The 57671-nt window shown below is 57.6% G+C and carries 53 protein-coding genes, 1 other RNA gene and 1 pseudogene (2 of these 55 only partly in view); 33 read left to right on the top strand and 22 right to left on the bottom strand.

All coding sequences use genetic code 11. The features are described from left to right. Positions 1 to 244, top strand: partial view of an outer membrane protein assembly factor BamE gene (gene bamE / locus USH94_RS04385; protein WP_008502502.1) — the 3' portion only. 95 nt of this gene lie to the left of the window's left edge; the window shows 244 of its 339 coding nt (coding positions 96-339); its start codon lies beyond the left edge, outside the window; the stop codon is at positions 242 to 244. 98 nt (positions 245 to 342) lie between these two features. Here the strand turns inward: bamE and USH94_RS04380 are convergent, their stop codons facing one another. Together USH94_RS04380 and USH94_RS04375 are read right to left on the bottom strand one after the other, a co-directional pair. Further along, positions 343 to 630, bottom strand: a complete 288-nt coding sequence (locus USH94_RS04380; RefSeq protein ID WP_023325903.1) for an RnfH family protein — start codon at positions 628 to 630, stop codon at positions 343 to 345. Next, positions 620 to 1057, bottom strand: coding sequence for a type II toxin-antitoxin system RatA family toxin (locus USH94_RS04375; protein ID WP_014832955.1), 438 nt, complete (start codon positions 1055 to 1057; stop codon positions 620 to 622). Before USH94_RS04375 ends, USH94_RS04380 begins: the two co-directional genes overlap by 11 nt. Before the next feature lie 156 nt (positions 1058 to 1213). Between USH94_RS04375 and smpB the strand changes: the two genes are divergently transcribed. The 7 genes and pseudogenes from smpB (at position 1214) to USH94_RS04340 (ending at position 5087) form a co-directional block, all read left to right on the top strand. Beyond that, on the top strand, positions 1214 to 1696 hold the full coding sequence (gene smpB / locus USH94_RS04370) for an SsrA-binding protein SmpB (protein ID WP_008502505.1): 483 nt from the start codon (positions 1214 to 1216) through the stop codon (positions 1694 to 1696). A gap of 89 nt (positions 1697 to 1785) precedes the next feature. Then, positions 1786 to 2149, top strand: a transfer-messenger RNA (tmRNA) gene (ssrA, locus tag USH94_RS04365). Between the two features lie 218 nt (positions 2150 to 2367). Then, a pseudogene (locus USH94_RS04360) lies at positions 2368 to 2650 on the top strand (integrase arm-type DNA-binding domain-containing protein); the annotation flags it as partial. A 180-nt stretch (positions 2651 to 2830) separates the two neighbouring features. Further along, positions 2831 to 3097, top strand: coding sequence for a hypothetical protein (locus USH94_RS04355; protein ID WP_181574030.1), 267 nt, complete (start codon positions 2831 to 2833; stop codon positions 3095 to 3097). A gap of 2 nt (positions 3098 to 3099) precedes the next feature. Then, the gene (locus USH94_RS04350; protein WP_111964887.1) at positions 3100 to 3567 is read left to right on the top strand and encodes a hypothetical protein; all 468 of its coding nucleotides are present in this window, start codon (positions 3100 to 3102) and stop codon (positions 3565 to 3567) included. Between the two features lie 497 nt (positions 3568 to 4064). After that, positions 4065 to 4421, top strand: coding sequence for a hypothetical protein (locus USH94_RS04345; protein ID WP_111964886.1), 357 nt, complete (start codon positions 4065 to 4067; stop codon positions 4419 to 4421). Between the two features lie 105 nt (positions 4422 to 4526). Next, a complete protein-coding gene (locus tag USH94_RS04340) occupies positions 4527 to 5087 on the top strand; it encodes a YceI family protein (RefSeq protein ID WP_111964885.1) in 561 nt (186 codons plus the stop codon). On the opposite strand, the gene USH94_RS04335 is transcribed toward USH94_RS04340, so the two are convergent. From USH94_RS04335 to USH94_RS04325, 3 genes are read right to left on the bottom strand one after another with little or no spacing between them, the layout of a single operon-like run. Further along, a complete protein-coding gene (locus tag USH94_RS04335) occupies positions 5079 to 5870 on the bottom strand; it encodes an anti-sigma factor family protein (RefSeq protein ID WP_111964884.1) in 792 nt (263 codons plus the stop codon). The genes USH94_RS04340 and USH94_RS04335 overlap by 9 nt on opposite strands. After that, positions 5867 to 6397: an RNA polymerase sigma factor gene (locus USH94_RS04330; protein ID WP_111964883.1), complete on the bottom strand. Its 531-nt coding sequence runs from the start codon at positions 6395 to 6397 to the stop codon at positions 5867 to 5869. The genes USH94_RS04335 and USH94_RS04330 overlap by 4 nt, the downstream gene beginning before the upstream one ends. Positions 6398 to 6404: 7 nt before the next feature. Next, a complete protein-coding gene (locus USH94_RS04325; protein WP_023294382.1) occupies positions 6405 to 6932 on the bottom strand; it encodes a tetratricopeptide repeat protein in 528 nt (175 codons plus the stop codon). 760 nt (positions 6933 to 7692) lie between these two features. Here USH94_RS04325 and USH94_RS04320 point away from each other — a divergent pair. The 6 genes from USH94_RS04320 to USH94_RS04295 all read left to right on the top strand — a co-directional run bounded on the left by USH94_RS04320 (position 7693) and on the right by USH94_RS04295 (position 23526). After that, on the top strand, positions 7693 to 17760 hold the full coding sequence (locus USH94_RS04320) for a BapA/Bap/LapF family large adhesin (protein WP_111965878.1): 10068 nt from the start codon (positions 7693 to 7695) through the stop codon (positions 17758 to 17760). Between the two features lie 79 nt (positions 17761 to 17839). Beyond that, positions 17840 to 19243 carry a TolC family outer membrane protein gene (locus tag USH94_RS04315; protein WP_111965879.1) on the top strand — a complete coding sequence of 468 codons (1404 nt, stop codon included), beginning with the start codon at positions 17840 to 17842 and terminating at the stop codon, positions 19241 to 19243. Beyond that, a complete protein-coding gene (locus tag USH94_RS04310; RefSeq protein WP_111965880.1) occupies positions 19240 to 21438 on the top strand; it encodes a type I secretion system permease/ATPase in 2199 nt (732 codons plus the stop codon). Before USH94_RS04315 ends, USH94_RS04310 begins: the two co-directional genes overlap by 4 nt. Before the next feature lie 10 nt (positions 21439 to 21448). Beyond that, entirely contained in the window at positions 21449 to 22618 is a 1170-nt protein-coding gene (locus USH94_RS04305; RefSeq protein ID WP_086374946.1) for an HlyD family efflux transporter periplasmic adaptor subunit, read from the top strand. A 250-nt stretch (positions 22619 to 22868) separates the two neighbouring features. Beyond that, positions 22869 to 23168 carry a type II toxin-antitoxin system RelE/ParE family toxin gene (locus USH94_RS04300; RefSeq protein ID WP_111965881.1) on the top strand — a complete coding sequence of 100 codons (300 nt, stop codon included), beginning with the start codon at positions 22869 to 22871 and terminating at the stop codon, positions 23166 to 23168. Positions 23169 to 23178: 10 nt separating this feature from the next. Continuing rightward, on the top strand, positions 23179 to 23526 hold the full coding sequence (locus USH94_RS04295; protein ID WP_063408808.1) for a HigA family addiction module antitoxin: 348 nt from the start codon (positions 23179 to 23181) through the stop codon (positions 23524 to 23526). A 20-nt stretch (positions 23527 to 23546) separates the two neighbouring features. On the opposite strand, the gene USH94_RS04290 is transcribed toward USH94_RS04295, so the two are convergent. The 3 genes from USH94_RS04290 to USH94_RS04280 form a co-directional block, all read right to left on the bottom strand. Further along, positions 23547 to 24065 carry a DUF6622 family protein gene (locus tag USH94_RS04290; protein ID WP_111965906.1) on the bottom strand — a complete coding sequence of 173 codons (519 nt, stop codon included), beginning with the start codon at positions 24063 to 24065 and terminating at the stop codon, positions 23547 to 23549. 85 nt (positions 24066 to 24150) lie between these two features. Further along, positions 24151 to 25332 carry a PLP-dependent aminotransferase family protein gene (locus tag USH94_RS04285; protein ID WP_111965882.1) on the bottom strand — a complete coding sequence of 394 codons (1182 nt, stop codon included), beginning with the start codon at positions 25330 to 25332 and terminating at the stop codon, positions 24151 to 24153. A gap of 20 nt (positions 25333 to 25352) precedes the next feature. After that, entirely contained in the window at positions 25353 to 26240 is an 888-nt protein-coding gene (locus USH94_RS04280) for a LysR family transcriptional regulator (RefSeq protein ID WP_111965883.1), read from the bottom strand. 97 nt (positions 26241 to 26337) lie between these two features. On the opposite strand from USH94_RS04280, the gene USH94_RS04275 reads away from it, so the two are divergent. Further along, positions 26338 to 26940 carry a short chain dehydrogenase gene (locus USH94_RS04275; protein WP_023308908.1) on the top strand — a complete coding sequence of 201 codons (603 nt, stop codon included), beginning with the start codon at positions 26338 to 26340 and terminating at the stop codon, positions 26938 to 26940. Positions 26941 to 27057: 117 nt separating this feature from the next. Here USH94_RS04275 and USH94_RS04270 read toward each other — a convergent pair whose 3' ends face one another. The 6 genes from USH94_RS04270 to USH94_RS04245 all read right to left on the bottom strand — a co-directional run bounded on the left by USH94_RS04270 (position 27058) and on the right by USH94_RS04245 (position 34627). Next, entirely contained in the window at positions 27058 to 28437 is a 1380-nt protein-coding gene (locus USH94_RS04270; RefSeq protein ID WP_111965884.1) for an amidohydrolase family protein, read from the bottom strand. Between the two features lies 1 nt (position 28438). Continuing rightward, the gene (locus USH94_RS04265; protein WP_111965885.1) at positions 28439 to 29395 is read right to left on the bottom strand and encodes a carbamate kinase family protein; all 957 of its coding nucleotides are present in this window, start codon (positions 29393 to 29395) and stop codon (positions 28439 to 28441) included. Then, positions 29392 to 30945 (bottom strand): xanthine permease, encoded by a 1554-nt coding sequence (locus USH94_RS04260; protein WP_111965886.1) that lies wholly within the window; start codon positions 30943 to 30945, stop codon positions 29392 to 29394. The genes USH94_RS04265 and USH94_RS04260 overlap by 4 nt, the downstream gene beginning before the upstream one ends. 11 nt (positions 30946 to 30956) lie before the next feature. After that, a complete protein-coding gene (locus tag USH94_RS04255; protein ID WP_181574056.1) occupies positions 30957 to 32372 on the bottom strand; it encodes a DUF1116 domain-containing protein in 1416 nt (471 codons plus the stop codon). After that, on the bottom strand, positions 32372 to 33913 hold the full coding sequence (gene fdrA, locus USH94_RS04250) for an acyl-CoA synthetase FdrA (RefSeq protein ID WP_111965887.1): 1542 nt from the start codon (positions 33911 to 33913) through the stop codon (positions 32372 to 32374). The genes USH94_RS04255 and fdrA overlap by 1 nt, the downstream gene beginning before the upstream one ends. Before the next feature lie 108 nt (positions 33914 to 34021). After that, a complete protein-coding gene (locus USH94_RS04245) occupies positions 34022 to 34627 on the bottom strand; it encodes an ankyrin repeat domain-containing protein (protein WP_111965888.1) in 606 nt (201 codons plus the stop codon). 320 nt (positions 34628 to 34947) lie between these two features. Between USH94_RS04245 and USH94_RS04240 the strand changes: the two genes are divergently transcribed. Beyond that, positions 34948 to 35877: a LysR substrate-binding domain-containing protein gene (locus tag USH94_RS04240; RefSeq protein ID WP_111965889.1), complete on the top strand. Its 930-nt coding sequence runs from the start codon at positions 34948 to 34950 to the stop codon at positions 35875 to 35877. Here USH94_RS04240 and USH94_RS04235 read toward each other — a convergent pair. Beyond that, complete coding sequence (locus USH94_RS04235) at positions 35874 to 36032, bottom strand: YqaE/Pmp3 family membrane protein (protein WP_045286357.1); 159 nt, start codon at positions 36030 to 36032, stop codon at positions 35874 to 35876. The two genes, USH94_RS04240 and USH94_RS04235, sit on opposite strands and share 4 nt — an antisense overlap. A gap of 181 nt (positions 36033 to 36213) precedes the next feature. Between USH94_RS04235 and USH94_RS04230 the strand changes: the two genes are divergently transcribed. From USH94_RS04230 to USH94_RS04220, 3 genes are all read left to right on the top strand, one after another. Continuing rightward, on the top strand, positions 36214 to 36513 hold the full coding sequence (locus USH94_RS04230) for an ArsR/SmtB family transcription factor (RefSeq protein ID WP_111965890.1): 300 nt from the start codon (positions 36214 to 36216) through the stop codon (positions 36511 to 36513). A gap of 9 nt (positions 36514 to 36522) precedes the next feature. Further along, positions 36523 to 37044, top strand: coding sequence for a rhodanese family protein (locus tag USH94_RS04225; protein WP_111965891.1), 522 nt, complete (start codon positions 36523 to 36525; stop codon positions 37042 to 37044). Between the two features lie 79 nt (positions 37045 to 37123). Beyond that, positions 37124 to 37303: a hypothetical protein gene (locus USH94_RS04220; protein ID WP_023308920.1), complete on the top strand. Its 180-nt coding sequence runs from the start codon at positions 37124 to 37126 to the stop codon at positions 37301 to 37303. Positions 37304 to 37341: 38 nt separating this feature from the next. Here USH94_RS04220 and stpA read toward each other — a convergent pair whose 3' ends face one another. Further along, a complete protein-coding gene (gene stpA / locus USH94_RS04215) occupies positions 37342 to 37746 on the bottom strand; it encodes a DNA-binding protein StpA (RefSeq protein WP_111965892.1) in 405 nt (134 codons plus the stop codon). Between the two features lie 494 nt (positions 37747 to 38240). On the opposite strand from stpA, the gene alaE reads away from it, so the two are divergent. Continuing rightward, a complete protein-coding gene (gene alaE, locus USH94_RS04210) occupies positions 38241 to 38690 on the top strand; it encodes an L-alanine exporter AlaE (RefSeq protein WP_008502567.1) in 450 nt (149 codons plus the stop codon). 32 nt (positions 38691 to 38722) lie between these two features. On the opposite strand, the gene USH94_RS04205 is transcribed toward alaE, so the two are convergent. Beyond that, positions 38723 to 39067, bottom strand: coding sequence for a DUF2002 family protein (locus tag USH94_RS04205; RefSeq protein WP_023308923.1), 345 nt, complete (start codon positions 39065 to 39067; stop codon positions 38723 to 38725). Positions 39068 to 39227: 160 nt separating this feature from the next. On the opposite strand from USH94_RS04205, the gene USH94_RS04200 reads away from it, so the two are divergent. From USH94_RS04200 to leuA, 13 genes are all read left to right on the top strand, one after another. Continuing rightward, positions 39228 to 39554, top strand: a complete 327-nt coding sequence (locus USH94_RS04200; protein ID WP_008502569.1) for a DUF883 domain-containing protein — start codon at positions 39228 to 39230, stop codon at positions 39552 to 39554. A gap of 252 nt (positions 39555 to 39806) precedes the next feature. Next, positions 39807 to 40046: a glutaredoxin-like protein NrdH gene (gene nrdH / locus USH94_RS04195; RefSeq protein ID WP_111965893.1), complete on the top strand. Its 240-nt coding sequence runs from the start codon at positions 39807 to 39809 to the stop codon at positions 40044 to 40046. Further along, the gene (gene nrdI / locus USH94_RS04190) at positions 40043 to 40453 is read left to right on the top strand and encodes a class Ib ribonucleoside-diphosphate reductase assembly flavoprotein NrdI (RefSeq protein ID WP_111965894.1); all 411 of its coding nucleotides are present in this window, start codon (positions 40043 to 40045) and stop codon (positions 40451 to 40453) included. Before nrdH ends, nrdI begins: the two co-directional genes overlap by 4 nt. Further along, positions 40426 to 42570 (top strand): class 1b ribonucleoside-diphosphate reductase subunit alpha, encoded by a 2145-nt coding sequence (nrdE, locus tag USH94_RS04185; RefSeq protein ID WP_111965895.1) that lies wholly within the window; start codon positions 40426 to 40428, stop codon positions 42568 to 42570. The genes nrdI and nrdE overlap by 28 nt, the downstream gene beginning before the upstream one ends. Positions 42571 to 42579: 9 nt before the next feature. Further along, positions 42580 to 43539, top strand: a complete 960-nt coding sequence (gene nrdF / locus USH94_RS04180) for a class 1b ribonucleoside-diphosphate reductase subunit beta (RefSeq protein ID WP_111965896.1) — start codon at positions 42580 to 42582, stop codon at positions 43537 to 43539. Positions 43540 to 43869: 330 nt separating this feature from the next. Then, positions 43870 to 45072: a glycine betaine/L-proline ABC transporter ATP-binding protein ProV gene (gene proV / locus USH94_RS04175; protein ID WP_111965897.1), complete on the top strand. Its 1203-nt coding sequence runs from the start codon at positions 43870 to 43872 to the stop codon at positions 45070 to 45072. Beyond that, the gene (gene proW, locus USH94_RS04170) at positions 45065 to 46129 is read left to right on the top strand and encodes a glycine betaine/L-proline ABC transporter permease ProW (RefSeq protein WP_111965898.1); all 1065 of its coding nucleotides are present in this window, start codon (positions 45065 to 45067) and stop codon (positions 46127 to 46129) included. The genes proV and proW overlap by 8 nt, the downstream gene beginning before the upstream one ends. Positions 46130 to 46138: 9 nt before the next feature. After that, entirely contained in the window at positions 46139 to 47134 is a 996-nt protein-coding gene (gene proX, locus USH94_RS04165; protein ID WP_111965899.1) for a glycine betaine/L-proline ABC transporter substrate-binding protein ProX, read from the top strand. 174 nt (positions 47135 to 47308) lie between these two features. Continuing rightward, a complete protein-coding gene (locus USH94_RS04160; RefSeq protein WP_111965900.1) occupies positions 47309 to 48493 on the top strand; it encodes an MFS transporter in 1185 nt (394 codons plus the stop codon). Between the two features lie 313 nt (positions 48494 to 48806). After that, positions 48807 to 49337 (top strand): transcriptional repressor MprA, encoded by a 531-nt coding sequence (gene mprA, locus USH94_RS04155; protein ID WP_023333174.1) that lies wholly within the window; start codon positions 48807 to 48809, stop codon positions 49335 to 49337. Positions 49338 to 49463: 126 nt separating this feature from the next. Beyond that, positions 49464 to 50636, top strand: coding sequence for a multidrug efflux MFS transporter periplasmic adaptor subunit EmrA (emrA, locus tag USH94_RS04150; protein WP_111965901.1), 1173 nt, complete (start codon positions 49464 to 49466; stop codon positions 50634 to 50636). A gap of 16 nt (positions 50637 to 50652) precedes the next feature. Further along, complete coding sequence (gene emrB / locus USH94_RS04145) at positions 50653 to 52203, top strand: multidrug efflux MFS transporter permease subunit EmrB (RefSeq protein WP_111965902.1); 1551 nt, start codon at positions 50653 to 50655, stop codon at positions 52201 to 52203. A 129-nt stretch (positions 52204 to 52332) separates the two neighbouring features. After that, complete coding sequence (gene leuA / locus USH94_RS04140; protein ID WP_111965903.1) at positions 52333 to 53988, top strand: 2-isopropylmalate synthase; 1656 nt, start codon at positions 52333 to 52335, stop codon at positions 53986 to 53988. Here the strand turns inward: leuA and USH94_RS04135 are convergent. The 5 genes from USH94_RS04135 to yqaB all read right to left on the bottom strand — a co-directional run. Further along, a complete protein-coding gene (locus USH94_RS04135) occupies positions 53975 to 54739 on the bottom strand; it encodes an AraC family transcriptional regulator (protein ID WP_111965904.1) in 765 nt (254 codons plus the stop codon). The two genes, leuA and USH94_RS04135, sit on opposite strands and share 14 nt — an antisense overlap. A gap of 53 nt (positions 54740 to 54792) precedes the next feature. Continuing rightward, positions 54793 to 55308 (bottom strand): S-ribosylhomocysteine lyase, encoded by a 516-nt coding sequence (luxS, locus tag USH94_RS04130; protein WP_008499539.1) that lies wholly within the window; start codon positions 55306 to 55308, stop codon positions 54793 to 54795. A gap of 153 nt (positions 55309 to 55461) precedes the next feature. Next, entirely contained in the window at positions 55462 to 57006 is a 1545-nt protein-coding gene (gene gshA, locus USH94_RS04125; RefSeq protein ID WP_111965905.1) for a glutamate--cysteine ligase, read from the bottom strand. Between the two features lie 83 nt (positions 57007 to 57089). Continuing rightward, a complete protein-coding gene (locus tag USH94_RS04120) occupies positions 57090 to 57518 on the bottom strand; it encodes a YqaA family protein (RefSeq protein ID WP_048975561.1) in 429 nt (142 codons plus the stop codon). After that, positions 57515 to 57671, bottom strand: partial view of a fructose-1-phosphate/6-phosphogluconate phosphatase gene (gene yqaB / locus USH94_RS04115; protein WP_032648006.1) — the 3' portion only. 410 nt of this gene lie beyond the right edge of the window; the window shows 157 of its 567 coding nt (coding positions 411-567); the start codon falls outside the window, past its right edge — the gene reads right to left on this strand; it ends in the stop codon at positions 57515 to 57517. The genes USH94_RS04120 and yqaB overlap by 4 nt, the downstream gene beginning before the upstream one ends.

The following is a 57671-nucleotide window of genomic DNA, read 5'->3' as shown; positions in this document are numbered from 1 at the left end:
CAACCAGGGGAACTACCTTACCCCTAACGATGTGTCCAAAATCCGCGTGGGGATGACACAACAGCAGGTCGCTTATGCACTGGGAACCCCGATGATGTCCGATCCGTTCGGCACTAACACCTGGTTCTATGTATTCCGTCAGAAGCCGGGCCACGAAGATGCGACCCAGCAGACCCTGACGCTGACCTTCAGCAGCGCCGGTGTGTTGACCAACATCGACAACAAGCCTGCCCTGACCAAATAATCCGGTGTCAGAAATGCAAAAAGGTGCTCATTGAGCACCTTTTTTGTTTTGTGTTGATCCCCTCGCCGCTTTGGGGAGAGGGTAAGGGGAAGAAAGCGCTACTTACTGGCCTTCTCCGCGCGCTGACGACGCAGCTCTTTCGGGTCGGCAATCAGCGGACGATAAATCTCCACCCGGTCGCCCTCTTTCAGCACATCGCCCAGCTTCACCGGACGGCTATAAATCCCGACCTTGTTCTTCGCCAGGTCGATATCGCTGCGAAGCTCAAGTATGCCGGAAGCGCGGATCGCCTCTTCTACGGTTGCACCCTCTTCCAGCGTCACTCGCTGCAGATACTGCTTTTCCGGCAACGCGTACACCACTTCTACAGCAATCTTATGCGACACTGTAAACCTCTTTGGCGCGGGTGGTGAACGCCTGAACCATATTCGATGCCAGCTCTTTAAAGATGCGGCCAAACGCCAGCTCAATCAGCTTATTGGTGAACTCGAAGTCCAGATGGAACTCAATGCGGCAGGCGTCAGCGCTCAGCGGCGTAAACTTCCAGCCCCCCATCAGGGTCTTAAACGGACCATCCACCAGATGCATCAAAATACTCTGATTGCTGGTCAGCGTATTGCGGGTGGTGAACGTCTTGCTGATCCCCGCTTTAGAGACATCCACCGCCGCGGTCATCTGCGTCGGCCCGGACTCCAGAACGCGGCTCCCGGTGCATCCCGGAATAAATTCTGGATAAGACTGAACATCGTTCACTAACTGATACATTTGTTCCGCGCTGTAAGGCACAAGCGCAGTACGGCTAATCTGAGGCATAGCATTTCCCATGGTCACACAACGGACAAATAATAACATTTATCACCTGTTAAAAAAACGCTAAGCCTCATCTCGTGCTAAGATAGCGCGTTAGACCTCACAGGACGCAATGAGGTGACTTTTTGAAATCAGATTACCGACGGCTTTACGACACTTATGACGAAGAAAAAAGCACATAAACCAGGCTCGGCGACCATTGCGCTCAACAAGCGTGCTCGCCACGAGTATTTCATTGAAGAAGAATTCGAAGCTGGCCTTGCGTTGCAGGGCTGGGAAGTAAAATCGCTGCGCGCCGGGAAAGCCAACATCGGCGATAGCTACGTGATCCTGAAAGATGGCGAAGCCTTCCTGTTCGGCGCAAACTTTACGCCGCTGACCGTCGCCTCCTCACACTACGTGTGTGACCCAACGCGCACGCGTAAATTGCTGCTGAACAAGCGTGAACTGGAATCCCTCTACGGACGCATCAACCGTGAAGGTTTCACCGTGGTCGCCCTGTCTCTGTACTGGAAAAACGCCTGGTGCAAAGTGAAAGTTGGCGTCGCGAAGGGTAAAAAACAGCACGATAAACGCACTGACCTGAAAGAGCGCGAATGGCAGTTGGACAAAGCGCGCATTATGAAAAACGCAGGACGTTGATTCTGCGCACTTATTGTACTATTCAATAAGTTAGCGTTCCGGGCTGGTATCCAGGAAGTGAAATCTGGTATACTTAGTTCAACACTATTGGGGCTGATTCTGGATTCGACGGGATTTGCGAAACCCAAGGTGCATGCCGAGGGGCGGTTTGCCTCGTTAAAAGCCGCAAAAAAATAGTCGCAAACGACGAAAACTACGCTTTAGCAGCTTAATAACCTGCTCTGAGCCCTCTCTCCCTAGCTTCCGCTCTTAAGACGGGGATCAAAGAGAGGTCAAACCCAAAAGAGATCGCGTGGAAGCCCTGCCTGGGGTTGAAGCGTTAAAACTAATCAGGCTAGTTCGTTAGTGGCGTGTCTGTCCGCAGCTGGCGTGCGAATGTAAAGACAAACTAAGCATGTAGTACCGAGGATGTAGAAATTTCGGACGCGGGTTCAACTCCCGCCAGCTCCACCAAAATTCTCCATCGGCGATCACCAGAGTCGACTGATGAAGTCCTGAAAGCCCGCACGGCGCAAGCCCTGCGGGCTTTTTTGTGTCTGCTACTGTCCGAGAGCATCCGGCTAAACCCGGTGATTATTGGTATCCGTTTATGTATACGGCAGAATGTTTACCTAAAAGCGTATACCAATTCATGAAGGAACGGCCACGATGGCACGGAACCCACTGAAATTATGCACTCTAAAGCGTTAGAGAAGGATCTAACGCTGCATGATGGCGACGTGCTTTTCCTGATAGTGAAAACAGTGGCAAAAAGCGCTGGCACTTTCGCTTTCAACGTCCGGCAACAAAACAGAGGGCAATCATAGGACTTGGTGCTTTTCCTACCCTTTCGCTTGCGGATGCCCTAGGGTTAAGAGCGGATTACCTTGCCCTATTAGCCACGGGGTTGACCCGCAAATTCAGGCCGAAGTTGCAGAGAAACAGCAGCAAATCGCTCTCGCAGTACTCCACTCGGACGGGCAATGGCCGAACGAATAAAAAGCGAGGGTAAGACGCTTAATGAGTTGGTAGCAAAAAAAGCGAAAACTTTTTTCGGCCCACAGGCAAATTTTAACAACCTTTCGGAAGTACAAAAAAAATCAGATCTATGCAGGTATCGTTGAATCCGCAGGCAAGTCAAACCCACTAGTAAACATGAAAATGATGCAGCTCTCGCGCGTTGCAAGGGGGTTAATTGTTCTTTCGATTGCGATTTCTGTTTACGAAATTTATGCCGCTGATGATAAGGTTTCTGAATCAGGCAGACAGATAGCGATTAATGGTGCAGGTATTGCCGGTGCTGCCGCAGGTGGTGCAATGGCGGGATTAATGTGTGGGCCAGGCGCACCTGTTTGCGTGCTCATCGGTGGCTTCGTCGGCGGCGCGCTTGCCGCATGGGAAATGGGACGTTTGTGGAATTGATTATGCAGCAGGTTAATTCAATAGCATTGGTTAAGGTTCACGAAGCTTCCGATGTATCCCAGGCTCAATCTGACGTTGTGCTCAATGGTAAAAGCACCGGCATTATTGTACCGGGGCAAGTTCTTGAAGCAGCGGTCCAGGTTAATGAGCAGCGTTACATCCTGTTTCTGACGGATGACATTATTTTTGAAGAATCCCTGACAATTGTCCTTATTGACGTTCATGACGGGCTTAAAGAAATTGTTCATTTGGGCAATGAGTATTCGACAGGAAATTTTGCGGATCTCCAGGTCACTGACGATAGCGTGGATTTCAGGTTTATTGGGGATTATATCTGGACACTGAAAGTATCAGATTCACCTCGCCTGCGGCTTCCTTTTGTTTCCGATCCAAAAGGTGTTAAACGGGAGTATGGTCTGAAAAAGTACATAACGATTTCTGCCGCACCGGCGTCGGAAAACGTAAGCTGAAGTCATTATTTAACCGAATGAAAAGGCTTTCTGCTGAGCGAGATAAAAGTTCTTGAGAATTATGCAGACCCAGATAGCCCACCAGAATCCCCCTCGGTAATAACCCTATTTAACTGATGAAATCCAGAAAGCCCACACGGTACAACCCCTGCGGGCTTTACAGTACCATCACCTCATCGTTCCCCCATCCCTTTGACAAACATCAACACCCTCTACCCCCTCCTGTGCAAAATTACCCACACCACCCAGCGCTACGGAATAGCCGCTCACCCCGGAAGGAGCCCCACCATGTACAGACCCATAACCGTCATAATATTCATTCTCCTGACCCTCGCCGCCCTCGCGGAAATAGCCGTTTTATCCTTTGGATAATCCTCAGGCGAAATACCCCTCATCGGGGCATGTTGATCTCATTACAGTTTTTTCCTAAAGCCATCCCGTTTCGCCTGTGCCATGCTGAATCACGCTCATAACCGATAACGTTAAATGAGGATATTATGAAAAAAACAATTATCGCATTATCTGCCGTTCTGCTGGCTTCCCCAGTATTTGCTGCGACCACACATGCAACTGACGATACCGTCGCGGCGGCGAACGCAAACGCCAACGAGGCGAAGCAAAAACTGCACGAAGAGCAGAACAAAGGTGAAGAGCTGAAGCTGAAACAGAAGCATGCTGCGGAAGGTAAAAGCGAAAGCTTTGGCAGCAAGGTCAGCGAAGATTCCCAGAAAGCCTGGCATAAAACCAAAGAAGGCACCGAGAAAGGGTGGGATGCCACCAAAGAAGGCGCTGAGAAAGGCTGGAACAATACCAAAGAAGGTGCCAGCGAGTTGGAAAAGAAAGTCACTGAGTAAATATTTATGCTCGCAAAAAGGTCGCGCTTGCGGCCTTTTTTATTTCTTCGAATATAATTAGCACCTCAGGCGTTTACGCAGTGCGCATTTATCGGAGAAACCACTATGTATCGCCTTTTGGCCTTTCTGGCCGTTCTGCTGTTATGCCCTTCTCTGCATGCTGCCCCGAAAAGCTACATTATCGACACCGATAACACCGCCATTCGGCTGTCGTGGCATGCCTTCGGCGGCATCCTTTCCTGGGCGACGTTCAGCGGCGTGACGGGAGCCGTAACGCTCGACCCGGAAAACGACGTCGACGATCATATTCACGTCACCATTCCCGTAGCGACTCTCGTAGCCTCAAACAAGCTGCTCACCTGGCAGCTCAAAAGCGACATGTTTTTTGAATCCGAGCGTTACCCGACAATCGAGTTCATCAGCTCTCGCGTGGTCGCCCAGGGCGACGGGCGGTTCAGGGTGTTCGGCACGCTGACCGTGCGAAACATTGCCCGTCCGGTGATCCTGGAGGCCATCGTGAAAAACCCGCATGCGCAGGCCCTCACGCTGGATGCCACCACGGCGATCTCGCGCGCGTCCTACGGAATGGATAAGTTTGCCCTGGTCGTGGACGATCGAATTGCCATTACCATTGCGATTCAGACGAATAAAGTGCCGTCATCCTGAGATCAGGCGCTGTAGCTGCTCCGCGTTTCCCCGCAGATGAGACGGCGGGTTGCGGCCAATCAGGACAAACTGGTAGCCCGCATCCTGCCACCACGCCAGGTTCATGCTGTGCCGCTTCTCCTGGCGGAGAGAGGCCGTCGCCTTTTCATCAACAGGAGAGATACAAAGCGCCATCGGGCCGTAGTCGGCGTTGATCCAGGCAATCTGCGCGATCGAGGTGGTTTCATAGCGCAGCATGCGCACCATTTTAAGCTCTGCCCCCTGAAGGGTAAGCTGCGACATGTTCAGCTTCAGGCCGATGTCCTGCGCAGCCCGTTCCAGCCCGCTCTGCAGGACCGGCGTCGCGCTGTCCATATCCAGCAGCGTCTCGACGCTGTACAGGGACATATATTGCGCTTCGAGGTCGCGGATATGGGCATTCTCATCCGCAGGCGCAGCTGCGGGACGCAGCAGGTAGCCCAGCCCGGAGCCAACCATCAAAAAGCTGACCGATGCGGCAATCAGCGCCCGCCTGCTGACGCCGACCGGCGAGGAGGATTGTGGATCGGGAAGAGCTGCCAGACGCGCCTGCATTGTCTCAAGAGGCGCGTCATCCAGCAGGGAGGCAAACGCCCCGGCGTAATCCTGGCTGCTTTTCATCAGTTCGTCGGTTCGCCCGGCGAGGCGTTCGTCATTTTTCAGTTGTTCTTCAAACTGCTGCGCGTCGGCGCGGCACATCTCGCCATCTATCCAGGCCACGATAGCGTCGTCGTTATAGGGCGGTACAAAACGGTGCGCGTTCAAGAGCGTTTCTCCTTTACCGGAGGCAGTGCGTCAGCGGATCTGGCAAGCCGAGCCCGCGCCGTTGCCAGCCGGCTCATCACGGTTCCGATCGGCACCGCCAGAGTGTCTGCCGCCTCCTGGTAGGTAAAGCCTTCGACATAAACCAAAAATACCGCGTTGCGCTGGGCTTCAGGCAGCGCGTTAACGCGCTGCATTACCTGAAGGTAATGCAGGCGCGTCTCATTCTGTTCGTGGGTGTCCGGCGCCAGCAGCTCGTCGCTGGGAACAAATCCCTGCCCCTGTCGAACGTGTCGTGCCCGAAGCTCAGAGATCCAGATGGAGTGCAGGATCGCGAACAGCCACCTGTCGATGCGCGTGCCAGGCGTATACTGGCTGCTTCTTTCAAGCGCACGCACGCAGGTGGACTGAACCAGCTCTTCGGCGATATCCCTGTTTCGCGACAGCACCAGCCCATACCGCCAGAGACGCGGCAGGTGTGCGGCTAACTGTTGACGAACCTCACGGGTAGCGATGTGTTTTCCCTCCACGAGAAAATCAGGATTCCGGATGTCCGTTGATAGCGGCCTGCAGGTCGCGATACTCCTCACAGGACTGGCCACAAATACCGGCAATCACCTTCAGCTGTTCTTTCGCGAGGTCCGGGCGTCCTTTTACCATCCACGCTTCACCGAGATATTCCCGGGCTTTGGCATAATCCGGGGCGATAGCCAGCGCGCGCTGGTAGTAACCAATCCCTTCGTCCGTGCGGCCCAGTTTGCGCGTGGCGAACCCGCGGTAGTTCCACGCTTCAGCCGTATTGCCATTTTTCAGCGAATCAAGCAGGTTCAGCGCCGCCTGGTATTCTCCTTTCTTCGCAAGATGGTACGCATAGTTGGTTTTGTCCTGATCGCTGAGGCTGCTGCTCTTGTCCGGCACGCATTTCTGTGTGGCGCTGTCATATACCTGTCCGGAAGGACAATCGGGCGTTTTGCTCTCGGTACTATTATTGCCCATGGCCAGCGCCAGTGGGGACAGCAGGGAAAAAATCAGCACCGGGATCAAACGAAACGAGGTCGTGTTCATACAAAGCTCCAGGGTAAGAAGGAAGTGACGTCAGTTAACGCCCGACTGACGATTTTTATTCATTCTCCCCGTATTTTTTTGTTGTCGCAAAATCATGCCGACATCGTAGCCGCAATGGAAATAAATCAGGTTATTTTACCCTTTCCTTAACGCTATTCATTTCGCGTGATAGCAGAACTTCAACCCCTCACAAGAATATATTTCATTGTACGAGTGATATAATATATTTTATATCAAAAATGTTACCCTAACTTAAATGCATATTAAGCACGCTTAAAAAACAACGTTGATCATTATATTGAAAATGTCCCCTACCAATTATCATACTGCGTTAATGATATTTATAATCAGCATCAAAAGGAAAAAACAAAAGCATATAAAACAATATGTTATGCAATTTAAATTATTAACACCCCCCATGTATTAATGCCCTCTTCATTGTTTTGGCACTTATTTACGAAAGCTTAAGTTGCACAACTATCGTTTTCTGTCTATATCATTTTTATATTCCGAAAAATAATTCCTCTATTAAATACAGGGTTTTATAAGACGCAAAACACCCATAAAAACTGTTCTCTTTTATAAGTCATTAGATTCGCTCTGATGTTGCCACTCTGAATTCTGGCGGGCATCGTGCGCGCAAAAAACGACGGTGAGTGCTGCGTTATAACAGCGACTGCGCCGGGGGCGCCCTTTACCTTCTGCAGAGATGGCTCGTCTTGCTCGCCGTTCATGACACATCTGCTGGAGTAATACCTAAATGAGCCAAATCTCTGTTATTTCGAAACTTACTGGCGTGGAAACGACCACGGAAGGCACACAGGTTACGCTGAGCCATTCCTCTGTCGTCGAGCTCCATGTCGAGCGAGCGAGCGTCTCCCACTTCGCGCGAAATGGTAACGATCTGCTGGTTACGCTCCACTCCGGCGAGGTGATCACCCTTAAAAATTTCTACGTCGCGGACGCGCAGGGCGTGAGCCAGCTGGTGCTGCAGGACAGCCAGGGCGCTTTATGGTGGATTGAAGATCCAACCGGAGCCGCCACGTACGAATCTATCGCGTCCACGGACGTGCTGCTTGCGGCATCAGGAAGTGATGCCGGTGGCGCCGCCATCTGGCCGTGGGCTCTGGGCGGTATTGCCGCGGCGGGCGGCATCGCGGCGGCGGCAAGCACCGGCGGCGGTGGTGGTGATAATGGCAGCAGTAACAATTCGGCCGATCCGGATACGACAGCGCCGAACGCGCCTTCGGGCCTTAAGTTTTCTTCAGATGGCAAAACGGTCACCGGTACCGCAGAACCCGGCAGTACCATCACGCTGAAAGACGCGAACGGTAACGTCATTGGCACAGGAAAAACGGGCAGCGATGGCAATTTTACCGTCTCTCTCGACACGCCGTTGACCAACGGCGAGCAGGTGACCGCCACCGCGACGGATAACGCCGGGAATACCAGCCCGGGCACGAATCTTACCGCCCCGGACACCACTGCACCCGATGCGCCAGCCATCACCAGCGTAACTGACGATACGGCTCCACAGACGGGGGCAGTCAGCAACGGTGGCAGCACCAACGATCAGCGCCCGCAGCTTACCGGCACCGGTGAAGCGGGCTCGACCGTGACGATTTATGACGGCGGGATCGCCATTGGTACGGCGGTCGTCGCCAGCAACGGCACCTGGACCTTTACTCCTTCAGTTGATCTGGGCGAAAGCACTCACCAGATTACCGTGCGGGCAACCGACGCTGCCGGCAACACCGGGCCTGCCTCGCCGGTGTTTACCCTGACGGTGGATCTTACTCCACCGGACGCCCCGACCGCGATTGTGCTGACCGACGATACGGGCGTTATCAAGGGAACCATCACGTCGGGCGCGCCTACCGATGCTTCACTGCCGATCCTGGCGGGAACGGGCGAGCCCGGCGGAACCATCACTATTTACGATAACGGCGTAGTGGTTGGCACAACGACGGTGCTGCCCAACGGCACCTGGAGCGTAACGCCGAACGGTCCGCTTCCGGACGGGACGCACTCCATAACCGCCACTGAAACCGATGCCGCCGGAAATCTGAGCGCGACCTCAGAGCCTGTCATCTTCACCGTGGACACCACGCCGCCGTTAGCCCCTGGAAACCTCGTGGTTTCAAATGATGGCGGCACCATCAGCGGTACCGCAGAGCCGGGCAGCACGGTGACCATCCGTGAAGGCGGCGCACTCGTTGGCACTCCAGTTGTTGCCGATAGTCAGGGTAACTTCAGCCTGACGCTGACCCCGCCGAAGCTCAACGGCGAAATCCTGACCGCTGACGCCACCGACACGGCAGGCAACACGAGTCCTACCACCTCCGCGGCGGCACCGGATATTACTCCACCGCAGACGCCAGTTATCGTGTCGGTGGTTGATGACGTACAGGCCTCCACCGGCCCCGTGGGCCCGAACGGGATCACCAACGACCGGGCGCCGACCGTGAACGGGACGGGCGAAGCGGGCTCGACCATCACGATTTATAACGGCAGCGATGTCCTCGGTACGGTGGTTGTTCCCTCTTCCGGCCTGTGGAGCTTTACGCCGCCCGCACCGCTAACCGATGGCACGTACGTGCTGACGGCGAAGGCGACGGACCCCGCCGGTAACCCGAGCGGGTTATCAGACTCCTGGACAATTGACGTCGACGGGACGGCACCTGGCGCCCCGGTGATTTCACAAGTCGTGGACGATGTCCCCGGGCGCACCGGCGCGATTGACCTGAATGGGACCACTAACGACACCACCCCGACGCTCAGCGGTACCGCCGAAGCAAACGCGACTGTCACCGTACGCGTGGACGGTGTTGCTGTTGGTACGACCGTCGCCAATGGCCTTGGCGTATGGATCTTCACCCCTTCCACCCCGATCGGTGAAGGCCCCCATGATCTTACCGCCGTCTCGACCGATGCGGCAGGCAACACCAGCGGCGTCTCCAACACCTGGACTCTGACGGTTGACAGCGTGGCGCCTGCTGCCCCGATCATCACCCAGGTGGTGGATGATGTGCCGGAACGCCTCGGCGCGCTCAACCCTAACGACAGCACTAACGACACCACGCCGACGCTCAACGGCACGGCTGAACCCGGCTCAACCGTCACCATCCGCCTCGATGGCACCGATCTTGTCACGGTTCCGGTCGACAACAATGGCGCGTGGACCTATACCCTCACGACGCCTCTTATCAGCGGGCCTCATACCTTTACCGTTGTCGCCACCGATACGGCGGGTAACACCAGCCAGCCGTCAGGCGGCTTCACCCTGACCGTCGATACCACGCCACCAGTGGCGGCAACCATCGCCACTGTGACCGATGACGTCGGCGGCGTTCAGGGTCCGCTCAGCAGCGGCGATACCACGGATGACACCAAACCGCTGCTGCAGGGCACCGCTCCGGCCGATGCGGCGATCACCGTTTATGACGGCACCACCCTGCTCGGCACCGCCACCCTCGACGGCAACGGCGGCTGGAGCTTTACGCCCGTAACCCCACTCACCGACGGCCCGCATTCGCTGACGGTTCACGCCACCGATGCCGCGGGCAATACCACCATCTCCAGCCCGTTTGTGTTGACGGTAGATACCGTCGCGCCTGTCACGCCGGACGTGCCGGCCATCACCGTCAATCCTGACGGAACAGAAACAACGCTGAACCCGGGCGAAACCACCCGCGACACCACGCCAACCCTGAGCGGTACCGGCACGGCGGGCGATACCGTGACGATCTACAACAACGGCGTCAAAATCGGCGATGCTGTCGTGGACAATACCGGCAGCTGGTCGTGGACACCATCAACCCCGCTGCCCGGCGGTACCTATGACATCACCCTGACCGTCACCAACGTGGACGGCACGGGCAACGAAAGCGCCCCGTCGCAGCCGGTTACCATCACCATTGATACCGAGGCGCCGGCTACGCCTGCGGCACCGACCGTCACCGACAGCGTCACCCAGATCACCGGCCCCGTACCCGATGGCGGAACCACCAACGATCCGCGCCCGGTCCTGAGCGGCACCGGGACGCCGAACGATATCATCAACATCACTGACACCGTCAACGGCATATCGACCGTCGTGGGCACCGTCACGGTAGACAGCAGCGGCAACTGGAGCTGGCGTCCTGGCAGCGACATTGCCGAGGGCAGCCACGCCTTTACCGCCACCGCCACCGATGAAGCGGGCAACGTTTCTGACGCTTCTCCTGCGATTACGATCGTCGTGGATACCCTGGCACCGGCTACGCCAGCGATCAGCGCCGTGGGCGGTGAACCGAACGGAGGCTACATTACGGATACCACGCCGACAGTGGGAGGAACCGGCGTTAACGGTGAGACGGTGATCGTCTACAACAACGGCGTCGAGCTGGGTCGTGTCGTGGTGGCTAATGGAGAATGGAGCCTGACGCTCCCCACGCAAACGGACGGCCCGCTCAACATTACCGTAGCGGGCGTGGACGCAGCGGGTAACCTCAGCGCGCCCAGCCAGGTCTTTACCGTCACGCTGGATACCGTTGCGCCTGAGATCCCCGTCATTAGTGCCGTAGCCGACAGCCAGCTTTCCAATAACGTGCTCTACACGAAGGACGGCACGCCAACTCTTACCGGGACCGGTGAACCCGGCACCACCGTTATCGTTTCCGTAGACGGCACACCGTCTACAGTGCTTGTGACGGTCCAGCCGGGTGGCAGCTGGAGCTGGACCGCCGACACGACGCTGCCAGATGGTCCTCATACGTTCACCGTCTCTTCCAGCGATCCAGCGGGTAATTCCTCCGGCGATTCAGTACCGCTGAGCGTGACGGTGGATACTGCCGCGCCTGCCGACCCGGTCAACATGGCTCTGGCTCAGGAAGGAACGCCGCTGACCGGTACAGGTGAAATAGGAAGTACTATTACCGTGAAAGATAGCGGTGGCACGGTCATTGGTACCGGCGTTGTCGGCAGCGACGGCAGCTTCTCGATTGCGCTGAGTCCGGCGCAGCTGGATCCGACCACGCTGACCGTGAACGCTACGGACGCCGCAGGGAATGCCAGCGCGGGCGTGCCTTTTGTCGTCACCGACTCGTCGCTTGAGCTGCCGCAGGTGCCCGTCATCACGGCGATCGTCGATGATGCGGATCCGGTAACTGGCGATGTGAAAGGCAAAACGACCAACGACACCACGCCAACGCTTACCGGCACGGCCGAAGCGGGCAGCCTGATTACCATCTATCAGGACGGTAGCGCGACGCCATTGACGACGGTGACCGCCGACGGCAGCGGCAACTGGAGCTATACGCCGGCGGCGCTTGGCGAGGGGCTGCACACCTTTGAAGTGACTGCGACCCTCAACGGCCAGACCAGCGGCCGCTCTCCGGCGGCCAGCGTCACCGTCGACCTCACCGCACCGGGCACGCCAACTATCGGCGCGGTGATTGACGACGTCGGTCCGGGCACCGGCCCGCTGACCAGCGGCCAGACCACCAACGACAACCAGCCGACCCTCACCGGCACCGGCGCGGTGGGCGATACCATCTCCATCTACAACAACGGGACGCTGCTGGGCAGCGTGCTGGTAGGCAACACCGGCACCTGGAGCTACACCACGCCCGCCCTGGCAGAGGGCAACCATGTCCTGACCATCCGCGAGACCGATCCTGCGGGGAATCAGAGCGGCCCTTCGGCGGGCTTCACCGTCGTGGTGGACTCCGTTTCCGCCACGCCGGTCATCACCAACGTCACGGATAATGTCGGCACCGCCGCCACCACGGTGGTCAGCGGCAGCGAAACGAACGACGCCACGCCAACCCTTTCGGGGACAGCGGACGCAAACAGCGTGGTGACCATTTTCGACGGCGGCACCCAGATTGCCGTGGTAACGGCTGACGGCACCGGCGCATGGACGTTTACCCCTGACACCGCGCTCGGCGAAGGCTCGCACAGCTTCACCGTCCGGGCGACCGACCCGCTGGGCAACGTCAGCGCGGTCTCTGCTCCCTGGAGCGTGGTGGTTGACCTGACCGCTCCGACGGTTCCGACGCTGGATAATGTGAACGACGACGTCCCTGGCGGCGTCCAGGGTAACCTCACCAGCGGCCAGGTAACCAACGACAGCACCCCAACCATCAGCGGCACCGGGCTGGCGGGCAGCACTATCCACATCATGAATAACGGCACGCAGATTGGTACAACGACCGTTGACGGAAGCGGGAACTGGTCCTTTACGCCGACCGCGCCGCTGAGCGACGGCAGCTACTCCCTGCGCGCGTATGCAACGGATACCGCAGGCAACGCCTCGGCGAACTCATCGGTCTTCGCTTTTACCATTGATACCGCAGCCCCCGGCGTACCGCTGGTGACCAGCGTGATTGACGATGTCGGTCCGGTCACCGGGACGCTCACGTCGGGTAACAGCACCAACGACGCGCGTCCAACCTTCAACGGCACGGGCGAAGTGGGTTCTACCGTGCACGTGATCGTTGATGGCAACGAAATTGGCACAGCGGTGGTCAATGCCCAGGGCAGCTGGACCTTTACCCCGGGTACCGATCTGGGCGAAGGGCCACACGCCATCACCTTCAACGCCACCGATGCGGCGGGCAATACCGGCGGCACAACGACGCCGTTTACCCTGACGGTGGATACGGGCGTGCCGTCGGCGCCGATCATTTCAACCGCGGGTGACAACGTGGGCAGCATTCAAACCCCGCTCTCTTCGGGGCAGAGCACCGACGACACCACGCCAACGCTGAACGGCACCGCGACCGCCAACGCCACGGTCACCGTTTATGAGAACGGGCAGCCGGTCGGCACCGTTCAGGCGGACGGTACCGGAGCATGGAGCTTTACGCCATCAGCGCCGCTGGCCAACGGCAGCCATACCTGGACCGCCACGGTCACCGATGCAGCGGGCAACGTCAGCCCGACCTCGCCGGGCTTTACCCTGATTGTTGATACCGCGGCACCAAACGCGCCGGTTATCAGCCAGGCGATAGACGACGTGGGCAGCATCACCGGCCCGCTAACGTCCGGGCAAACAACCGACGATACCGTTCCGCGCCTTGTCGGGACCAGCGAACCGTTTGCCACCGTGAAAATCTATGAGGGAACTACGCTTGTCGGAACAGGCACTGCGGATAGCAACGGGAGCTGGAGTATCTTGCTCAACACCACGCTGACAGCGGGCGCGCACAGCTTCACCGCGCAGGCAACGGATGCGGCGGGCAATACCAGCCTGTCGTCCACCAGCTTCAGCCTCACCGTTGACACCACGCCGCCTGCGCTGCCGGTGCTGACCAGCATTCTGGATGACGTGGGCAATGCGGCGACGCCGGTTGCAAACGGCGGGTTCACCAACGACGCGCAGCCAACCCTCAGCGGCACGGCGGAAGCCGGGTCGACGGTGAAAATCTTTGATAACGGCGTACAGATCGGCAGCGTGACGGCGACCGGCGGCGCGTGGAGCTTTACGCCATCTCCGGCGCTGAGCAACGGCGCGCACACGTTGACCTTTACCGCCACCGATGCGGTGGGCAACGCCAGCGCACCTACCGCCGGGTATGTGATTAACGTCGATACCCTCGCGCCGGGCGCGCCGGTCATCAGTTCGGTGATTGATGATGTCGGCAGCGTTATCGGTCCGGTGACCGGTACGAATCCGACCAACGATACGCGCCCAACGCTAAGCGGGACAGCCGAAGCGAATGCCACGGTCAGGATCTACGATGGTATTACGCTGGTCGGCACGGTGACCGCCGATGGCAACGGCAACTGGACCCTGCCGCAAACCACCACGCTGACGCAGGGCACGCATAACTTCACCGCCACGGCCACCGATGCGGCAGGCAACACCAGCGCGGCGTCAGGCGTGACGACGATTATCGTCGATACGACCGCCCCAACGGCGCCGACCGGGACCCTCAACGCCGACGGTAGCGTCCTGACCGGGAGCGCGGAGGCGGGAAGTACCGTCACAATCCGCCTTGCGGACGGCTCGACGGTGACCGCGATTGCGGGCAACAACGGCACCTACAGTTACACCTTCATTAACAAACAGATCGAAGGCCAGACGCTGCAGATCACCGCTACCGACGCCGCGGGCAACACCTCCCTGCCGGGCTCCGTCCTTGCGCCGGTGTTGCCGCTCTCCGCCAGCAATAACGTTGAAGAGCTGAACCTCAGCACCACGGCGACCGTGACCAACAGCCAGTACAGCGACTACGGCTTCCTGCTGGTCGGCGCCGTGGGCAACGTCCTGACGCTGCTGGGCAATGACACGGCGCAGGTGAACTTCACGGTGGGCAACGGCGGCAGCGCGGATATCGTGGTGAATGCTAACGCTACGGGGGCGGTGCTCTCTCTGCTCAACACTCTTGAGCTGGTAGTTCAGCACTACGTCAACGGCGTCTGGACTACCGTGGTGGATACCGGCCAACCGCAGTTTGCCGATCTCCTGACCCTCGGCGCTACCGGCGTCTCGCTGAACCTGACCGGGCTGGCCGACGGTAACTACCGCGTGCTTAGCTATAACACCAACCTGCTGGCAACCGGCTCCTACACCAGCCTCGACGTGGCGGTGAAAGAGACCGGTCCGGGTACGGTTACCGGCGATACCAGTCTCAACGGCAACGTGATCCTTGATACGGATCCGACCGCCGGCAGCGACAACGCGCCGGCCGGAACCACTATCTCCACGGTGACTAACGCGCAGGGCGTTACCACCAGCGTGAACGCCGACGGCACGGTGATCCAGGGCAAATACGGTACGCTGACCATCAACCGCGACGGCAGCTATACCTATAACCTGACCGACACCAGCGCCGCGGTCGTTGGCCGGACGGAGAGCTTCACCTACACCATCACCCATAACGGCGTCAGCGCGTCGGCGAACCTGGTGCTGTCTCTGGGTGCCGGTACGGTAATCAACGGCATTGTGGCAGTGGACGACACGGCCTCGCTGACCTTTGACACCACCGTGAGTGAGGTGAATAACGGCGCCTCGTCTCAGAACGGTTTTACCCTGGTGGGCATTAATCTCGGCAGCACGCTGGGGCTTAACCTGCTGGACGACATGACCAACCCGATCATCTACAACGTGGAGGAAGGGACGACCCGCACCATGACCATCCAGGCCTCCGTGGGCGGCGTGGCGCTGGCGTCGGTGTTCGACCTGTACGTCTATAAGTTCAACAATGCGACCCAGACCTTCGAGCAGGTTCGCGTCGAGTCGGGCTGGCTGCGCGCTCCGCTGCTGGGGGGTACGTCACCGCAGCTGACGCTGAACCTGCCTGCCGGGGAGTATCTGTTCCTGCTGAATACCGCATCCGGGATCGCCGTACTGACGGCCTACACGCTGAACGTCCTGCAGGACCATGTCTACAGCGTGGCGAGCATCAGCGAAACCACCACGGGCGACGTGCTGGCGAATGATCCGGTTCCAGCGGGCACGCTGGTTACCGAAGTGAACGGCGTGGCGGTCAACAGCAGTGGAACCACCACCATTCAGGGAGAATATGGCACGCTGACCATCAATTCGTCCGGTCAGTACACCTACACCCTGAGAAGCGGCGTGGGGGCGGACCATATCAGCACGCCGGATACCTTCGTCTACACCGTTACCGCGCCTGACGGCTCGAAGGATACGGCATCGCTCAACATCACCCCAACCGCGCAGGCGATGAATGCGGTGAACGATGTCAGCGCCACGATGGACCTTACCTCGGTACATCACACGTCGGTCTATTCGGATACGACCGTGGGCACCGCCAGCTGGACGACGGCCCTACTCTCGTCAACCCAGGGCAGCGGCAGCGGAACCTTCGTGGTCGACGCGAATACCGCGCTGCACAACGCATCGCTGCATTTTAACGTGGCATCGCTGCTGTCGCTGACCGGGTTGACGGTGAACTGGTCCATCAGCGACGGCTCTGGCGTGATCCGCAGCGGCTCCTTCAGCGGGGCCTCGCTGCTGGGCGGCAGTATCGACGTCGCGCTGACCGGGCTGGATCTCAACGCCGGGACCTATACGCTGAACTTTACCGGTAGCGTCCCGGGGCTGAGCGTCGGAAACATCACCATTACCCCAAGCGTGAACGGCACCACCTACTCGCTGAGTAATTTCGACGTCACCGGCAGCCACACCGTCAACGGCAATATCTTTGACGGCACCGACTCCGGCGGCGTGCTGGATCAGCTCCACTCGGTGGATACCCGTCTGAGCGTGACCGGCTACAACGGCGTGACCACCACGCTGGATCCGTATACCGGCAGCGCAACGGTGAATATTGTCGGCCACTACGGCACGCTGGCGATCGGCGCTGACGGCCATTACACCTATACCCTCAACAGCGGGGTATCGCTCTCAACCATGACCTCGAAGGAGACCTTCAACTACACCCTGACCGACTCTGCAGGAAGAACGGACAGCGCCACGCTGACCATCAATATGGCGCCGCAGTTCATCAGCTCTGAGCATAACGACGCCATCACCGGTACGGCCTACGGCGATACGCTGATTTACCAGGTGCTGAACAGCACTGTGGGCAACGGTACGGGGGGTAACACCAGCAGTGCCGCGGGCGATCACTGGACCGGCTTCTCGCTGGCGCAGGGCGACAAGATCGACATCGGCGATCTGCTGGTGGGCTGGAACGGTAGCGCCGCGACGCTCGGGAATTATCTCCATGTCACTAATAGTAATGGCAATACCGTGATCTCCATCGACCGTGATGGTGCAGGGGGCACCTACACTAATACCACGCTCGTTACGCTTGATGGCGTTCAGACCACCTACGACGAGCTTGTTAACCAGCAACACATCATTACCTGATACCACCTGCAAGAGATGACCCGGGCGCGCAGCGCCCGGGCATAAATAATAAAGCCGTATTTTTTTATAGGGACATGACATGGGAATGAAGATGCCTTACTGGTGGCTCTCGTGCTGCCTGATATCTGTGCCCGCTTTCTGCGCAAATCCGGCGGCCACCATCAATACCGGACAGCTTCGCGAAACGCAGGAACTCCCCTCGCTCAACGGCCGCGTCGCACCTGCGGCTGGCAAAGCCGCACCCGGTTCATTGCAGCTTGGCGATGCCGTTAACCGCGCCGTCACCTGGCACCCGGCCATCAGCGAAGCCGTGGGGAAACTCTACCAGCAGAGCGAAGAAGTAGACGTCGCTAAGTCAAAATACTATCCGCAGATTAATGCCGGCGTGGACAACGGTTATTCCCACGACGGCGACCAGAACGGCTTTACGCCGTCGCTGGTGCTTTCTCTCTCACAGATGCTCTACGACTTTGGCAAAGTGGCAAGCCAGGTACGCGCCGAGAGCGCCGGCGTTGCCCAGCAGCAGGCCAACGTGCTGGTGAGTATCGACACTATCGCCCACGATACCGCCGTCGCCATGGTGCAGGTGCAAACCTGGCAGCAGATGGTTGAGACCGCTAAAGAGCAGCTCGACGCCCTCTCCTCTATTGGCACGCTGACCCGCCAGCGTAACGACGAAGGGGCCACATCGCTCTCTGACGTGGTGCAGACCGATGCCCGAATCGAAGGCGCGCGAGCTCAGCTGATGCAGTACCAGGCCAGCCTGGACAGCGCCCGCGCCACGCTGATGAGCTTTCTCGGCTGGAACAGCCTGAACGCGATAAGCAATGACTTTCCGCAAAAGCTGGGCCGGAGCTGCGACATCGCCGAGCCGGACGACCGCCTGGTTCCCGCCGTTCTCGCCGCCTGGGCGCAGGCTAACGTCGCCCAGGCTAACCTGGACTATGCCGACGCGCAAATGACGCCAACCGTCTCGCTGGAGCCGGAGGTGCGCCACTACATGAACGATCGCTACGCGGGCAGCGACACGCGGGATCGCACCCAGTATTCCGCATGGGTGAAAGTTCAGATGCCGCTCTATCAGGGCGGCGGCCTCACCGCACGGCGTAACGCTGCCGGACACGCGGTGGAGGCGGCGCAGTCCACCATTCAGCGCACGCGTCTTGATGTCCGCCAGAAACTGCTGGAAGCCCGCAGCCAGGTGATGAGCCTGCAAAGCACGCTGCAAATTCAGGGCCGTCAGGAGGCGCTCAGCGCACGCACCCGCGAACTGTACCAGCAGCAGTATCTTGACCTCGGCTCGCGCCCGCTGCTCGACGTGCTCAACGCCGAACAGGAGGTTTATCAGGCGCGCTTCACCCAGCAGCAGACCCTAGGTCAGCTGCACCAGCTGCAGCTCAACTGCCTGTATAACACCGGACAGCTGCGTCACGCGTTCGATCTTGATAACCGCACCATCCAGACCGTGGAGATCCAGCCATGAAGCAGCGTGATATCCCGCAAGGTGAAAACATGACGGATGAGGCGCTGGCGCAGTGGGCACAGGCCTTTGGTTTTGTTGCCACGCGCTATCGCGTCGCCTGCTCGCCCGGCGCGCTGATTGCAGGCGCACCCTGGCTGAAAGGCAAACCGATGGTGCCCGCCCTCACCCAGCTGGCCCGCGAAGCAGGGCTGTCGTTTCAGCTCCTTACCGACGATCGACAGGCGATCAACAGCTGGCGTCTGCCGGTTGTCGTAGCGATGAATGACGGCAGGATCGGCGTGATCGAGCATTTCGACGGGGACGATACGCTGGAAGTCAGCTTTTTCGACGACGAGACCTACACCAACCGGCTGTCGATGACGGCGATGCTGCCCGCTATACGCCACGTTATTGCCCTGCGTCCACTCGCCGCGCTGAAGGACAGCCGCGTGGATGCCTATATCTCCAAATATCGTCCGGACTGGCTCTACCGGCTGGTGATGCGCGATCTCCGCCCCTACAGCTGGGTGATGCTCGCCGCGCTGTTTATCAACGTGCTGTCGCTCTCCGGGATCGTCTTTTCCATGCAGGTCTATGACCGGGTGATCCCCGCCCAGTCCTACCCGACGCTGTACGTCCTGACCATAGGGGTGCTGATTGCCACCCTGTTTGGTTTTGTGCTGCGCGTGGCGCGCGGGCACATTATGGATCTGCTGGGCAAGCGCTCGGATATGCGCGTTTCGGATCGCGTATTCGGCCACGCGCTGCGGCTGCGCAACAGCGCGATCCCCCGCTCCACCGGCAGCTTTATCTCGCAGCTGCGCGAGCTGGAGCAGATCCGTGAGATGGTGACCTCATCCACCATCTCGACGATTGTCGATCTGCCCTTCTTTTTACTGTTCGTGGTGGTGCTGGCGATCATCGCCCCGCAGCTGGCGTGGATCGCCCCGGTCGCGGCGGTGATCATGGTCCTGCCCGGCCTGCTGCTGCAGAAGAAGCTGGCGGAGCTGGCAAAGCAGTCGGCGCATGAATCAACCCTGCGCAACGCGGTGCTGGTGGAGAGCGTGCAGGGCCTGGAGGACATCAAGCTGATGCAGGCGGAAAACCGCTTTTTGCAGCAGTGGAACAGCTATATCCAGATCACCGCAGAATCCGGCCTGCGCACTCGCGAGCTGACGCAGAACCTGATCAGCTGGGGGATGACCATTCAGAGCCTGGTCTACGCCGGGGTGATTGTGGTCGGCGCGCCGATGGTGATCGACGGTACCCTGACCACCGGCTCGGTGGTCGCCGCGTCGATGCTGGCTTCCCGCATGATCGCCCCAATGGCGACGCTGTGCGGCGTGCTGGCGCGCTGGCAGCAGGTCAAAGCCGCAAAAGAGGGGCTGGACAGCATCATGCAGCTTCCCACCGAAAACCAGCGCGAGGAGACGCCGATCCGCCAGGACGTCCTGCGCGGACACTATCTTTTCGAGCAGGCGCAGTTCCGCTATCAGCCGGACGATCCGCGCATGGCGCTGCGCATTAATCTCCTGGAGATAAGGCCGGGAGAAAAAGTGGCGATCCTCGGGCGCAACGGCGCGGGCAAATCAACCCTGCTGCAGGCGATGGCGGGCGGGATGGACCTGGCGGCGGGCGAACTGCGGCTCGACGGCTTCAGCCTGCCGCATCTCGACGTGGCGGACGTGCGGCGCAACGTCGGCTTTATGACTCAGAACGCGCGGCTGTTTTACGGCACCCTGCGCGAAAACATCACCCTCGGCATGCCGCGCGCCACCGACGAAGAAATTTTCGAGGCGCTGGAGCTGACCGGCGCGGCGGGCTTCGTCCAGAAGCTGCCCAAGGGGCTGGACTATCCGATCATGGAAAACGGCGTAGGGCTCTCCGGCGGGCAGCGCCAGTCGATTCTGCTGGCGCGAATGCTCCTGCGCGATCCGAATATTGTGCTGATGGATGAACCCACCGCGTCGCTGGATGAGCACACCGAGCGGGAATTCATCCAGCGCCTGGGCGACTGGCTCGGGCATCGCACCCTGATCGTCGCCACGCACCGCGTACCGGTTCTGGAACTGGTGGAGCGCGTCGTGGTGTTAAAAGAAGGGATGCTGGTGATGGACGCGCCAAAAGCCCAGGCGCTGAGCAACAGCCGTATGCAGCAGCAACAGCAGCAGGCAGCAACCGGACGGGAGTGGAAAAATGAAAATCAGTCAGCGTGACGTGGCGGCAATGGACGATCTGGATAACGCCCTCGACTCCGAAAGCGGCTACACCGGCGCGCGCCGGATCGTGATCTTCTCGCTGCTGATGTTTGTGGTGCTGGGCGTCTGGGCGTGGTTTGGCGTGCTGGATGAGGTGTCAACCGGTTCGGGTAAAGTAATCCCTAGCTCGCGCGAGCAGGTCTTACAGTCTCTCGACGGCGGGATCCTCACCGAGCTGAACGTCCACGAAGGCGATCAGGTGCAGGCCGGACAGGTGCTGGCGCGGCTTGACCCGACGCGATCTGAGTCGAACGTCGGCGAAAGCGCGGCGCGCTACCGCGCCTCACTGGCCTCCAGCGCCCGCCTGTACGCCGAGGTGAACGATCTCCCGCTGAAGTTCCCCCCTTCACTGGCGAAATGGCCGGATCTGATTGCCGACGAAACGCGGCTGTACAACTCGCGCCGCGCGCAGCTGGAGGATACCCAGCGGGAGCTTCGCGCCGCGTTAGATCTCGCCAATAAAGAGCTGGCCATTACCCAGCGGCTGGTGAAAACCGGGGCCGCCAGCCACGTGGAGGTGCTGCGCCTGCAGCGGCAGAAAAGCGATCTGGAGCTGAAGCTCACCGACGTGCGTTCGCAGTATTACGTCCAGGCGCGCGAGGCGTTATCCAAAGCCAACGCTGAGGTGGATATGGTTTCAGCCATCCTCAAGGGCCGCCAGGATTCCGTCACCCGTCTGACGGTAAAATCCCCGGTGCGCGGGATCGTGAAAAATATCAAGGTGACCACCATCGGCGGGGTGATCCCGCCCAACGGCGAGCTGATGGAGATTGTGCCGGTGGACGATCACCTGCTGATCGAAACTCGCCTGTCGCCGCGCGATATCGCCTTTATCCACCCGAACCAGGAGGCGCTGGTCAAAATCACCGCCTACGATTACGCCATTTACGGCGGCCTGCACGGGGTCGTTGAGACGATTTCTCCGGATACCATTCAGGATGAGGCCAAGCCGGAGGTGTTCTATTACAGGGTGTTTATCCGCACCAGTCAGGATTACCTGGTCAATAAGGCGGGCAGGCACTTCTCGATTGTACCGGGGATGATTGCGACGGTGGACATTAAGACCGGAGAGAAAACGGTGCTGGATTATCTGATTAAACCGTTCAACCGGGCGAAAGAGGCGCTAAGGGAGCGATAGCCAATCGCCGGGTGGCGGCTGCGCATTACCCGGCCTACATCCCCCCAGGCCCTTGCAAGCGCAGCGCCGCCGGGCATTAAACCGCACGCCAGAACTGGAACCTGCCTCGGAGGATTAATCTTTAGTCATGCATCCCACTTCCCTTCAGCCATCGCCCAGGTAATATTAACCGCAGACAAAACGCACTTGCGCACAGTGCAGGAGTGCATTACTATTCATTCAGCTTCACGGACTGGAGCTCGCCAGCATTATGATTAGTTATTTTCGGGATCAATGGCTTGAGGATTTTTTTCTTTACGGCAGATCGAGCAATGTTATCCCTTCAAATCTGGAAACAGCGCTTGCGAGAAAGCTCGATATCATCAGGGCAGCAACCTCGCACAGGGATTTGCGATCGCCACCGGGCAATATGTATGAAGCATTGAATCCTCCGCTGAAGGGCTATTCCTCCATCCGGGTAAACAGGCAATACAGGCTCGTATTTTGCTGGACAGAGGGTAAAGCAGAAGATCTCTACCTCTCTCCACACAAGTACACGCAACACAAGTGAGGCATCATCTATGACACTTCAACAGGCACTCCGCAAACCCACCACGCCGGGCGACGTGTTGCAGTATGAGTATCTTGAACCGCTCAATCTGAAAATCAGCGATCTGGCGGAGATGCTCAATGTTCACCGCAACACCATCAGCGCGCTGGTCAATAACAATCGCAAGCTTACTGCCGATATGGCGATCAAGCTGGCAAAAGCCTTTGATACCACGATTGAATTCTGGCTGAACTTACAGCTGAACGTCGATATCTGGGAAGCGCAATCTAACGCCAGGACGCAGGAGGAACTAAGCCGTATAAAGACCGTTGCGGACGTCATGGCTAAGCGAAAATCTGGCCAACCGGATGTAGCCTGATTCGAACAGGCGCGGAGATCTTACTCCGCCGGGCGAGGTGCGGCGCTGTTATACACGCCAACATAGCGCGCAAATTTCCCAATAAACACACCGGCAAACACGCCGCCGGAGACGATCGCCAGCACGCTCATGGCGGGCTGCTGCATCGCCTGGGGAGAGACCGCGCTCATCACGCCCAGCACATACTTCACCCCGAACGCCAGCATCATAAACGGCAGCGCGGTGTAGTCGGCCTGGCGGTAAAGGCTGCGCGGCGCCTCTGCGCGGGTAATCACAGCCTGCTTAATCAGGACATACCCCAGCGCGGCACCGGCAAGGATCCCCGCCGTCCACAATGCAACAGTCCCGGGAGTCAGCGTGCGATAGACTATCAGATCGTAAATATCCCAGATAAGAAAGATGCCCGGAATAATGGCAAGCCGCTCCAGCGTCACGGTGGCGGGCCGTCGGGCTTTAAGGCCGCGGGAGATAAGGAAGATAAACAGCACCCACACCCAGACGGGCGTGTGCGTCACAACACCGATCAGAAATTCAAACATGGAGATCACCATGAACGATCGCGGCCCCTGCCGCCCTGAACGCATATTGCGCATAACGGCAGGAACGCCATTATGCGCAGGTCTTTTACAGCGATTTTTTCAGGCGTTGAACCGCTTCCTTCAGCTCTTCATCCGTTGGCGTGACAAATGACATACGCAGCGTGGAATGGTCTGGCTCATTGCAGTAGAAAAATTCGCCCGGCACAAATACTACGCCGTTACTTAACGTTTTTTCCAGCCAGCGGGTGGTATTACTACCATTTTTCATATTCGCCCACAGGAACATGCCGCCCTTCGGCTTGTGGAAAGACATCACGTCGCCAAGCTCAGCCTCCAGCTCTGTTGCGAACGTCTGGTATTTCTGGCGATAGGCTTCGCGGATCGTTTTAATCTGATCGGCCAGACGGCCGGTCTTCAGATACTCATACGTCATCAGCTGCGACAGCGTGCTGGTGTGCAGATCGGTGGTTTGCTTCAGGTTCACCACCGCGCGCTTCAGCCATTCCGGTACCACCACCCAGCCCACGCGAGTGCCCGGCGCGAGGATTTTAGAGAAGGTAGAGGTATACACCACGTTCTCTTCGTTGCCGATATCTTTGGCATGAGCAATTAACGGGCGGAAGACTTCATCGGTATAGTTAATTTCGCTATACGGATCGTCTTCGATGATCACGAAGTCATAGCGCTTCGAGAGTTCCACCAGCTGTTTACGACGCGCCTCAGAAAGCGTCACGCCGCCCGGGTTGCCAAACGTCGGGACAATATAGACCGCTTTGATAGTTTTATTTGCCACCAGCACTTCGAGCTCGTCGACCTTCATGCCGTCACCGTCGGTGCCGACGGATTCAAAATTCGCCTGCGCCAGGCCGAATACCTGCAGCGCAGCAAGATAGGTTGGACGCTCGACGACGACAATATCGCCCGGGTTAATCAAAGCACGCGCCAGCACGTCGAGGGACTGCTGTGAACCAGAGGTCACGACCACGTCATCCGCCTTACAGCGAATGCCTCGCCCCTCGCAAATGCGCTGAATCTCTTCCCGCAGTCCCGGCACGCCTTCGGTCAGGCCGTACTGGAACGCCTCGCCAAAATGCTGAGATAATACGGCATCAGCGGCAATTTTCAGCCCTTCGCGATCGAACAGGTCTGGGTTTGGAATACCGCCCCCCAGCGAGATCACGCCCGCCATTTTGCTGTGTTTTAATAATTCACGGATGGCAGATGATTGCAGGCCCTGCGCGCTGCTGGCGAGTTTACTCACGGACATTCTTTGCTTACCTTCTGTTTTTATAGTGTGCCCAATCTTAGCAGAATATGGGCGATAAATTCCGTCAGCTTAGGCAGTTGACGTAAATCCTGACGCCACAATAAATGCACGGGTCTCGGCGCCGGAATATACTCTTCCAGCACCCGCACCAGCCTGCCGCTTTCCAGATCTTCCGCCACCAGCACCTCCGGCTGCAGCAGCAGTCCCGCTCCGGCTCTCGCGGCCATCCGGAGCCCGTAGCCGTCATTACATTTTAAGACCGCATCCCGCTTCCAGCGCACCTCGCCCTCGACGCCCGGCAGCCGCCACTCGTTGCGCGCGGTCCACACGCTGTGGGACAGGCAGAGATGATCCACCAGATCGGCAGGGGTTTGCGGCGTACCGTAGCGTGCCAGGTAGTCCGGCGCGGCGCAGATAACCATCCGGTAAGGGCAGAGGTATTTCGCCACCAGATCGTCGTTGTGGATGTCGCCAATACGAATGGCCAGATCGATACCCTCCTCCACCAGATCCACCATCCGGTTGGTGAGATCCAGCTCGATGCGCACTTCCGGGTAGCGTTGTAAAAAAGAGGCCGTAAGCGGCGCGATCGCGCTGCCGCCAAACGAGGTGGGCGCCGTCACGCGCAGGGTCCCGGACGGTGCGGCGCGCAGGCGTTCCACGGCGCTTTCGGCGATCGCGACCTGCTCCAGCACCCGCTTCGCCTCGTCGAAATAGACGCGTCCGGCATCCGTCAGGCTCTGACGGCGCGTGTTACGCTCCAGCAGGCGGGTGCCAAGCTGGGATTCCAGCAGCGCAACGTACTTCCCCACCATCACCGCCGACATCTCGAGCCGTGCTGCCGCAACGGTGAAGCTGCCGCTTTCAACCACCGCAATAAAGGTCTCCATGCTGCGAAGCTTATCCATATTCCAAACCTCTGGTTAGCAATCTTCTAACTTTAGCCCAGTTTATCCGTATTTTAATTTATTAAAGAATGAAGGCTCACAACATAAGGAGTCGGCTATGAAAATCGTCATTATTGGTGCCAGCGGTACGGTCGGTCGTGCGGTAACGGAAGAGCTGAGTCGTCGCCACGAGGTCATCCGCGTCGGCCGCACGCAGGGCGACGAGCAGGTGGATATCACCTCGCAGGCGAGCGTTCAGGCGCTGTTCGAGAAAATCGGTCCGGTGGATGCCATTGTGTCCGCCAGCGGTGGCCTCTACTTTGGCCCGCTCGCGACCATGAAAGATAGCGACTTTAACCAGGGGCTACAGGATAAGCTGCTAGGACAGGTGCGCCTGGCGCTGACCGGCCAGCACTACCTGAACGAAGGCGGCTCGATTACGTTGATAAGCGGGATCGTCGCGCACGAGCCGATTGCGCAGGGCGTAAATGCCACTACGGTGAATGCGGCGCTGGAAGGGTTTGTTCGCGCCGCAGCCTGCGAATTGCCGCGCGGGATCCGCATCAATCTGATTAGCCCGACGGTTCTCACCGAATCCGTCGAAACGTACGATGGCTTCTTCCCGGGCTTCGAAAGCGTGCCTGCCGCGACGGTGGCGCAAGCCTATCGCCGCAGCGTGGAGGGCGTGCAGAGCGGGCGGGTATACAAGGTCGGCTACTGAGCCGTGCGCGCGGCGATCGGCACCAGCATCGGGCGTGGAAGCAGCGCTTACCCGGCCTACATAAGTGCGGCCTGATGCCCTCCCCCCCTCTCCCACAGGGAGAGGGAGAAATGCACATCAATCCACAACGCCCCAGACGAGGTTACCCTTGTGGAACGTTGCGGTACGCGGAGAGATGCGCGCCACGGCTTCGGCGGAACAGGAGGCGTCCACCAGCACAAAGCTGGCGTCATCCTGCGCTTTCGGCCATACGCGATCGCCTTTGTCGTTCAGGGGCAGCACGTCGCCGGTCGCGATACCTAATGCGCGGGAGAGCGTCTGCTCGTTCGGGCGGATGTAGAGCTGGGCGTAGAGATTAGCTTTTTCCAGCATGTCCCCCAGACCGTACGGCGACCAGTGGTCGATCACGCTGTCGGTTCCCGTCATCACAAACACGCCCTTGTCCCGCAGCTGCTTCAGCGGCATATGCAGGGTGCCAATCGGCACGGTGGAGGCGATGGTCACCTGCTGCGCCGCCATGCGGGTGGCGATCTCATCCACCTGCTTTTCGTTAAGCGTCGCCAGCGCAAAGGCGTGGCTGATGGTCAGCTTCCCCTTCAGCTCCGGCGTTTTCTCCACGGTTTCGACCATGTAGTTCACCGCCGCCACCCCCGCTGGGCTGGTCTCGTGCAGGTGAATATCCACTCCTTTGTCGTAGTCCAGCGCAATCTGGAACATCAGGTCGAGAGATTTCTCCATCGCGCCGTCGACGTTGGTCGGGTCCAGCCCGCCCACGTAGTGCGCCCCGGCCTGCATAGCCTCACGCATCAGCTTTTCGGAATGGGACAGCAGTAGCCCGTGCTGTGGGAAGGCGACGATTTCACAGTCAAAGCCGGGCTTACGGCGCGATAAAACCGCCTGCAGGTTTTCAAGATTCTTCAGGCCGGAGGTCGGCTCGATATTGCAGTGGCTGCGGGCTATGGTGGAGCCTTTCGACTGGATAAGATCGATCAGCTTTTCCGCTCGCTCCTGGGTGTAGGGCTGAAGCTCCGGCAGCAGCTTCTGTTCCAGGCGGATCATATCCTGAATGGTGGTACCTGCCGGGCGGTTGAGGGAACGCCACGGGCCGCCGTAAAAGGTTTTATCCAGGTGAATGTGCATGTCGCGCATCGCCGGAAGCATCAGCTTGTTGCCCGCGTCGTAGTGCGGCAGCGTGGCGTCGGCGTGGCGCTTGTTATCGCGCAGGGCGACGATCTTCCCGTCTTGAATCTCCAGCGTCTTCAGCTCGGTGCGGGTGCTCGTCGCCACGTTGCCGTCAAAATTAAACCCGGCTTCGAGCAGCACGTTGTCCAGATAGTAATGTTTCGCGGTGATATTCACAGGCTTACCGGTCTCGCAGAGTGGCTTTGCGGAGTCAGCAGCATACGCGACGGATCCGGTCGCGCCAAACAGCGCGCAGGCGGTAACCATTTTGCCGCTCTGGCTGATGAATTCACGGCGGCTTTTATTTTCACTCATCTTATCTTCCTTCATTCACAATATGGGTACCGGTTTCTCCGCGCAGCGCGGCGGGCAGGCAGTCCGGCGAGGTGATGATCACGCGCTTGCCGCCGTGATGTAAAAACGCCAGCGAGGCGACGATTTTGGGCAGCATGCTGCCCGCCGGGAAATGACCTTCTTCCATGTAGTGCGTCATCTCCGCTACGTCGACGGTCTCCAGCGCCTGTTGATTTGGCTTACCGAAGTTGACACACACCTTTTCCACGCCGGTGGTAATCACCAGCACGTCGGCGCCGATCTCGCGCGCCAGCAGCGCGGTGGAGAGATCTTTATCAATCACCGCGTCGACGCTCTGGTAATCGCCCTGCGCCGAGCGCACCACGGGAATACCGCCGCCGCCCGCGCCGATCACCACGAAGCCTTTTTGCGTCAGTGTCTTGATCGCGTCGGCCTCGACAATGCGCAGCGGCTGCGGGGAGGCCACCACGCGACGATATCCCCGGCCCGAATCTTCAACAAAGTGCCAGTCCGGGTGCGCGAGCTGCAGTTCGTCTCGCTGCGCCTCGCTGAAGAACGCGCCGATCGGCTTCGTGGGGTGCGCAAAGCCGGGATCGTTTTTATCCACTTCCACCTGCGTGACGACCGTGACCGCCTTTTGCTCGCCGCGCGCGGCAAGGCGGTTGTTCAGCGCCTGCTGGATCAGGTAGCCAATGCCGCCCTGGGTGTCCGCCACGCAGTTTGCCAGCGGCGTCAGAGGGAGCCCTTCCCGCTCGTGGGCGATTTCAGCGCGGCGCAGATCCAGCCCCACCTGCGGACCGTTGCCGTGGGTAAGCACGATGTCATAGTCGGAGGCCAGCATTTCGAGCACCGTGTCTGCCACCGCTTTGACCGCCTGCGCCTGATGTTCAACCGACTGGCTGGCGTTGTCTTTGATAATGCTGTTGCCGCCGATGGCAACGACCATAAGCTCTTTCATACGTGTTCCTTCGCAACATTACCCGACGCGGCGCTCGCAACTTCCCGGCTGTCGAGAAAATGCTTCACCACAAACATGCCGCCCATCATCAGATACGCGGTGACGAACATCAGCGAACTGCCTTCGGCAAAACCCACCACCGGGGCGTGGATCACCCCGAACAGCGCCAGCAGTGCCCCGCCCGCCGCGGCCACGGCTCCGCGCAGCGGTTTGTTGATAATGGCAAAGATGGCGATACAGCCCCACAGCATGCTGGCAAGCGGTGCCCCGTTCCCCAGATGGACTAATCCTTCGTAGTAGATCCCTTTGCTGTGCAGCACGTCGGTACCGATTTTGGCGGCATTCGTGCCCGCCGCTCCCATCACGCTGTTCATCATGGTCAGCGCCCAGTTGGCGATCCACGGGAACAGGCAGATGAAGATCACGGGCACTTCCACCTTCGGCGTTTCCCTCACCACCTGGTTGGCGGTGACCACGCCGATAAACACCAGAATCGGCACGATGGCGGTCATCGGAATGATGGCGAGCATAAACGCCCCCAGCCCGAAAAGCGGCACAATGAACATGGTCACGCCGGAGGCCAGCGTGTAGCCGATGCTGGCCCCCATCGCTTTCCAGCCGGGATGGCCGACGTAAACCGTCACCGGGAACGGGTTCCCCATCAGGCAGCCGAGCATGGAGGCCAGACCGTTCGCCAGCATGACTTTACGCGTCGGGTATTCATCCCCCGCCGCGTGGGCACTTTCGATGTTCTCCAGGTCAAAGATGTAGTTCGCCAGCCCCAGCGGTACGGCAGAGGCAAGATACGGCAGCGCGTGCGGCAGGCCCTGCAGGAAGCCTTCCACATGCACCTGCGGCGGGTTAAAGCCGAAGGATGACATGGACGCTTTAATCGCTTCCGGGCTCTGCAGGCCAGAGATCCACGCCAGTGCGGTACCGGCTATCAGCAACAGCAGGCCGGTAGGGATTCTGGCGAAAATCGGCTTTTTGCCGAACCAGTTGATGAAGATCAGCAGCAGGACGATGAACGATACGGTCGGCGCTTCAAACGCCTGCAGCATCGGGTTCATCGCCAGCAGCAGCAGGCCTAAACCGGACAGGCATGACAGCAGCACGGTGCGCGGGATCATCTTGCGGATGGTTTCGCCCAGGAATGAACCGCCCGCAAGAATCATCGCCTCAACGAAGCACCAGACCAGGCCAATCTGAATAGCGAACTCCGCATCGCCCGTTTGCTGATACACCGGCATCAGCACCAGGAAGGTCACGGTAAAAATTGACGGCGCGCTGGGGCCGGACGGCAGCGCTGTCACGTCCGTGCGCCCGGTCTGGCGCGCCATCTGCATGCCGAACCACGCGTAGCAGATACTCGCGACCAGCACCGCCAGCCCGAAGGCCGGCGCGATGCGTCCATAAACAATCTCCTTCGGGATGCCGACGACAAAAATGAGCAACCCCATCATGGTCAGCAAATTGGTCAGGTTGTTGGTCATCAACCCGAAATAAGCCGCCCAGTCACCTCTTTTCCACTCCAGTTTCATGTTTTTCATGGATGCATGCCTTATAAAAAGTAGCGATCGCGGAATGTCAACAGCGCCTTTTCAAAACAGCTAAACGGCGGGTGAACGATGCCCGCCCCAATCATGCCGATGCCCGCGTCTTTGTGTGCAATGGCGGTATTGATGACCGGCAGAATGCCGCTGCCAGCGACCTTCGTGATGTCGATGGCGGTTGGAATGCCCATAAACGAGAGCAGCGGAATGGTGACGTTCGGATTTTCGCCGAGGGTGATTTCGCGCATCTGGCGGGAGAAGTCGATGGCTTCCTCCACCGTCCCGCCCACCAGGGCGACAATCGCCGGGGCCGTCGCCATCGCAAAGCCGCCGATGCCGTAGGTTTCGGTGATCGCGCTGTCGCCGATATCCAGCCCGGAATCTTCCGGCTTATAGCCCGCGAACATCGGGCCAATCACCTGCTGCGCCGGGCCGGTGAACCACTGCCCCGGAAGCCCCGAAACGCGCAGGCCGAATTCGTAGCCGTTGCGCGCCATGGTGGTAACCACGGTGCTGTATTCAATGCCGTGGGCGGCGTCCAGCGCGGCTTTACACATCGCCATCCACGTCGGGCCGGAGAAGTAGTCGCTGCTGGCAACAAACTCGAACACCTCGCGCTGCTGCTCCACCGGATAGCCCGCCTGAATTAGCCCCGGCGTCAGCGCCTGGATCAGCAGCGTGGTGCCCGCGTTATTGCGGTTGTGGCACTCGTCGCCCATGTGCAGCGCCTGGGCCAGCATCAGGCGCAGGTCGATTTCGCCGATAATCTTCATCGCGTCGCGCAGCATCGGGCCGAGCACGTCGCGCATCCAGTTCAGTCGGTCAATGACGCTCTGGTCGTTGGCCCCCATGCGCAGGATCTTCGCCATCTGCTCGCTAAGGTTGGTGAACGCGCGGTTGCCGTAGGTTTTGTTTTCAACGATGTGCATAAACATCGACGCGGAGGTGACGCCCGCCATGGAGCCCACGCAGTCGTGCTCGTGGCACGGCGAGAAGGCGATCTTCCCGGAGGCGGCAAGTCGCGCCGCGTCGTCCAGATCCTTCGCCAGCCCTTCAAACACCAGCGCCCCAGTGACCGCGCCCTTCATCGCGCCGCACATGTTTTCCCAGGAGACTGGCGGACCGGCGTGCAGAATGGTGGTGCGGGTCATCCCCGGCACAACGTTAATCGCCTGGTCATAGCCCACCAGCACCGGATGAGACTGAATAATGCGCTCAAGGGCGATTTGGTTGGCAGCGGCGATTTTCTCCGCCAGCGGTTTTTCCGCCAGCTGGTCGAGCGCTTCAACGACCTGCATATTGCCCTGCCCCGGCGGCGTCCAGTCGAGCTGGGTCACGGGAACGTGCTGTTTTTTGAGATCGTCGCTGAACATCGCGAGACCCACGTTAATGACGTTCAGCGGCTGGTTAAATAAGGTAGTCATTATGCGTTCTCCCCTTTGCAGACAAATTCGCGTGCCAGTAATCCGGTATTGGTGCTGCTGCTGGCCCAGATGACGCCGGCGTCGGTCAGCAGCTGACACTGCTGCGCCAGCGACTGCGGATCCTGGTCGGTGCCGAGCACGTAGCCGAGGATCTCCAGCGGACGGTTATCGGCCTTCGCGATGGCCTGTGCTTCTTTAATGGCGTCGATCATCACGCCGACCGGATCCTCGTGGGCGCCGAAGCCGAGCACAAAGTCCATCACAATCACCCCGACTTCCGGGTCGCGAGCCTCCTGCAGCAGGCGGCTGATGCGGTTGGTCGGGTCAATCATCGGGTGCGGCTTGCCGTTGGTGAAATCGTCATCGCCAAAATCGAGGAAAGTGTGGGCTTTACTGACGCTAATGTCGCTCAGGCGCTTAGCCGGATCCGGCTGGATGTTGCTGTAAACGTCGTCGAATTTCGCAAGAGCGGCAAACATCGCCTCGTCGCACAGGGTGCCGCCGCAGAACAGGCCGCGAATGTACTTCTGCTGCGGGGTCAGGCGAGCGCGCACCTCTTCAATTAATGGCCAGTTGAGCGGGTGCAGATCGAGGGACTCTTTTTTGATGCCGGTGAGCAGGACGGCCTTCAGCGCCGCCTCTTTGGTGCCGCGCGCGAACTGCAGTCCGTCCTCATCGGCGGGCGGTTCATTGCGACCGAGGAAGCACGCGATCACGGGCTTACGACAGGCGCGCGCGCGGGCCAGCACTTTCTCCGCCACCGCTGGCGCGGGCGGCTTGGAGATCAGCGCAATCACTTCTGTACCCTCGTCGGCTTCCAGCATTTCAATGGCGTCAAGCATCATCAGGCCGCCGATCTTCTCGCTGAGATCGCGTCCGCCGGTGCCGACCAGCTGCGACACGCCGCCGCCGAATTCATGGATGCGCACGCTCAGCTCCTGGCTGCCGGTGCCGGATGCGCCGATGATACCAATCGGTCCACGACGTACCGCGTTGGCGAAGCACAGTCCCGCGCCGTTGATGATTGCAGTGCCGCAGTCCGGCCCCATCATCAGCAATTTTTTCTGGTGCGCCAGCTGCTTCAGCGCCAACTCGTCGTCGAGCGACACGTTATCGGAAAACAGCATCACGTTGAGATCGTTTTCCAGCGCCTGCCGCGCTTCGCGGGCGGCGAAGGTACCGTTGACGGAAATCACCGCGAGGTTGCTGTCCGGGCGATGGGTTTTGGCGCTGGCAATCGTCGCATAGCGCGCTTCATGGGAGCCCGCGCTCTCTTTACGCGTGAACAGCGCTTCAATAGCGGCCAGCGTTTCTTCATTCGCCGCGTCGCCTTTAATGACAATCATCAGGTCGCCGTTTTTCGCCTCATTTAATTCCGGCGTTAACAGCCCGAGGTTTTTTAAAACGCCCTTATTCATTTCCGTTGCCATGGCGACAAAGGCCTGTTCGACGCCCGGCAATTTATTGGCTTTAGTGGAAACGGACATTAACGATACGGAGTCAAAATAGGTGTTCTTTTTAATCACGATTTTCGTTGGCATTATTTGCACCTGTTCGCGGATAAAAGGGGACCGCCGTCGTGCAAAATGCACGTCGGTAAAAATGCTTTATTTAATTAGCGGCCAGCCGGAATGGGCTGACCGACCGTCTTATGCGCCCGCCGCCAGCAGCAGGTCTGCAATCTCGGTGAAGCCTTTCTCCCGCGCCAGTTCGAGCGGGGTTTTGCCGTATTTGTCGGTCATATGCGGGTTCGCGCCGTGCTTGAGCAGCAGCTTCACGATCTCCTGCTGCTTTGCGCCGCCGTCGTTGAGTACGATGGCTTCCAGCAGCGGCGTCCAGCCGACAAAGTTGGTGTGGTTAACGTTGATATCGGTTTTTTCCAGCAGCTCGCGCACGATCTCCACGTGCCCTTTTTCACTGGCAGGCGTAATGCCCACGCCGCCAAAACGCGTCAGGCGGTCGAGATCCGGGTTCGCGGGTAATACCAGCCGCAGGAGAGTTAAATCGTTCGTCAGGCAGCTAATCAGGAAGGGGTTAAAGCAGGTCTGATCCTGTTTATCAATATCCGCCCCGGCGGCAATTAAGAACTCCACGCAGGCATAATGTTTTTTCAGGCTGGCAATAATAACGGCGGTTCTTTTCTGGCGGTTCGTGGCGTTAATATCCACGCCCTTCTCCAGACAGGCTTTTAGCGCATCGCTATTGCCCTCTTCTGCCGCCAGCAAAAATTCCGTAACCAGTTCAGTTGCAGACATATTCAGACTCCCGATGTTTTTATTTCTGTTGACCTGAGAATAGCAACAGCCTGGTCATAAAAGAATCCGCTTAAAAATGATTCATCGACAGACAATTCATTGTTGAGATAAATTCAATAAACCGGTCAAAATGTGCGTCTGTGCAACCTTTTTCTTATGGTTAACCGCTTTTTAGCGCGTCAAAACGCATTATGCTTATGTCTGAAAAAGCCTTGTATGGCGCGGCATTGATGAAATAGCCAGAACTGTGATCGGCTTCAAATGCGTTGTAACGACGCTGTTAAAATATGTTCAAAACTAATGGCTGAAGGGAGTGAGATATGAATTCCATCTTTACCGAGGAGAACCTGCTGGCCTTTACCACCGCCGCACGCTTCGGCAGCTTCAGCAAAGCCGCCGCCGAACTGGGTGTAACGACCTCCGCCATCAGTTACACCATTAAGCGCATGGAGACCGGGCTGGACGTGGTGCTGTTCGTCCGCAGCACGCGCAGCATTGAGCTAACCGAGTCCGGCTTTTACTTTTACCGCAAAGCCACCGACCTGCTTAACGACTTTCACGCCATCAAGCGCGGGATTGATACCATTTCACAGGGCATCGAGGCGCGTGTACGCATCTGTATCAACCAGCTGTTGTATACGCCGCGCCATACCGCGCGGCTGCTACAGGTGCTGAAAAAGCAGTTCCCCACCTGTCAGATCACCGTCACCACCGAGGTCTATAACGGCGTGTGGGACTCTATCATCAACAACCAGGCCAATATCGCCATTGGCGCGCCGGACACGCTGCTCGACGGCGGCGGAATTGACTACACCGAAATCGGCGCCATTCGCTGGGTGTTTGCCATCGCGCCGGAGCACCCGCTGGCGTTCGTTCCGGAACCGATAGCGGAAAGCCAGCTGCGCCTGTATCCCAACATCATGGTGGAAGATACCGCGCATACCATTAACAAAAAGGTCGGCTGGCTGCTGCACGGGCAGGAGGCGATTCTGGTGCCGGACTTTAACACCAAGTGTCAGTGTCAGATCCTGGGCGAAGGGATAGGCTTTTTGCCGGAATATATGGCGCGGGAGGCGGTTGAAGATGGCCTGCTGGTGACGCGGCATATCAATAACCCACGTCAGGACTCGCGCATGCTGCTCGCCACGCAGCATGCCGCAACCGGCCAGGTCACGCGCTGGATCAAGAAGGAGTTTGGCCCTGCGGGGGTACTGACCGATATTTATAGCGATTTACTGTGGCGCGCTTAGCTTTTGCTCTGTACCCAAAAAGCGTGAATGAGGCCGGGGAAGTAACCCAGCAGCGTGAGAAGAATGTTGATAATAAACGCCCAGCCAAACCCTTTGCCTAACAGCACGCCCAGCGGCGGCAACAGGATGGTAAAAACAATACGCCAAAAACCCATATTAAAACTCCGTGCAAGCTAATCCATTGAAAATAATAGAGTGAACCATTTCTAAGCATAGCCAGTTTACCCGGCTGCGCCAGTTCCCGACCCCGCGTTTACCCTCGTTTACGCTTTTGACGCTGGCTTAATGCGCACAATTACTTTAGCATTACCTTAATTAAGAAAACACTAAAGTACCATGACTGAACTCGAACAGCTTCAGGCCAGCGCCGAGCAGGCCGCCACACTCTTAAAAGCGATGAGCAACCCGCGTCGGCTGCTGATCCTCTGCACCCTGTGCGGAGCACCCGGCACCAGCGCGGGAGAACTGGCGCGAGCCACGGGGCTTAGTCCTTCCGCCACGTCGCAGCATCTGGCGCGCATGCGTGAGGAAGGTCTGATCGACAGCACCCGCGACGCGCAGCGCATTCTCTATTTCATTAAAAAAGATGCGGTGCATCAGCTCATCAGCACCCTGAAAAAGCTTTATTGCCCGTAAGGAGCCGCTATGTCACTTCCCCTTATTTCGCCGCGCGAGGCCAGTGCCCGCATCGCTGAAGGCGCAAAACTGATTGATATTCGTGATGCCGATGAGTACGCCCGCGAGCATATTCCCGCCGCGCGGTCCGTGCCGCTGGGTACCTTACCCGGTGGACTTAAAACGCAGGCGGGTGAAACGGTGATTTTTCACTGCCAGTCCGGCGCCCGTACCTCAGGCAATGCCGATCGCCTGGCGCAGGCTGCCGTTGCCGCTCAGGCATTTGTGGTCGAGGGTGGCATTCAGGGCTGGAAGCAGGCCGGGCTGCCGACTGTCGAAGACAAATCCCAGCCGCTTCCGCTGATGCGTCAGGTGCAAATTGCCGCCGGGCTGCTAATACTCTGTGGCGTGGTTCTGGGCTATAGCGTCTCCAGCGGCTTTTTCCTGCTCAGCGGCTTTGTCGGTGCCGGGCTGCTGTTTGCCGGTGTGACGGGCTTTTGCGGCATGGCGCGGCTGCTTAAGGTGATGCCCTGGAACCGTCGTACCTCATAAGCAGTAATCGGTGAAATACGCTGTACCCGGCGTCATACGTGGGCTAATGTGAAGATCGCTAAAACGATGAGGAGGTAATATGTTTTCTGTCGGTGATTATGTGCAACCGCGTAAAGGCGGCCCGAAACTGAAAGTGCTCGAAGTGAACGGTGACAGTATTGTGGCGGTCCAGGCCAGCAATGAGCAAGGCGAGAAATATACGCTGAAAGCCGCCGATGTGGCGCCGTATACCGAAGAAGGTGATTTCGGCGTCTGCTGAACAGATAACCGGGCGGCATGTTCCGCCCGGTTAACGCATTAGATTAGAAAATCATCCAGTGATTTACCGTTTTCCAGCGCGCTGGCGATAGGCTTAGGCGTGCGGCCCTGGCCGGTCCACGTTTTCTCTTCACCGTTCTGGTCAATAAAGCGATATTTTGCTTCACGCGGCTTACGCTTTTTCGTTTGCTTACCCGCCAGCGCCAGTTCAGAGCCCAGCAGATCGGTCGGTGAAATACCATCGGCTTTCATCAGTTCCAGCAGGGCATTAATTTTTTCCTGCTGCTCGGCGCGCTGCTGCTCTAATTCCGTCAGTTCACTCCGTTTCTCTTCAGTAACGACCCTGACCTTTTCCAGCATTTCCTCAAGAACGTCCAGGGATAATTCACGCGCCATGGCGCGCAGGGTTCGGATATTATTAAGATTCTGTAACGTCAAAGACATATTATTTGAAAACCTTTCTTTGGGGTAAATAGATAAATCGCCGACAGAATAATTCATTTGAGTTGAAATATCTACCCAAGGGTCCGTATGGGCTTCAGTGTAAATATATTAAAATCTCATTGCGAATAATAGCGCACGGGGCTGCCAGGAAACAGGGGAATCTAATCACCGCATTAATATAAATGGTCAACTTTACTCCAAATCGCAGCATACTTCGCCGCTGTCAGAAGGCGGATTCGTCGCCTGCGCCATCAATAAAACCAAACTATTGATTTTGATATAAAAAAAGCCAAACAAGAGAGATTATAACGATCGGAGCAAAAAACGAACAACTTTAGAGAATTTTGTGGACAAAAGGCGATTAAATAAAAATTAATCACTAGTTGTTAGTTCAAACTCAGAGATATACGCTATACACGTCAAACAAACCAACCTAAAGCACTATGCGCTGAAGGGAAATCGTTTCTTTTGTGTTCTTCTCAAGGAGTTCAGACATGTTCTCGCCGCAATCTCGCCTGCGCCACGCGGTGGCGGATACCTTCGCGATGGTTGTTTACTGTTCCGTCGTGAACATGCTGATCGAAATATTCCTCTCCGGAATGTCCTTCGAGCAGTCACTTTCTTCTCGTCTGGTGGCGATCCCGGTCAATATTATTATTGCATGGCCTTACGGATTATACCGCGATGCGGTAATGCGTTTCGCACGTCGAATTAGTCCTGCAGGCTGGGTGAAAAACCTGGCAGACGTCCTGGCGTATGTAACGTTCCAGTCGCCGGTTTACGTGGCCATTCTCCTGACAGTCGGTGCAGACTGGCACCAGATCGCTGCGGCAGTGAGTTCGAATATTGTCATTTCGATGCTGATGGGAGCCGTTTACGGCTATTTCCTCGACTACTGCCGCCGCCTGTTTAAGGTCAGCCAGTACAGCCAGGCAAAAGCGTGATGTGAAGCGACTGGCGCACGCCAGTCGCGGATTTACTGTACGTCGCCAAACAGTCCCTTCAAAAATCGCTCCAGCGCCATACGCGAACTGAAACCGTGCGGAATACCATAATGCTCATGCCGTTCACCGCCTAAATAGAGCGGAAATTGCTGATAATGATCGCAGGTTTTAATATCCGAGGCAGGCTCAGCAAATGACAGGCTTCTGTCTTTCAGCGTCGGATGAATAATGAGAGCGGTACGTCCCATTCTTGCTTCGCGGTTAACATAAACATAATTCTCGCCGCGGCGATATCCATACGCTTTTGGCGTCACCTCATCCATGGTGAATCCCTCTTTTTCAAGAACGCGTGCCACCTCGTCAGGTCGTAAATACATATCTTTTCCTCGTTATCTTTTCCTGCCCGGCAACCTTACAGTATTCAGCAATAGCAGGGCTTTCAGAATAGTCCATAAACTGCCGGATAACGCGTGATGGGCTTCAGATATTAAATTTCTGAACTAAACTGAACGGGAACACAAAATTACGGAGGATCGCATGTTTAACAGACCGAACCGAAACGATATTAACGACGACGCTCAGGATATTCGTAATGATGTCAGCCAATTAGCGGATACGCTGGAAGAGGTGCTGAAGTCCTGGGGAAGTGACGCGAAGGACGAAGCGGATGCCGCAAAGCGTAAGGCTCAGTCTCTGCTCCGTGAAACCCGCGCACGTTTAAACGGCCGCACGCGTACGACACAGGCTGCCTGCGATGCGGTCAGCTGCGCAACGACCTTCGTACGCGAGAAACCGCTCTGTACGCTCGGCACGGTAGCGGCAGTCGGTATCTTCGTGGGCGCTCTGCTTAGCCTGCGTAAATAACCCGATCGCGCACCGTTATCTGCCCCGGTGGTCAGTAGCTGCCGGGGCTTTTCTTTATCTTCTCGCCTGTAAAACCCGTATAGCCTGCCCTGCCCCGCTGGGCTCATCATCGGGACATCATCAATCTAAATTTCCCATATCTTGTATGGTTGAAACTTAAGACAACTACATCTAGTATTCCTTTTAGCAAGACACACACAACCTGACGCGATGATTCGCGCCGTTCTCTCATTTTAAATGGAAATACGAATCATGAGCATTATTATTTACACTCGTAACGATTGTGTTCAGTGCCACGCGACCAAACGGGCGATGGAAAGCCGCGGCGTGGCGTTTGAGATGGTGAATATTGACCAGCAGCCCGAGGCCGCAGACACCCTTCGCGCGCAGGGTTTCCGTCAGCTTCCGGTGGTGGTAGCCGGGGAGACCAGCTGGTCTGGCTTTCGCCCGGACATGATCAACCGCCTCGCCTCGCAGGCCGCACGGGCATGAGCAGACTGGTGTTCTTCTCCAGCAACTCGGAAAACACGCTCCGTTTTATTGAGCGCGTCGGGCTGCCTGCGGTGCGCATTCCGCTCAACGAGCGGGAGCGGATCCGAGTAGAGGAACCGTACATTCTGGTGGTGCCCAGCTATGGCGGAGGCGGTACGGCGGGCGCGGTACCTCGTCAGGTGATCCGCTTTCTGAACGATCCTCATAATCGCGGGCTAATCCGCGGCGTGATCGCGGCGGGGAATCGCAATTTCGGCGATGCCTTTTGCCGCGCCGGGGATGTCATCTCTCAAAAATGCGGCGTGCCGTATCTCTATCGCTTTGAGCTGATGGGGACGCAGCAGGACGTCGAAAACGTGCGTAAAGGAGTGAACGAATTTTGGCAACGACAACCGCAGAACGGGTGATCCAGGCGACGCCGGATTACCACGCATTAAACGCGATGCTTAACCTCTATGACCGGGAGGGACGCATTCAGTTTGATAAAGACCGTGAGGCGGTGGACGCCTTTTTTGCCGCCCACGTGCGGCCCAACAGCGTGACTTTTGCCAGCCAGAATGAACGTCTCGACCATCTGGTTAACGAAGGTTACTACGACGCGCGCGTACTCACCCGCTACGACCGTGCCTTTGTGGTGAAGCTGTTTGAACGCGCCCACGCCAGCGGTTTTCGTTTCCAGACTTTCCTCGGCGCGTGGAAGTACTACACCAGCTATACGCTGAAGACTTTCGACGGCAAACGCTACTTAGAGAGCTTTGAAGATCGCGTGGTGATGGTCGCATTGACCCTGGCGCAGGGCGATGAAGCGCTGGCGCAACAGCTCACCGACGAGATCCTCTCCGGCCGCTTCCAGCCCGCCACGCCGACCTTCCTCAACTGCGGTAAAGCCCAGCGCGGCGAGCTGGTTTCCTGCTTCCTGCTGCGTATCGAAGATAACATGGAGTCGATTGGCCGCGCGGTGAACTCGGCGCTGCAGCTTTCCAAACGTGGCGGTGGCGTGGCGTTTCTGCTTTCTAACCTGCGTGAAGCGGGCGCGCCGATCAAGCGCATCGAAAACCAGTCTTCCGGCGTGATCCCGGTGATGAAGATGCTGGAGGATGCGTTCTCTTATGCTAACCAGCTTGGCGCGCGCCAGGGTGCGGGAGCGGTTTACCTGCACGCGCATCATCCGGACATTCTGCGTTTTCTCGATACCAAACGCGAAAACGCCGACGAAAAAATCCGCATCAAAACCCTGTCGCTGGGCGTGGTGATCCCGGATATCACCTTTAAACTGGCCAGGGAGAATGCCGACATGGCGCTCTTCTCGCCGTATGACGTTGAGCGTATTTACGGCAAAGCGTTTGGTGACGTGGCGATAAGCGAGCTGTATGACGAGCTGGTAGCCGACAAGCGCATTCGCAAAAAATATATCAACGCCCGCGATTTCTTCCAGACGCTTGCGGAGATCCAGTTTGAGTCCGGCTATCCGTACATCATGTATGAAGATACGGTGAACCGCGCGAACCCGATTGCCGGGCGCATCAACATGAGCAACCTGTGCTCGGAGATCTTGCAGGTCAACAGCGCATCGGCCTACGACGAAAACCTCGACTATGCTGACATCGGCAAAGATATCTCCTGCAACCTCGGGTCGCTGAATATCGCCCACACCATGGATTCCCCAGACTTTGGCCGCACGGTGGAGACCGCCATTCGCGGGCTAACGGCGGTGTCGGACATGAGCCATATCCGCAGCGTGCCGTCTATTGAAGCGGGTAACGCCGCGTCGCACGCCATCGGGCTGGGGCAAATGAACCTGCACGGCTATCTGGCGCGGGAGGGCATCGCCTATGGCAGTCCGGAAGGGCTGGACTTCACCAACCTCTATTTCTACACCATTACCTGGCACGCGCTGCACACTTCGATGATGCTGGCGCGCGAGCGCAACCAGCGGTTCGCGGGCTTTGAGCAGTCCCGCTACGCCAGCGGGGAATACTTCAGCCAGTATCTGGAAGGCGACTGGCAGCCGAAAACCGAAAAAGTGCGCGAACTGTTTGCCCGCGCGGGGATTACTCTGCCGACGCGCGAGATGTGGCACCAGCTGCGTGACGACGTGATGCGCTACGGCATTTATAACCAGAACCTGCAGGCCGTACCGCCAACCGGTTCGATCTCCTATATCAACCACGCCACGTCGAGCATTCACCCGATCGTGTCGAAAATTGAAATTCGTAAGGAAGGCAAAACCGGGCGCGTTTACTACCCTGCCCCGTTTATGACCAATGAGAACCTGGCTTTATACCAGGACGCATATGAGATCGGCCCGGAAAAAATCATCGACACCTACGCCGAGGCGACGAAACACGTGGATCAGGGGCTCTCGCTGACGCTGTTCTTCCCGGATACCGCCACCACGAGGGATATCAACAGGGCGCAGATCTACGCCTGGAAGAAAGGCATCAAAACGCTCTACTACATTCGCCTGCGCCAGCTTGCGCTGGAAGGCACCGAAATTGAAGGCTGCGTGTCCTGCGCGCTGTAAGGAGAAAGGATGAAACTGTCACGCGTGAGTGCCGTGAACTGGAACAAAATCCAGGACGACAAAGACCTGGAGGTGTGGAACCGCCTGACCAGCAACTTCTGGCTGCCGGAAAAGGTCCCGCTCTCCAACGATATTCCGGCCTGGCAAACGCTCGGCCACGCCGAGCAGCAGCTGACGATCCGCGTCTTTACCGGCCTGACGTTGCTGGACACCATTCAGAATACCGTTGGCGCACCTGCTCTGATGAGCGACGCGCTGACGCCGCACGAAGAGGCGGTGATGTCGAACATCAGCTTTATGGAGGCGGTGCACGCCCGCTCTTACAGCTCGATTTTCTCCACGCTGTGCCAGACCAAAGACGTGGATGCAGCCTATACCTGGAGTGAAGAGAGTGAGTCATTACAGAAAAAGGCGGAGCTGGTACTGACGTATTATCGGGCCGACGAGCCTCTGAAGAAGAAAATCGCCAGCGTATTCCTGGAATCGTTCCTCTTCTATTCCGGCTTCTGGCTGCCCATGTACTGGTCGAGCCGGGGCAAGCTCACCAACACCGCCGATTTGATTCGCCTTATCATTCGTGATGAAGCGGTACATGGGTATTATATCGGCTATAAGTATCAGAAAGGGCTGGAGAAAATCAGCGAGGCAAAGCGCGATGAGCTTAAAGGCTTTGCGCTCGATTTGCTGATGGATCTGTACGACAACGAGCTGAGCTATACCGAGGAACTCTACGCCGGTACCGGCTGGGAGGAAGACGTGAAGGCCTTCCTCTGCTACAACGCCAACAAGGCGCTGATGAACCTGGGCTACGAGGCGCTTTTCCCACCGGAGATGGCGGAAGTGAACCCGGCCATTCTGGCTGCGCTGTCGCCCAACGCCGACGAAAACCACGATTTCTTCTCGGGATCGGGCTCATCGTACGTGATGGGCAAAGCGGTGGAAACCGAGGATGAAGACTGGGATTTTTAATGAACGCTAACGTTCGTTAATTTAATATAAACCCAACAATTTCATCTCTAATATTTACAAAGCAACTACACTGTCATTTCCACGCCATATTCGCCTGAATCGTCCGATTCAGGCGAAATTCCCCGACTCCAGAGCAAAAAATTGAGAAAAATTCAAATCACGCTCGGCCCTTTATTCATGGGAAATTCAGCCGTTTCGCTTACGTCAAAATTCTGCCTTTAGCTCGAGTCAGGGTTGTCTCAGATTCTCAGTATGTTAGGGTTATGCCCGTTAACAATTTACCATGGTAATCATATCGGCATAAACAAATAACAGGACACTCTCTATTGCATGGCAATTAAATTAGAAGTGAAAAATCTTTATAAAGTATTTGGCGAGCACCCGCAGCGCGCATTCAAATATATTGAGAAAGGCCTCACAAAAGAGCAAATTCTGGAAAAAACCGGGCTATCGCTTGGCGTTAAAGACGCCAGTCTGGCCATTGAAGAAGGCGAGATTTTTGTCATCATGGGATTATCCGGTTCGGGTAAATCCACTATGGTTCGCCTTCTCAATCGCCTGATTGAACCCACCCGCGGACAGGTGCTGATTGACGGCGTGGATATCGCCAGAATATCAGACGCCGAGCTTCGCGAGGTGCGCAGAAAGAAGATCGCAATGGTGTTCCAGTCATTCGCGCTAATGCCGCATATGACGGTGCTTGATAATACCGCTTTCGGCATGGAATTAGCCGGCACGCAGGCTCAGGAACGTCAGGAAAAAGCCCTGGATGCACTGCGTCAGGTCGGGCTGGAAAATTATGCGCATGCGTACCCGGATGAACTTTCCGGCGGTATGCGCCAGCGCGTGGGATTAGCCCGCGCATTAGCCATTAATCCAGACATATTATTAATGGACGAAGCCTTCTCCGCCCTCGATCCGTTAATTCGTACCGAGATGCAGGACGAGCTGGTAAAATTACAGGCTAAACATCAGCGAACCATTGTGTTTATTTCCCACGATCTGGATGAAGCCATGCGTATTGGCGACCGTATTGCCATTATGCAAAACGGTGAAGTGGTGCAGGTCGGCACACCGGATGAAATTCTCAATAATCCCGCGAATGATTATGTACGCACCTTCTTCCGCGGCGTGGATATTAGCCATGTCTTTAGCGCCAAAGATATTGCCCGTCGAACGCCAAACGGCATTATTCGTAAAACCCCAGGTTTCGGCCCACGCTCGGCGCTTAAGCTGCTGCAGGACGAAGACCGTGAATACGGGTATCTGGTTGAACGCGGCAATAAATTTGTCGGCGTTGTCTCCATCGACTCTCTGAAAACCGCGCTTGGCGAAAACAGGGGCATCGATGCGGCGTTAATTGACGCTCCGCTTGCCGTGGACGCCGAAACGCCGCTCAGCGAGTTGCTTTCTCACGTGGGACAGGCACCGTGTGCCGTGCCGGTCGTGGGTGAAGAACAACAGTACGTCGGCATCATCTCAAAACGCATGCTGCTGCAGGCTTTAGATCGCGAGGGGGCAAACAATGGCTGACCAATCAAACCCGTGGGGCACCGCTGATGCATCGGACAGCGCTACTCAATCCGCCGATGCGTGGGGTTCCACGCCAGCTCCTGCCGATGGCGGCGGCGCGGCAGACTGGCTCAATAGCGCACCCGCGCCTGCGCCAGAGCACTTCAACATCATGGATCCGTTCCATAAAACGCTGATCCCGCTGGACAGCTGGGTCACGGAGGGGATCGACTGGGTGGTGACGCACTTCCGCCCGGTTTTCCAGGGGATCCGCATTCCGGTGGATTACATCCTGAACGGCTTCCAGCAGCTGATGCTGGGCATGCCGGCGCCGGTGGCGATTATTCTGTTCTCTCTGATTGCCTGGCAGTTTGGCAGCGCCGGGATGGGGATCGCCACGCTGATTTCGCTGATTGCCATCGGCGCGATTGGGGCCTGGTCGCAGGCGATGATCACCCTGGCGCTGGTGCTGACTGCCCTGCTCTTCTGCATCGTCATCGGCCTGCCGATGGGGATCTGGCTGGCGCGCAGCCCGCGGGCGGCGAAGATTATCCGTCCGCTGCTGGATGCAATGCAGACTACCCCGGCATTCGTCTATCTGGTGCCGATTGTGATGCTGTTCGGCATCGGCAACGTGCCGGGCGTGGTGGTCACCATTATCTTCGCGCTGCCGCCGATTATTCGTCTGACCATTCTCGGGATCAACCAGGTGCCTGCGGACCTGATCGAAGCGTCACGCTCGTTCGGCGCCAGCCCGCGCCAGATGCTGTTTAAGGTTCAGCTCCCGCTGGCCATGCCAACCATCATGGCGGGCGTTAACCAGACGCTGATGCTGGCCCTTTCGATGGTGGTGATTGCCTCGATGATCGCCGTTGGCGGTCTGGGTCAGATGGTGCTGCGCGGCATTGGCCGTCTCGACATGGGGCTGGCTACCGTTGGCGGCGTCGGGATTGTGATCCTCGCCATTATTCTTGACCGCCTGACCCAGGCCGTCGGTCGCGATTCACGCAGTCGCGGCAACCGTCGCTGGTATTCCACCGGCCCTGTCGGGTTACTCACCCGCCCATTTATAAAATAAGGAACAACGATGCGACATAACGTACTTTTTGCCACAGCGTTTGCCACCCTTGTCTCCACCAGCACGTTTGCGGCAGACCTGCCGGGCAAAGGCATTACCGTGCAGCCGGTGCAGAGCACCATTTCGGAAGAGAGCTTCCAGACCCTGATCGTCAGCCGCGCGCTGGAAAAACTGGGCTATACGGTTAACACGCCGAGCGAAGTGGATTACAACGTGGGCTACACCTCGATTGCCTCCGGTGACGCCACCTTTACCGCCGTCAACTGGCAGCCGCTGCACGACGACATGTATGCCGCCGCCGGTGGCGACAAGAAATTCTATCGTGAGGGTACCTTCGTGACGGGCGCGGCGCAGGGTTATCTGATCGACAAGAAAACCGCCGATAAGTACCACATCACCAATATTGAACAGCTGAAAGATCCGAAGATCGCCAAACTGTTTGACACCAACGGTGACGGCAAGGCCGACATGATGGGCTGCTCGCCTGGCTGGGGCTGTGAAGCGGTGATTAACCACCAGAACAAAGCTTTCGATCTGGCGAAAACGGTCGACGTGAGCCACGGCAACTATTCAGCGATGATGGCCGACACCATTGCCCGCTTCAAAGAGGGTAAACCGGTGATCTACTATACCTGGACGCCGTACTGGGTGAGCGACGTGCTGAAGCCGGGTAAAGACGTGGTGTGGCTGCAGGTGCCGTTCTCTTCCCTGCCGGGCGAGCAGAAAGATATCGACACCAAACTGCCGAACGGCATGAACTACGGCTTCCCGGTGAACACCATGCATATCGTGGCGAACAAAGCCTGGGCGGAGAAAAACCCGGCGGCGGCGAAGCTGTTTTCGGTAATGAAGCTGCCGCTGGCTGACATCAACGCCCAGAACGCGATGATGCACGCGGGCAAATCGTCTGAAGCGGATGTCAAAGGCCACGTCGACGGCTGGATCAAAGCCCACCAGCAGCAGTTTGACGGCTGGGTGAAAGAGGCGCTTGAGGCGCAGAAGTAAAACATTTTTCCTCACCCTAACCCTCTCCCAAAGGGAGAGGGCCGGGGTGAGGGGATCAAACCGCACCCAACCTAAACCGCACAATCCATCACCCAACAATCCCCCAACTTTCACAATCATTAGCTATTATGGTTTCCGGAAAAATAATCACTCAACTAACGATTCCTGAAACTAATGACAAAAACAACTCAAGGGCTTAGCCCCGCACTCATCCTTTTAATGTCCGTGGCAACGGGTCTGGCCGTCGCCAGCAACTATTACGCGCAGCCTCTTCTCGACACCATCGCCCGCGCGTTCAATCTCTCCGCCAGCTCCGCAGGCTTTATCGTCACCGCAGCACAGCTAGGCTATGCCGCCGGGCTGCTGTTTCTGGTGCCGCTGGGCGATATGTTTGAACGCCGAATGCTGATCGTCTCCATGACCCTGCTGGCCGCCGGTGGGATGCTGATCACCGCCAGCAGCCAGTCGCTGACGATGATGATCGTCGGAACCGCGCTAACGGGACTGTTCTCCGTGGTGGCGCAAATTCTGGTCCCGCTCGCCGCGACTCTCGCCTCTCCGGAAAAACGCGGCAAGGTGGTGGGTACCATCATGAGCGGCCTGCTGCTGGGGATTTTGCTGGCTCGTACCGTTGCAGGGCTGCTGGCAAGCCTCGGCGGCTGGCGCACCGTATACTGGGTGGCGAGCGTGCTGATGGTCGTTATGGCGCTGGCGCTGTGGCGCGGGCTGCCAAAAGTGAAGCAGGAAAATCACCTGAACTACCCGCAGCTGCTGGCCTCCGTTTTCAGCCTGTTCACCCAAGATAAGCTTCTGCGCACTCGCGCCCTGCTGGGCTGCTTCACCTTCGCTAACTTCAGCATTCTGTGGACGTCGATGGCGTTTCTGCTGGCCGCACCGCCGTTCAATTATTCCGAAGGGGTGATTGGCCTGTTCGGCCTGGCCGGTGCCGCAGGCGCGCTGGGCGCGCGTCCCGCAGGCGGGCTGGCCGACAAGGGCAAATCCCACCTGACCACCTCCGCAGGACTGATTTTACTTCTGCTCTCCTGGGCGGCGATCTGGTACGGACACATCTCGGTGCTGGCGCTGATCGTCGGTATCCTGGTACTCGATCTCACCGTACAGGGCGTTCACATTACCAATCAGACCGTTATCTATCGCGTGAAGCCAGAGGCGCGTAACCGCCTGACGGCCGGTTACATGACAAGCTACTTCATCGGCGGCGCTGCGGGTTCGCTAATTTCAGCGTCAGCGTGGCAGCATGCGGGCTGGTCGGGGGTGTGTGCGATTGGGGCCATCGTCGCTACCATCAACCTGCTAGTATGGTGGCGTGGTTACCACCGCCAGGATGCAATTAACTAACATTTACATTGAGTTGGCCTCTTAGGGTGTTAAGAGGCCCTTCACTCTGTTAATGTAAACGTAATCATTTATCCCAGAAATTTTAATGTGGGTGACATATTTACAATTGGCATGAATAGTTCAGACCCCCGTCCTCACATCCTTTCCTCAGCGGGTTCATACCCTACGCTTTCTGTGCTCACCGGGTCACGGACTTACCCGGCGCTTTCTGATGGTGACATAAGTTTGGCGGATATAACCGCACAAATAATTCATTTACATTATTTGTCACCGTCGTTACTATATCGGCTGTAATTAATGAGGTTATGCCCAAATGGATAGTTCGTTTACGCCCATTGAACAAATGCTTAAATTCCGCGCCAGTCGCCATGAGGACTTTCCGTACCAGGAAATCCTGCTGACTCGCCTGTGCATGCACATGCAGGGTAAGCTGCTGGAAAACCGTAATAAAATGCTGAAAGCTCAAGGGATTAACGAGACATTGTTTATGGCGTTGATCACGCTGGAGTCTCAGGAAAATCACAGCATTCAGCCTTCCGAACTGAGCTGCGCGCTGGGCTCCTCCCGTACCAATGCGACCCGTATTGCCGATGAACTCGAAAAGCGTGGCTGGATTGAGCGCCGCGAAAGCGACAACGATCGCCGCTGCCTGCATCTGCAACTGACAGATAAAGGTCACCAGTTCCTGCGCGAGGTGCTGCCACCTCAGCACAATTGCCTGCACAAACTCTGGTCTGTCCTCAGCACTGCCGAGCGCGACCAGCTTGAGCACATCACTCGCAAGCTGCTCACCCGTCTGGACCAGATGGATGAAGACGGCGCCGTTCTTGAGGCGCTGCGCTAACGCGACGACACGCTCACCATTCCTGATTCATAAGAAAACCGACAGGCCAGCACGTCACACTGCTGGCCTTTCTGACAACAGGTCGGCTCAGCCGATGTGAAAATAAGAAGATCGTGGAGAACAACAATGAGCGCAAATGCGGAGAGCACTACCCCGCAGCAACCGGCCAACAAGAAAGGCAAACGTAAGAGCGCCCTTCTTCTGTTGACCTTGCTCTTTATCATTATTGCCGTGGCATATGGGATCTATTGGTTTTTAGTACTGCGTCATGCTGAAGAGACTGACGACGCCTACGTGGCAGGGAACCAGGTACAAATTATGGCGCAGGTGTCGGGCAGCGTGACGAAAGTCTGGGCTGACAATACCGACTTTGTGCAAAAAGGCGATGTGTTGGTGACCCTCGATCCAACCGACGCCCAGCAGGCGTTTGAAAAAGCACAGACCGCGCTCGCCTCGAGCGTCCGTCAGACCCGACAGCTGATGATCAACAGCAAACAGCTGCAGGCCAACATCGACGTGCAGAAAACCGCACTCGCACAGGCGCAGAGCGACCTGAACCGCCGCGTACCGCTCGGGACGGCTAACCTGATTGGCCGTGAAGAGCTGCAGCACGCCCGCGACGCCGTCGCCAGCGCTCAGGCACAGCTGGATGTGGCCATTCAACAGTACAACGCCAACCAGGCGATGGTGCTGGGCACCAGCCTGGAAAACCAGCCCGCCGTTCAGCAGGCGGCGACCGAAGTGCGTAACGCGTGGCTTGCCCTGCAGCGTACCAAAATCGTCAGCCCGATGACCGGCTATGTCTCCCGTCGTTCCGTCCAGCCAGGGGCACAGATTAGCCCGACCACGCCGCTGATGGCGGTCGTACCGGCAGACAATCTTTGGGTCGACGCCAACTTTAAAGAGACGCAGCTTGCCCATATGCGTATCGGCCAGACCGCGACGGTTGTCAGCGACATTTACGGCGATGACGTGAAGTACACCGGCAAAGTGGTGGGTCTGGATATGGGGACCGGCAGCGCCTTCTCCCTGCTGCCTGCGCAGAACGCCACCGGTAACTGGATCAAAGTGGTTCAGCGTCTGCCCGTGCGTATCGAACTTGATGCCAAACAGCTGACGGATCACCCGCTGCGTATCGGCCTCTCTACGCTGGTGACCGTTGACACAGCCAACCGCGACGGTCAGATCCTGGCAAGCCAGGTGCGCAGCAGCCCGGCTTATGAAAGTAACGCCCGTGAAATTAGCCTCGATCCGGTCAACAAGCTGATCGATGACATCGTGAAGGCAAACGCCGGTTAATCCGAAGGTGAGCGTTATGCAACAGCAAAAGCCGCAAAAACCGCTGGAAGGCGCGCAGCTGGTCATAATGACCATCGCGCTGTCGCTGGCGACATTCATGCAGGTGCTGGACTCCACCATCGCAAACGTGGCGATCCCGACCATTGCCGGTAACCTTGGCTCGTCGCTGAGCCAGGGGACCTGGGTCATTACCTCGTTTGGGGTGGCAAACGCCATCTCCATTCCGATTACCGGCTGGCTGGCAAAGCGCGTCGGTGAGGTGAAGCTGTTCCTCTGGTCCACGGTGGCGTTTGTACTGGCCTCGTGGGCGTGCGGCATGTCCAGCAGCCTGACGATGCTGATTTTCTTCCGCGTCATTCAGGGGATTGTCGCCGGGCCGCTGATCCCGCTTTCTCAGAGTTTGCTGCTGAGCAACTACCCTCCCGCAAAACGTTCCGTCGCGCTGGCGCTCTGGTCGATGACCGTTATCGTCGCGCCCATCTGCGGACCGATTCTGGGCGGGTACATCAGCGATAACTACCACTGGGGTTGGATCTTCTTCATCAACGTACCGATTGGCGCCGTCGTGGTATTAATGACGCTGCAGTCGCTGCGGGGACGTGAGACCCGCACCGAACAGCGGCGAATCGACAGCATCGGGCTGGCGCTGCTGATCCTGGGTATAGGCAGTCTGCAGATCATGCTCGACCGCGGTAAAGAGCTCGACTGGTTCAACTCGCAGGAAATTATCATCCTGACCATTGTCGCGGTGGTGTCGATAAGCTTCCTGATCGTCTGGGAGCTGACGGACGACAACCCGATAGTCGATCTCTCGCTGTTTAAGTCGCGAAACTTTACCATTGGCTGTCTGTGTATCAGCCTCGCCTATATGCTCTACTTCGGCGCGATTGTTCTGCTGCCGCAGCTATTGCAGGAGGTGTATGGCTATACCGCAACCTGGGCGGGTCTGGCCTCAGCGCCGGTCGGGGTGATCCCGGTCCTGCTGTCACCGATAATTGGCCGCTTCGCCCATAAGCTCGACATGCGCCGTCTGGTGACGTTCAGCTTCATCATGTATGCGGTGTGCTTCTACTGGCGTGCGTATACCTTTGAGCCAGGAATGGACTTTGGCGCCTCTGCGTGGCCGCAGTTCATTCAGGGCTTCGCGGTCGCGTGCTTCTTTATGCCGCTGACTACCATCACGCTCTCTGGCTTACCGCCCGAGCGTCTGGCGGCCGCGTCGAGCCTGTCGAACTTCACCCGTACGCTGGCGGGCTCCATCGGTACGTCGATCACCACCACCCTGTGGACGAACCGTGAATCTATGCACCACGCCCAGCTGACCGAAGCGGTGAACCCGTACAACCCGAATGCTCAGCAGATGTATAGCCAGCTTCAGGGGATGGGAATGACGGAGCAGCAGGCGTCCGGCTGGATTGCCCAGCAGATAACCAACCAGGGGCTAATTATCTCGGCCAACGAGATTTTCTGGATATCGGCAGGGATCTTTATCATCCTGCTGGGGCTGGTGTGGTTTGCCAGACCGCCGTTTGGTGCCGGCGGCGGCGGCGGCGGCGGCGCGCATTAATCCTCTGCGCTGGTAGCCGCCAACGGGCAACCGCCCCGGTTGTCCAGAACGCGACAGCGATTGTCAGTTTCGATAAAGCAGCGCTCCTGTAATCAATTCACGATAGTGAAAAGACAACAGGAGCGCATCATGCTGAACACACCCGCCGACAAGTACCAACCCTATCCGACCCTTTCCCTGCCCGACCGCCGCTGGCCAGAGCAACGCATCACCCGCGCGCCTCGCTGGCTCTCAACCGACCTGCGCGACGGCAACCAGGCCCTTGCCGAGCCGATGGACAGCACCCGTAAGCTGCAGTTCTGGGATTTGCTGCTGGGCTGCGGATTCAAAGAAATTGAGGTGGCTTTTCCTTCCGCCTCGCAGACGGATTTCAACTTCGTTCGCCAGCTGATTGAAGAGAACCGCATCCCGGATGACGTTACGATTCAGGTATTAACCCAGGCGCGGGAAGATCTCATCCATCGCACTTTTGAATCCCTGCGCGGTGCAAAGCAGGCCACCGTGCATCTGTATAACGCCACCGCTCCGCTGTTCCGCCGCCTGGTCTTCGGCATGGAGAAAGCGCAAATCGTTGAGCTGGCGACGCGCGCGACGCGGCTTATTCGCCAGCTGTGTGAGGAAAATCCCGACACCCGCTGGCAGTATGAATACTCTCCGGAAACCTTCTGCTTTACCGAGCCGGAGTTTGCGCTGGAGATTTGTGAAGCGGTGGCGGAGATCTGGCAGCCGTGCGACGAACGGCCTATGGTGATCAACTTACCCGCCACCGTCGAAGTGAGCACGCCGAACGTCTATGCCGACCAGATCGAGTATTTCTGTCGCCACTTTAGCCGCCGCCGCGACGTCTGCATCAGCGTGCATCCGCATAACGACCGCGGTACCGGCGTCGCCTGCGCGGAGCTGGCCGTAATGGCGGGGGCTGACCGCGTGGAGGGCTGTCTGTTTGGTAACGGGGAACGAACGGGCAACGTCTGCCTGGTGACGCTGGCAATGAACCTCTACAGCCAGGGGGTTAGCCCGAATCTGGACTTTAGCGATATGAACCGGGTGGTGGAAGTGGTGGAAACCTGCAACCAGCTGCCGGTGCACCCGCGCCATCCGTGGGCGGGACGGCTGGCCTATACCGCCTTCTCCGGCTCGCACCAGGACGCGATCAAAAAAGGCTTTGATGCCCGCAGGCCGGGCGATCGCTGGGAGATGCCTTACCTTCCCGTCGATCCCCAGGACATCGGCTGCACCTACGAAGCGGTGATCCGCGTAAACAGCCAGTCAGGAAAAAGCGGCAGCGCATGGCTCATCGAACAGAATCATGGCCTGAAATTACCTCGCGCCCTGCAGCATGATTTCAGCCAGCACGTGCAGCAGGAAACCGATCGCCACGGACAAGAGATGACGCATAATGCACTTTGGCAGCTGTTCCGCGCCCGCTACGGCCTGGTAGCATCGCCGAATTATGCGCTGCAATCCTACCGCAGCGACAGCCAGCAGGACGGCCAGCTGCGTCTGACGGCCAGCGTCGCCACACAGGGAGGAACGCGCCAGCTGGAGGGTCACGGTAACGGTCTGCTCTCCGCCGCTGCTCACGGCCTGAGCCGCTGGGTCAACGCCCCGTTCGTGATTAAGGATTATCACGAGCATACGTTAGGCGAACGTAGCGACAGCCGGTCGGTGGCCTACATCCGCTGCCTGTTCCAGGACGGCAGCAGCCGCTGGGGCGTAGGCATTGACAGCGACGTGGCGCGCGCGTCGCTTCAGGCGCTGTTTAATGCCGTCAATCGTTCTTAAAGTAATCGCTGGGGGAGACGCCCATCACCCGGCGAAACATCGCCGTAAAGGCGCTGTGGCTGCCGTAACCTAGATCCAGCGCCACGCGCAATACCGGCTGGCCCTGCGCCAGCCGCACTAAGGCTTCCAGCAGGCGCGCCCTTCTCAGCCACTCGCCGTAGCTCAATCCCGTCTGCTGCTGAAAATGGCGGTTCAGGGTGCGCTCACTCACGTTCATCATGCTCGCGGCCTGCGCGCTGCTCCAGCTTTCCCCCGGGTTTTGCCGGATTTGCAGACACAGGCGACGTAGCGCCTCGCTTTCCGGCTCCGGCAGGTGAAACGGCAGCACCGGCATAGTGCGGATTTCATCGAGAATCAGCTCATAGACGCGCTCATCCCGGCTTCCGGGTGAGTACGATTCAGGTAAAGCAAGGCAGACGAGGATCAGTTCGCGCAGCAGCGATGTGATCTGCACGATCTGGCAGGTGGCCGGAAGATCGGCCCGCGCCAGCGGATCGACAAACAGCGTTCGCGCCGCCACGTTACCGGTTATGCGGAGCGAGTGGCGGGTCCCCGCCGGCAGCCAGACGCCGCGACCGGGAGGCACAATCCAACAGCCAGATGCGGTATCCACCCGAACCACGCCGCTCAGGGTGTGCAACAGCTGCGCGCAGTCGTGCTCATGCCACGGCTCGCTGTCACCATGAATGTAATCATGTGCAAACGGAACGAGGGGACGATGGATAAAGGAAAAAGTCGAAGTTGTGGTCATGGGTTAAACAACCCTCACCCTACCCTCTCCCTGAGGGAGAGGGAAAAGGTGCACTAGATGTGCAGTTCCTGCAGCTTTTCTTTTGGCAGGGCCAGCTCTTCGTTACTGTTCACGCGAACATCACGCTCGATGATGTGGCGCGCGATTTCCTGCGCTTCTTCCAGAGAGTGCATCTGGTAAGTACCGCACTGGTAAACGTTCAGCTCAGGGATCTGGTTTTGCTCTTTCACCTTCAGCACGTCTTCCATCGCCGCTTTCCAGGCATCTGCCACACGTTTCTCTTCAGGCTGACCAATCAGGCTCATGTAGAAACCGGTACGGCAGCCCATCGGAGAGATATCGATGATCTCAACGCCGTTGCCGTTCAGGTGGTCACGCATAAAACCGGCGAATAAGTGCTCCAGAGTGTGAATACCTTTCTCCGGCATCACTTCTTTATTTGGCACGCAGAAACGCAGATCGAAAACGGTGATCGTGTCGCCGTGCGGGGTGTGCATGGTCTTCGCCACGCGGACTGCAGGTGCTTCCATACGGGTATGGTCGACAGTAAAGCTATCTAATAACGGCATACGTCACCTCCGACAGTGATTTTTTTTAAAATAAACTGAACTCTTCTACAGAATGCGCGTCTGAGTATATGAAAGACGCGCATTTGTTATCATCATCCCTGAATTCAGAGATGTATATTTTGGCCACAGCGATGTGGCCTTTTTCTTTTCTGCTTAAGCCTGCTTCGCCAGAAACGCCTCAAACGACTCGGTATCCGCCGCTTCAACCTCTTTCTGACGCACCACGGACGCTTCGCGTTCCGCGACAAAATCTGATTCGCTCAGGATTTCTAACGGCTCCTGTATCAGCATTTCACGGTACTCCGCCGAAAGTGAGCGACCCGTACCACCAATGCCCTGATCAATCATAGAACGCAGAATACGCGCTGAGAATGTCAGTTCCGGGTTATCAAAGCACGCTACCAGCTGGTCGCAAATCTGTTGATATGCGTCGCCACCGTCGATGCTGTCCATCGTCCGGGCAACTCGCTTCAGATCGCGGAACAGATCTTTGCCGACTTTCGTCAGCGGGAACTGTGCCGTTTCGCAGCCGATACCCAGCGTCAGACCCGGCTTACGCCCTTCCAGAATCACGCGGTTCCAGTTTGTACGGGTACAGAGCAGTTCGTCTGAACTCATTTCCGGCGCATCCGCCAGCACGCACCAGACCATAAACAGATCCAGGAAGCGAATCTGCTGTTCATCAACGCCAATCGGTGAGAACGGGTTGATATCCAGCGAACGCACTTCAATGTATTCGATCCCGCCGCGCTGCAGCGCATCCGACGGGGTTTCACCGCTGCGCGTTACGCGCTTAGGACGAATAGGCGCATACAGCTCGTTTTCAATCTGCAGCACATTGCTGTTGATTTGCAGTCGCTTGCCGTCTTTTTCGAGGCCGATTTTCTCGTACTCTTCCGACGGGGTTTTGATCGCCCGCTTCAATCCTGCCACATATTCGTGCAATTCGTTAAACGTAATACCGAGATTGCTTTGCGATTTATTGGTATAACCGAGATCGCTCAGCCGCAGAGAGGTGGCGTACGGAAGATAGTACATTCCGCACTCGGTCTTCTCGAACGGCAGCGTGGTCGGTTTCCCCTGCAGGAACGAAGAACAGATCGCCGGGGAGGCACCAAACAGATACGGGATCACCCAGCCGAAACGGTAATAGTTGCGGATGAGGCGGAAATAGCCCTCCGAGATCGCGTCTTTATCCGTTTCACCGCATTTCGCCTGCCAGAATGCAATTGGCAGCGAGAAGTTGTAATGCACACCCGAGATCGTCTGCATCAACGCGCCGTAGCGGTTTTTCAGCCCTTCACGATAGAGCGTTTTCAGCCGGCCGATATTTGACGTGCCGTACTGCGCCAGCTCAATCTCCTGGCCCTGCTCGATATAGCACGGCATGCTGAGGGGCCACATACGTTCGTCGCCCAGGTTGCGCGCGGTATAACGATGGATATCGCGCATGATCGTCAGCATATGATCAATATCACCCTCTACTGGGGTGATGAACTCCAGCAGCGCTTCAGCGAAATCGGTTGTGATCCATTTATGTGTCAGCGCCGAGCCTAACGCCTTCGGGTGACCCGTCGTCGCTAAACTGCCGTCTGCGTTAACGCGCAGCGTTTCACGCTCAAGACCACGCTGAATACCCTTCAATGCCTGAGGGTGGTTTTCCAGCCAGGCCAGCGCCTGAGATACGTCCGGGATCAAATTGACCTCCCGCCTGTCAAAGTAATGTTACTCAGCATAATTGTAATGGTTGACGATTGAAGGTCGCGTATTCATTCCACCAATTAGTGCCACCACGTCATACCCTGTAGTGTTGCCCACGCCACGAGAACATAGCGCAACGCCTTGCCAAGGCACAAAAAAAAGAGCACCGGTCCCCAGGAGATGCGCATCCATCCCGCCAGCAGACACAGTAAATCGCCTATTACAGGCATCCAGCTTAATAACAGCGTGGCAGCGCCATAGCGTTTTAGCCAGCCGACTGCCTTTTCCTGCCAGCGCGATTTTTCACGCAGCGGAAAGAAACGCCCAAGAATAACGTTAGTCAGCCCTCCAAGGCTATTACCCATTGTTGCTATTAATACAAGCAGCCAGGGCTGACTCACGCCGGACAACAGCATCGCCACCAGCACCACTTCCGAATTTCCCGGTAACAGCGTGGCGCTTAAAAAACTGCTGGCGAATAATGAGGCAAGTGACAGCACGTCACTCACAGTAAGCGTACATCCACCGCATCCATTCCGGCATCACGCGCGGCCTGGATGCCGAAATCGGCATCTTCAAACACGACGCATTTTGCCGCCGGGACGCCCATTAACTCTGCGCAAAGCAGGAAGGTGTCCGGTGCGGGCTTGTGATGTTTAACA

Origin of the sequence: Enterobacter sp. 148H3 (assembly GCF_034107425.1) — a bacterium.
Taxonomy (GTDB): Bacteria; Pseudomonadota; Gammaproteobacteria; order Enterobacterales; family Enterobacteriaceae; genus Enterobacter; species Enterobacter vonholyi.
The sequence above is the reverse complement of the archived record's forward strand: the minus strand, read 5'-3'. Positions and strand labels throughout refer to the sequence as shown.

Coding starts and splice junctions, on each gene's coding strand:
- USH94_RS04375 (WP_014832955.1), bottom strand. CDS start 1,057: ATGCCTCAGATTAGCCGTACTGCGCTTGTGCCTTACAGCGCGGAACAA.
- smpB (WP_008502505.1), top strand. CDS start 1,214: ATGACGAAGAAAAAAGCACATAAACCAGGCTCGGCGACCATTGCGCTC.
- USH94_RS04355 (WP_181574030.1), top strand. CDS start 2,831: ATGAAAATGATGCAGCTCTCGCGCGTTGCAAGGGGGTTAATTGTTCTT.
- USH94_RS04350 (WP_111964887.1), top strand. CDS start 3,100: ATGCAGCAGGTTAATTCAATAGCATTGGTTAAGGTTCACGAAGCTTCC.
- USH94_RS04345 (WP_111964886.1), top strand. CDS start 4,065: ATGAAAAAAACAATTATCGCATTATCTGCCGTTCTGCTGGCTTCCCCA.
- USH94_RS04340 (WP_111964885.1), top strand. CDS start 4,527: ATGTATCGCCTTTTGGCCTTTCTGGCCGTTCTGCTGTTATGCCCTTCT.
- USH94_RS04325 (WP_023294382.1), bottom strand. CDS start 6,932: ATGAACACGACCTCGTTTCGTTTGATCCCGGTGCTGATTTTTTCCCTG.
- USH94_RS04320 (WP_111965878.1), top strand. CDS start 7,693: ATGAGCCAAATCTCTGTTATTTCGAAACTTACTGGCGTGGAAACGACC.
- USH94_RS04315 (WP_111965879.1), top strand. CDS start 17,840: ATGGGAATGAAGATGCCTTACTGGTGGCTCTCGTGCTGCCTGATATCT.
- USH94_RS04310 (WP_111965880.1), top strand. CDS start 19,240: ATGAAGCAGCGTGATATCCCGCAAGGTGAAAACATGACGGATGAGGCG.
- USH94_RS04305 (WP_086374946.1), top strand. CDS start 21,449: ATGGACGATCTGGATAACGCCCTCGACTCCGAAAGCGGCTACACCGGC.
- USH94_RS04300 (WP_111965881.1), top strand. CDS start 22,869: ATGATTAGTTATTTTCGGGATCAATGGCTTGAGGATTTTTTTCTTTAC.
- USH94_RS04295 (WP_063408808.1), top strand. CDS start 23,179: ATGACACTTCAACAGGCACTCCGCAAACCCACCACGCCGGGCGACGTG.
- USH94_RS04290 (WP_111965906.1), bottom strand. CDS start 24,065: ATGTTTGAATTTCTGATCGGTGTTGTGACGCACACGCCCGTCTGGGTG.
- USH94_RS04285 (WP_111965882.1), bottom strand. CDS start 25,332: ATGTCCGTGAGTAAACTCGCCAGCAGCGCGCAGGGCCTGCAATCATCT.
- USH94_RS04280 (WP_111965883.1), bottom strand. CDS start 26,240: ATGGATAAGCTTCGCAGCATGGAGACCTTTATTGCGGTGGTTGAAAGC.
- USH94_RS04275 (WP_023308908.1), top strand. CDS start 26,338: ATGAAAATCGTCATTATTGGTGCCAGCGGTACGGTCGGTCGTGCGGTA.
- USH94_RS04270 (WP_111965884.1), bottom strand. CDS start 28,437: ATGAGTGAAAATAAAAGCCGCCGTGAATTCATCAGCCAGAGCGGCAAA.
- USH94_RS04265 (WP_111965885.1), bottom strand. CDS start 29,395: ATGAAAGAGCTTATGGTCGTTGCCATCGGCGGCAACAGCATTATCAAA.
- USH94_RS04260 (WP_111965886.1), bottom strand. CDS start 30,945: ATGAAAAACATGAAACTGGAGTGGAAAAGAGGTGACTGGGCGGCTTAT.
- USH94_RS04255 (WP_181574056.1), bottom strand. CDS start 32,372: ATGACTACCTTATTTAACCAGCCGCTGAACGTCATTAACGTGGGTCTC.
- fdrA (WP_111965887.1), bottom strand. CDS start 33,913: ATGCCAACGAAAATCGTGATTAAAAAGAACACCTATTTTGACTCCGTA.
- USH94_RS04245 (WP_111965888.1), bottom strand. CDS start 34,627: ATGTCTGCAACTGAACTGGTTACGGAATTTTTGCTGGCGGCAGAAGAG.
- USH94_RS04240 (WP_111965889.1), top strand. CDS start 34,948: ATGAATTCCATCTTTACCGAGGAGAACCTGCTGGCCTTTACCACCGCC.
- USH94_RS04235 (WP_045286357.1), bottom strand. CDS start 36,032: ATGGGTTTTTGGCGTATTGTTTTTACCATCCTGTTGCCGCCGCTGGGC.
- USH94_RS04230 (WP_111965890.1), top strand. CDS start 36,214: ATGACTGAACTCGAACAGCTTCAGGCCAGCGCCGAGCAGGCCGCCACA.
- USH94_RS04225 (WP_111965891.1), top strand. CDS start 36,523: ATGTCACTTCCCCTTATTTCGCCGCGCGAGGCCAGTGCCCGCATCGCT.
- USH94_RS04220 (WP_023308920.1), top strand. CDS start 37,124: ATGTTTTCTGTCGGTGATTATGTGCAACCGCGTAAAGGCGGCCCGAAA.
- stpA (WP_111965892.1), bottom strand. CDS start 37,746: ATGTCTTTGACGTTACAGAATCTTAATAATATCCGAACCCTGCGCGCC.
- alaE (WP_008502567.1), top strand. CDS start 38,241: ATGTTCTCGCCGCAATCTCGCCTGCGCCACGCGGTGGCGGATACCTTC.
- USH94_RS04205 (WP_023308923.1), bottom strand. CDS start 39,067: ATGTATTTACGACCTGACGAGGTGGCACGCGTTCTTGAAAAAGAGGGA.
- USH94_RS04200 (WP_008502569.1), top strand. CDS start 39,228: ATGTTTAACAGACCGAACCGAAACGATATTAACGACGACGCTCAGGAT.
- nrdH (WP_111965893.1), top strand. CDS start 39,807: ATGAGCATTATTATTTACACTCGTAACGATTGTGTTCAGTGCCACGCG.
- nrdI (WP_111965894.1), top strand. CDS start 40,043: ATGAGCAGACTGGTGTTCTTCTCCAGCAACTCGGAAAACACGCTCCGT.
- nrdF (WP_111965896.1), top strand. CDS start 42,580: ATGAAACTGTCACGCGTGAGTGCCGTGAACTGGAACAAAATCCAGGAC.
- proV (WP_111965897.1), top strand. CDS start 43,870: ATGGCAATTAAATTAGAAGTGAAAAATCTTTATAAAGTATTTGGCGAG.
- proW (WP_111965898.1), top strand. CDS start 45,065: ATGGCTGACCAATCAAACCCGTGGGGCACCGCTGATGCATCGGACAGC.
- proX (WP_111965899.1), top strand. CDS start 46,139: ATGCGACATAACGTACTTTTTGCCACAGCGTTTGCCACCCTTGTCTCC.
- USH94_RS04160 (WP_111965900.1), top strand. CDS start 47,309: ATGACAAAAACAACTCAAGGGCTTAGCCCCGCACTCATCCTTTTAATG.
- mprA (WP_023333174.1), top strand. CDS start 48,807: ATGGATAGTTCGTTTACGCCCATTGAACAAATGCTTAAATTCCGCGCC.
- emrA (WP_111965901.1), top strand. CDS start 49,464: ATGAGCGCAAATGCGGAGAGCACTACCCCGCAGCAACCGGCCAACAAG.
- emrB (WP_111965902.1), top strand. CDS start 50,653: ATGCAACAGCAAAAGCCGCAAAAACCGCTGGAAGGCGCGCAGCTGGTC.
- leuA (WP_111965903.1), top strand. CDS start 52,333: ATGCTGAACACACCCGCCGACAAGTACCAACCCTATCCGACCCTTTCC.
- USH94_RS04135 (WP_111965904.1), bottom strand. CDS start 54,739: ATGACCACAACTTCGACTTTTTCCTTTATCCATCGTCCCCTCGTTCCG.
- luxS (WP_008499539.1), bottom strand. CDS start 55,308: ATGCCGTTATTAGATAGCTTTACTGTCGACCATACCCGTATGGAAGCA.